Genomic DNA, 57,671 nt, shown 5'->3' on the forward strand with positions numbered 1-57,671 from the left:
TTGAGGTTACAGGTGTTGGTGTTACGGGTGTTGGATCTGTTGGAGTTACAGGTGTTGGATCTGTTGAGGTTACAGGTGTTGGTGTTACGGGTGTTACGGGTGTTGGATCTGTTGGGCTAATTGGTAATTTATCTGTTGGGCTGATTGTGATTGGTAATGTGTTATTTTGCGAATTTTTATTTGTCGGGTTTTCTTGACTAGAATTAGCACCAACGTTACTATCTTCAGTGTTTACCTTGCTGTTGTTACTACTTGGTACACTCTGCTGGTTAGTATTTGTTGAGGCTTGTCCTGTGTTCTCTGAAGAGTTTGCTGAGGAATTGTCTTTAATAACATCATTACTACTAGGCGGATTTGAAGGACTAGGAGTTAGCTGCACAAAAGAGGGGTTTTCAATTACTCCCTCGCCTTTTATAGGTGACTGTGCTTCCAAAGCCGCAGCTGTTTCGGCTTGAACACTGGTGATTGCAGGATCGGGTGTAGGCACAGGACTCTGCCTGTTCAAATCAAGTTCCCGAACCATCTGGCTCGTTTCATAAAAATTTCTGAGATCAAAATCATATAACCTCTGAAATTCGCCTTTAACTATAATCACCATTTGCCCTGCTTCCAACACCTGAGTTTCAGAAGCTTTCTTGTTAGAAACTTCAATGCCGCTATTTGTCAGCGCACCCACAATCGTGGTGTCTGTTTGTTGGTCGTAGCGTACAAATAATGCTGAACCACGAATTGCTGCTGCTGCATTTGGTGTTTGTATACGTGTTTGTCCCTTTCCTGGTGGGATGAGCAACAACACAGTCCCATTTGTCAGTTTAAAGTCACGAGTCTTCGGCAAAAATTGAAATAACGCCTGTTCTCCAACTCGTGCCAAAGAGCCATCATTAAAACGCAAATCTGCTAGAGAAGATCGACCAGTTGACAAACCGTCCCCAGGAGTCATTGCATCTAATTTGCGTGCAGGACGTTTCTTCAATTTATCTTTGGGTATCAGTTGTACGATGTTGCGGAGGTTCTGAATCTCTGCTCGCGTTAGAGGAGTTATAGCACTTACCCGATTTGGCAAAGGCAGTACTAAAAGTCCCCATAAACCAATCACCAATAATGGAAACGATTTATAAAACATAGTTTGAGAAATTTCGACCTTCAACTAATATCATAAAAATTAAATTTTAAGCTAGTGTTAATTGTTGTAGGAGCTTTTTTAGGTAAATTAGTTTAAATTTTAATTTAGATTTAATGCATAAAATGATAGTAAATAAAATAAATGGCTCATATTTGATTTTAAAAAAACTCAGCATACATCTATTACTTTGTTTCGTGTCCACATGTTCCTTATCTATGCAAGCAAGTTCATGAATAAAATTGGATTGCTATATCTATTTAGTTGATTTAGGTTTTCCTTCTGACACTGAAATTCTATGCAATAAAGTCTGTGGAAGGTTTAAAAGCTAACATTTGATATAAACAATTAAACGAGAGGTACATTATATATAATCCTTTATAATCATTTCAGGCAGAAGGTCATTAATTATAGGGGACAATAACTTGCTAAGATTTGTTGTGAAATTATCCACTGGCTGTATTTCACTAAAATTCAAACAGGAATTTTATCGGAGCATCTCAGTTTTACACAAAAATATGGGAAAAATCCGAAAAACAGCAATTTTAGTTTGTAGTTTAAGTATATACCTACAAAGCTAAAATAGATGCAATCAACTGTATCTTTGTAATCGGAACTTCCGATACAGCTTGTGGGTCTACATTTGCCAAACGCAATCAACGCGATCTAACCAGATGCGACTCAAGAACTGGAAAAATTTGTTTTTTTGTATTTTGTTAACGTCCAGTGGTGGAAGCTGGTGTTGCATTAGAGTAGATGCGGCAGAATCTGCAATTACAGATGTTTTGCATCCTAATCATTTAGCAACTATACAGGTAACTCATGAGCAGTTATGTCATAAGTTGGAGCAAAAGGCAATTAACTCTTTGTGCAAGCTGTCGAGTGAGTCACATACTTTAGACTCTGGGATGCCGTTAAATCTGGCACAAAAAACACCAGAAACGACTCAAATCCCAGATCAAACCGAAGAACCTATAGATACTCAAAAGCAAAATGAACCGCCACAGCTAGAATCTCCGCCAAATAATTTGCCCATATCTCCTTCAGACTCAAAGGAGCAACTATTAAATTTACCTGAGAGAGAGTATTCTCAAAGGCGAGAGAGGTTGATAGAACTACTACGATCGCCAAAACAACCGTTCGAATCTAATAGCGATCGCGAATTGGGGTTACGGGTGCGGTTACGACCTCTAGAACAACAGCTACCACCACCGACAGAACAACCTGTACCTCCGTTTAAACCTATCGGCTATCTACAAGGACGTGTCGGCTACTTCCAAACGAGTAACATTTTTTCCTCAAATGATATTCCCATAGAAGATGGTTTAATTATTTCTGGACTGACACTAGCCTCTACATATTTTCCTTTGGGATCTAAGACTTTTGTAAATGGTTCAATTGATGGCAATCTGATTCGTTATATAAATCAGTCACAATATCATTACAATCAGGTGAGATTTAATCTCAGTATTTACCAGCAGCTATCCCAACGAATGTTTGGAGAAATCAGTTGGAGCAATCAACAGTTATTTTATGCCAGCAGCAGCGATCGCCCCGATAGCTTCAAAGCAGGCGATCGCTTTTTAAATGAAAATTCCCTACAACTGTCTTTGGGACGGCGAGATCCCTTAACTTCAAGATTAACCCTAGATAGCTTCTACGAATTGAGTGTAGATTTTGCCGATCCTCAAAGTCGTAATCGGATAATCAATTCTTTTTGGGTGTCTCTGAACTACTACTTGCAAAAGCCTCTCCAGGTTGGTATTGACTACCAAATGAGTTTATCAGACTTTACACAGCGCGATCGAGAAGACGAATTTTATCGGCTATTCGGACACTTAAATTACCAAATATCCGATACCATTTATATGAATGTCCAGGCTGGAGTAAGTTTAGGTAGTTCAACCGCCGAAAATATTGATTTTGATGGTTGGTTCTTCAGTATTAATTATGGTTTGCAATTAGGTCAGTTTTGAAATTTGTCCTTTGTCATTAGTCATTTGTCCTTTGTGATTTATCCTTTATTAAAAACTAATGACCAATGACCAATGACCAATGACTATAAATAGGAAATCCAATCACTCCAGCTACCAGCATAAAGTTTACCCTTGCTAATACCGGCTAATTCTAAAGAAAGTAAATTTACACAAGCAGTAACACCAGAACCGCAATATACAAATATTTCTGCGGCTGTTTCTAGCTTTTCCCACCGACGGCGTTGTTCTTCTTGAGGGAGTAGGTAGCCAGAAGAGTCTGTAACTTTTTGCCAGGGATAGTTGACTGCACCGGGAATATGTCCAGCAATTCGATCGATTGGTTCTCGTTCGCCTCGGTAGCGATCGCTCTCTCTTGAATCTACCAATACTACCTCGTGGCTGTCTTTCCGGCTTTTCACCCCTGTAATATCTACTACCTTTTCTGTTTGTACTTGAGGGACAAACATACCCATTTGGGGAGAAGGAATAACATCTGTAACAGAATACCCAGATTTTTGCCATCCAGCCAAGCCGCCATCCAATACTGCTACTTTCTCATGTCCTAGATAGCGCAACAGCCACCATAAACGAGCTGCAAAGGCAAAGCGCGAATCATCATAAGCTATAACTAAACTTTTTTGATAATTTATCCCAATCGCTGCCAATTTGTTAGCTATATCATTAGGGTTAGGTAAAGGATGTCTCCCACCATGCTTATCCACTGGACTGGAAAGATCCTGATTCAAATCTAAGTAATATGACCCCTCTATATGACTTGTTTGATACTGTTGTTGTCCTAGTTGTGGATTGGCTAAAGAAAAGCGACAATCCACAATAATGACTTGCGGATCTTCTAGATGTTCAAACAGCCAAGCTGGCGAAACAACAAATTGGGGATTAGGCATTAGTCATTATTTAGTTTTTTTTTGTAAGATGTCAGACTTAGAGAATTTTACACCTAAGTTAACAGCAGATGGTTCTTTCACCTTTGTCTCTCAAGAGTTTGGTGAATCTTTTCACAGCCATTATGGAGCTACGCAAGAAAGTTTTTGCAAGTTTGTGGAACCTACTCAACTGGCTATAGCAGCGCGAAAACCGGTCTTGCGACTATTAGATGTTTGTTATGGTCTAGGATATAACACAGCTGCTGCTTTGCAAACAATTTGGGCAGTGAATCCTAGTTGTTGTGTTGAAGTAATCGGTTTAGAACTGAATCCAGCAGTTCCACAAGCGGCGATCGCTCATCATTTGTTCGACAATTGGAGCTGTAACTATATTGAAATTTTGAAACAGCTAGCTTTTGAGCATCAAGTGCAAACACCTTGCTTGAAAGCGAAGTTACTAATTGGCGATGCTAGAACTACGATCGCGCTAGTACGTCAGTCGGGTTTCTGGGCAGATGCAATTTTCCTCGATCCCTTTTCACCACCACAGTGTCCTCAATTATGGACTGTTGAATTTATTAAACAGTTGTCATTGTGTTTACACCCAGATGGTTTATTAGCCACTTATTCTTGTGCTGCTACTGTACGTACAGCACTTTTGGCTGCTGGCTTAGTGATATCTTCTACCCCACCCGTAGGAAGGCGATCGCCCGGTACCGTGGCAAAACATTCTAAAAATGCTGAGTCTAAAGACCACTCTCCACTCACTACCCTCTCAGAAGTTGAAAAAGAACACTTACTAACTCGTGCTGCTATTCCCTATCGCGATCCTCAATTGAGCGATCCAACCGAAGTCATAGTCAGGCGGCGACAACAAGAGCAACAAACCTCTTGCCTTGAACCTGCCTCTCATTGGCGAAAAAGGTGGTTATTGGGAACACAAGGTAGGGATTGTATGGGAACTAGTTTGTAGTTTGATTGCAATATAATACAATATGCTACGTCTATGAACTGTAAGCCTAATTCAACGAGTTTTTACGAGTCAAATAGTTTATCAATATGTTAGTATTCAATATCACATAGTCTATAATAGTATTTAGGTATTGCTATAACTGAGTAAGTAAAAACGTATATCTAATGATTACAATGATTACTATAAAGACTTGAAAGTCAAAATCCGATATTTCGATATAAAAAAGCCAATTATAACGCTTTCTGACGCCAAAAGGCGAAAAAATCTCCGTAAAAAACCTGATTTAAGATTTGTGATAATTTATCATACTGGAATTAGAAGCAAAAAATTTGACAACAAGATACACCTTGTTCGTAACATAAAAGATACATGCTGCGAAAAATCCAGATCGGCAGCCTGACATCATGCATAATCCATATCGAAACTCTGACTCAGATACAGTCGAATCTTAATTTTTTTTTTAATCTGACACTGTTAACTAACTTGTGCAAAAACTCGGAGTGCCTTTGTGATTCAATGGAAATCCAACCATACAGGCTTTACAGAAAAAATTGTTAATGGGTCAAACCTCATTAGCACAGTGAAGAGTATCGGTTCAAATCATGCCGTGGAATCGCAAAATGCTGAGGGTTATTCTTTAGGCTTATCTCAAGGAGACCTTATGCTTGAAGATAGGCAAGCAATGTCTTCTTGGATAAAATCTGATGTTAATTGTGATGATGATTCATTGGTCTCTAGAACACTACAAGCCAAAGGTTCTAAAGTGAATGGGTTTGATTTAGATCCGCCGAAGGTTTTAGTAGTTGACGATCATGCCGCCAGCCGGATGACTGCTGTTGCCCTCTTGGGGATGGAAGGATACGAAGTGATTGAGGCGGACAGTGGTTCTATTGTTGTGGGATTGGTAACTCAAAAACAACCAGATTTGATTTTGCTGGATGTAATGATGCCAGGAATGGATGGATTTGAAGTGTGCCAATTGCTTAAACAGGATGAGCAGACTAGGTTAATCCCAGTAATTTTTATTACAGCGTTAAATGACAGGCGATCGCGCATTCGGGGAATTGAAGTTGGGGCAGATGATTTTCTCACCAAACCCTTTGATCGGGTGGAACTAGCGGCGCGTGTAAAGTCCTTGGTGCGGCAGAAGCGTCTGAACGAAGATTTAGACCATGCCGAACAAGTACTGTTTTCCATTGCCATGTCCATTGAAAGCCGCGATCCCAATACAGGCAACCATTGCGAACGTCTAGTAAAACTGGGACAAGTTTTTGGTGAATACCTCAACCTCTCACGCTATCAAATTCGAGATTTGATGTGGGGTGGTTATCTCCACGATATCGGAAAGGTAGGTATTCCCGATGCTGTGCTGCTAAAAAAAGGCAAACTTACCCCCGAAGATTGGCAAATTATGCAGCAGCACGTTTTGATTGGAGAAAAAATCTGCCAACCACTACGGAGTATGCGGGGTGTAATTCCGATTATTCGTCATCACCACGAACGCTGGAATGGCTCAGGCTACCCCGATCGACTCAAGGGGGATGATATTCCTTACCTAGCGCAAGTATTTCAGTTAATTGATATTTACGATGCCCTAACCAGCGAACGACCTTACAAAAGAGCTTTTACTTCAGCAGAAGCACTTTTAGTAATGCAAGAAGAAACTGATTCCGGTTGGCGTAACCCCAAACTAATGCGGCAATTTGCAGAGTTTATTTGCTCTTGTCAGAAAAAAGGGAAGAGTGGGGAATAGGGAGTAATGATTTGTAGCTGCTGTCAAGAACGCTAATTGGTATGATGATAATCTCTGCTTTTGAGGAGTAAAGTTATACCGACTCCTGAATTCCGACTCCTTTAATATTTTCAGTCTTCTATAATTAGCTGGTATGATTTGAGCCGAGATTTTAAAGTACTAACAGCATTAATCACAATTTCACTGATAGCTGATAGCTAATTATGGTAGTTGTAGCAATTCTAGCGGCGGGACGCGGCACACGGATGAAATCACGCTTACCCAAGGTTTTACATTCTTTGGGTGGGCGATCGCTAGTAGAGAGAGTTCTCGAAAGTGTAGAACCACTTTCGCCCTCACGGCGAATCGTGATTGTGGGATATCAATCCGAGGAAGTGCAAGCCGCCATGCATTCAATTCCCAGTTTGGAGTTTGTCGAACAGACTGTGCAATTGGGGACAGGTCATGCTATCCAGCAATTACTTCCTCACTTGGAAAATTACACTGGAGATTTGCTGGTACTTAACGGCGATTTACCGTTAATACGCAGCGAAACTCTTAAGCAGATGTTACAAACTCACGTCCGAAATCAAAACTCTGCCACTATTCTCACCTCGTACCTACCCGACCCCACAGGCTACGGGCGCGTTTTTTGTAACGATGAAAATATTGTGCAGCAAATGGTCGAACACAAGGATTGTACGGCTGCTCAACGAGAAAATCAGCGGATTAACGCTGGAGTTTACTGCTTTCGCTGGCCAGATTTGGCAAAGGTGCTTCCCCACCTCCAGGCAAACAATGCTCAAAAAGAATACTATCTTACCGATGCCGTGACTCAGGTGGGACAAGTAATGGCAGTGGATGTGGAAGATTACCAAGAAATTCTCGGCATCAACGATCGCTTGCAACTGGCAACAGCATCCGAAATTTTGCAAAAACGAGTCAAAGAAAAATGGATGCTAGCGGGTGTCACCCTCATCGACCCCACAAGCATCACCATTGATGAAACAGTGGAATTGCAGCCAGATGTAATTATTGAACCCCAAACTCACCTGCGGGGAAATACGGTAATCCAAGCAGGAAGTCACATTGGGCCGGGGAGTTTAATTGAAAATAGTCAGTTAAGTGAAAATGTCACAGTGCAATATTCAGTAGTCATAAATAGCACCGTGCAGACCGGAAGCCGAATTGGCCCTTATACTCATTTGCGCGGTCAGGTACAGGTGGGTGCTGGTTGCCGTGTGGGGAATTTTGTGGAATTGAAAAATACGCAATTAGGCGATCGCACCAATGCAGCACATTTGTCATATATAGGCGATACAGTTGTCGGCAATCAGGTGAATATTGGTGCTGGTACAATTACTGCTAACTATGACGGCGTGAAGAAACATCGCACCAAAATAGGCGATCGCACAAAAACTGGAGCCAATAGCGTTTTAGTAGCTCCACTTACCTTGGGAGATGATGTCTATATCGCAGCTGGTTCTACTGTCACAGAAGATGTGCCTGATGATTCTTTGGTAATTGCCCGTAGTCGTCAGGTGGTAAAACCAGCTTGGCGAAGGAAAAATGTTGAAAATAAAACCACAGATCAGCATAAATAATTCATCGGTGTTAATCGCGCTCGATCTGTGGTTTTAGACTATAAACCACGATTTTTGCCAGATGTCTAATCTAGCTAGATTAGTAGTATAGCCAAAATCTCAACACATAACATGCATGGAAGAACTGCTAGAACTTAGGCAATTTCTAGAACAAGGCAAAATCCATGAGGCGCTATTGTTGGTGGATGAGTTAGAAGAAATCAGCCTCAGTGACAAAATCAATAAAATTGATAGTTATGGTGTGATTCTGCTCATCCATTTAATTAAACAAAAGGCTGAAAAACGTTCTACTCGCTCTTGGGATGTTTCGATAGAAAATACAGTGCGGGAAATCAACAAAATAAACAAGCGCCGCAAATCTGGTGGTTTTTACTTGAATCAGGCAGAATTAATCGATATTCTGCAACAAGGATATCAAGTGGCACTAAAAAGAGCGGCGCTAGAAGCTTTTGAGGGGCGTTATGAAGCCCAAGAATTGGCCACAATGGTTAACCAGCAAGAAACTTTAGCCGAAGCCCTGAAACTGATTCAACAATAGCCGATCAGTTCGTTGCCAGTCCATTCCAAAGTATCACCAATTTTTTCGCCGTCATGGTAGGCAGCGAGTAAGATTTCGCTAGTTTTTCCCCAAGCGATCGCTCCACTAGCATCTAAGGCGATCGCTCCCAAATCGCGTTTGTTCTCGTGGGCTTCCCCAAAGGATCGCTGCATGGCTTCCTTCAGTGACATCCCATCTGTGACACGCACTACAATCCGTGCGGCTAAACACTCATCGATGATATCTTCGCCAATGCCAGTACAGCTAACACCAGCATTACTAGTGGCATAATTACCTGCTGGCATCGCCGAATCACTTACCCTGCCAATCCGCTCAAAGCCCTTCCCACCAGTAGAAGTGCCAGCAGCTAACTTACCAGATACATCTAAAGCTACTACACCGATAGTTCCGCGTCCGGCATTGCTGGTTTCTAGCAGTTCAGGTTCTGCTACCACGCCAGCCATTGTGCTTTTAAAATTATCTTGGCGCTCTTGTATCCACTCTTGTAACCGCAAATCAGTTAAAGCGTTGTAGCTGGGAATTTGCATTTCCCGCGCCAACTCAGCCGAACCGAAATCTGATAGCACTCGGTCTGGCGAGCTTTGTAAAAATTGCGCTAAATCAATCGGATTTTTCACCCGCGAGATATTAATCACACCACTAAACCGCCCTGATGCACCATCCATCAGGGAAGCACTCATACGGATTTGTCCATCAGATTGCAATACCGAACCAGTACCAGCATTAAAACGGGGGTTGTCTTCGAGCATTAGGCAACCCTGTACCACTGCCTCAGAGGCAGTTGCTCCTGACAATAGCAGAGAATAAACTTCTTCTATTACTGTATGGAGCGATCGGCGCACCGCCTCTAATCCGCCTTTACCGTGGAGAGAACTACCAGCCCCTCCATGAATAATTAATTTAGGTTGCACCTGTAACTCCATTAATCTCTTGCGCTATTTGCGTCTGTATCGCGGTTGGTTTCATTTTGAGCTTCAGAACGGCGACGACGACAACGTTCTGAGCAATATTTCACATCGTCCCAACAATCTTGCCACTTTTTACGCCATGTGAAAGGACGTTGACATACCGGACAGATTTTTGTGGGTAGGTCAGATTTAGAACGAACACGTCCCATATAAATACTGTGTATATGAGAATTTGATTTCTGAGAGAGATGGAAGATAATTATAACCAGTTTGCTAAGAAGACAGGATAAATTCGACGAACAAATATATTGTCAATCTATCCTTAGACTTACTTGCAATATTTGTTCTAAAAAGAGAGAGGCTTTGAATCTTACTATCCTTCTCTTTTAAGGACTTGCAAAAAATAAATTATCTCAAATTATTTCTAGATTTGTAGGGGCACAAAGACTTGCATTGGCGTCAACTTAAGGTTAAAGCCAGTCTAGAAAAAGCTTTTAGGAGATTATCTCGCTCTCTGTCGGAGGCTGGGAATGCCTAATGGGAGGCAGTATTTCCAGCCATAGGCTGGAAACGAGATTTTAAAGGAGTTTTAGCTTAGGTTGACTGATACCAATGAAAACCATGAAACATCCCTAACCCATTAGGGGTGTTTCATTTCCTAAAAGGTGCTGATTTACAAGCGTTTCAAACCAAAAAATCAGGTGAATAAAAAATATGATTGCACAAGAAAATGGTGATGCTTCCGGCAAGGCTTTGCCAACGCACTGAAATTGACTCTTTAAGATAGTAATTTTTCGATTACTAACTTCACCAAATTGATTGTCTATGCTGTTGTCAATATTCCTAATAGATCGAATTAAATAGCCCTGGAAGTTAGGGAATGTAAAAGTGCCTAAAGCCATAGTGAAAAACTTTTCAAACAATATCTAAATGCTAGAAGTGTCAGTAACTTGATAATACACAGCACGACACTTTTCAAACAATATCTAAATACTAGAAAGTGTCAGTAACTTGATAATACACAGCACGACACTTTTCAAACAATATCTAAATACTAGAAGTGTCAGTAACCTGATAGTAGAATGTTTTTTACTTGTTGAAAGAAAATTTACGTAAAACTACTATTCATCGAATTCTAATAGTGCTATTCTTTGTATGCTGCTAAAAAACAAGTTGTAGTGGCACGACAACAAACAAGTTTACCTTACTAACTCTTAGGAAAGAAAATCATGATTATCAACGATCTTTCTCATGTAGAAACCGTTCTTGAAACCGAAAATGTTCAAGGTGGAACAGCTTTTGCAGATGCTGAAGCAATTGCAAAATCTCGTGGTAAAAACATCGCTATCACCAGCATTGTTACTAAGACCGTTGCTGTCTCCGGCAAATACAGCTTCTCTCTGAGTGCCGGTGCGTCTAGTTCTACTGCCGCCTAAATATGCCTTAGTCCTACAGTGGACTACAGTGCATTTTAGATAGAAAAATTGCTGAAAGTTCTCAAAAACTTTCAGCAATACATTCGTTTTTCAAAGAGAGCTTTTTTATGGAACGATTAAGAATTTCCGATCTCAGTTTTTGTGAAGATGAAGTTTCCGATCTTAGTCAAGTACAAGGGGGAGTTGCATCTGCTTACGCACGTGGTTATACTATTGCTAAAAGTAGCAGTTATAAAGTAGACAAAGACAAGGGCACTATTACAGCTAATTTTGATGCTGCTATTGCTGTCGCTGTTGCTGCCGCTATTACTGATGGTGATAAGGTTATTGCATCTGTCAATACATCGGCAACAGTTTCATAAAGCTGGCATAACCAAATTGTAGGAAGCTTTTATGGACATAGCTCATAAAAGTTTGTTAGGAATATTTCTATACCTCTATCTTGTACCACATATAGTAGTATAAGACAGTAGGTAAAAGTGACACTTCGGCGTTGCTGAATGACTATGCTTGTTTTTGAGTTCAAAGCTTATGAAAAGTCAGCCCAGATAACAGCAGTAGATAATGCAATTCTGACTGTAAAGTTCATTCAAAATAGCTGTATTTGGCTATGGATGAATATTAAAAATACAGCTAAAAAGGATTTGCATAAATTATGGAATTGATTGTGCTGTATTTGCTGCTAACTTTTCTTTTGCTAATGAACTTAACTCAATGGCAAGACTTACCAGTGGAGAACAAGCATAGTCTTCTATCTCTTGGTTTTATGACAAATGTAAAAGGGATACTCCGGGTTTAAAACGATATCCACAGTTCCAAAAATATTTTCGCCCTGTTGATTACAAGAAATTAGGGCAGAAATTTGTGGACGATCGAAAATCTATAACTTTTAACAACAAAAAAGCATTGGGCGATTAAATTAAGAAAGCGTTAATGACCTACACTATCCACTAGAACACACGTTTGTAAGTGTTGCCGTAAATGGGTAGGGACGAAAACCCAGCAATAAAGTAAAGTGCGATTCATTCAGTCGAAACCAAATAATCGGGGGATTACTGGACTCTACAGGGTAATCCATGAGGATTGAGTTCGCAGTTTCATCCCTTCTAGATGACAACTTCATTTTTATCGCTATTCATTTGCATTTCTTTAATGCTTGTCTGTCAGGGTGCAAAATCACAAAATTATCTACATACCTAATGACTTGGGGTTTCCATAAATGCCATTTCCCAGACCTGAACTTTTCTTAGTGCAAACATACTAAACAGACCTTAAATCTTTATTAACCAACAACGCAGCCGAAGAAGCTCTTTTTCGCTTGCGTATTGAGACAGCACCAAACATAGTGCAACTAAACAGCGAACCTAGAATTGTTGAGGGTTCTGGGATAGTATAGACGCTCACCTGATTACTTTTAGATTCTATTAAAGTTAAACGAGTTGACTTATCGAAAGTACGGGAATATTTACCCTTAAAGCTAGTCAAAGCATATTCCTGTGTTCCGCCAAAAGATTTATCAATAGAAGTCTGACTTGAATCAAGAGTTATGTTACTACTCGGTTCAAATACAAAAGCATCATTGTTACCTATAGTTGATAGATTTCCAGAAATCTTGAAAGAGTCTAAAAGATTACCAGTATCGCTGTCGTATAACTGATATAAGAACTCTCCACGAGCATTTGCACGTTCAGTCACTGCATCATCAATGGATGTTTTAAGGTTAAATAAGCCACTGAAATCAAAAGAAAACTCTTTGTCTACTATAAAATCGTAACCGATAATCGCAGCAAAGCTTTCCGCCGACCCTGTATAGCCATCACCCTGACCTTGAGCTTGGCTGAAGGACAAATTAGAGGCAGAGTTGTTTGCATCGATATTAAACTTAGCCTCAGCGTTAGCATCAGCAGTTACTTGACCACCTGTGCTAATTGCTGTGGTTACATTATCAGTCAAAGTCCTAACATCTAAAGGGCTGCTACTAAAGTTGTTGATGTTGAATTTTGACTCAGAATATGCAAGGGTAGCAGCTTGGCTCGGTAAGGTTGCCAATATCGAAGTAGCGATCGCTGGAGTAGCCAATGCCAAAAAACGTTTTACAACTTTGGTGTATTTTTTCATACAATTATTTGTTTTTCTTTTACGATGTTAAGATTGCAAATTTGTCATGCTTGTCTACTGCCTTACTGATGAGTAAGAACAAATTATAGGCAAGCAGGATGTTCAGCTTGGGAACTTTTCAAGCCATGTTTGTCTTATGTAGAAGAAATCTTCTATTTAAGGACGAATTTTTATTTACCAGTTTTACACCTTTGCATAAGTAATAACCGTATAAGCAATTTAGTTATTAAATCTGGGGTGCAGTCAATCGGTTACATATTCATACTAGTCGTACATCCACTAGTTTCTTGTAAAGCTAGAGTAAAAAAGAGCGTTTTTCAATTGGAATTTACGTAAGGATTCCGTAGGGAGAAGTTCACAAATTCAGTAGGGAGGAGTTCACATAAGTGATGTTGAGGCATCCCCAAAAGTGTTCGATTTTCTTGAGAGTGCCATAGGTATTAGACTGCACCAAGCGAGTTATAGCAGTTCCCGTACAAGTTAGGTAATTAATTACTATACATCTGTATAACCTTCACTGTGGAAAAATGAAGCTCATCTGCGTTTAAATTTCAACCCTTAATTCGCCGCGATTTTACGCAAAGCTGCACTAAGAATCATGAACAGCTAACGGCAGCAACAAACGACTGACTACCCGATTATCTGGTAACTGATAGAAATTCAACTCTCCTCCTAGTTCTTGCATGAGGTTTTGACAGATCGCCAGATGTAAAGCTGGTGGTTGGTCGAGCTTAGAAGGAGCAAGCACATCTTTAGGTGTATTATCATGTAGTTCCGTGAGTAGCTGTGGTTCGATCGCACCGTTATACGTTATCGATAATTCTAGGGATGTCTGATGTTCAGCCGTTCCAGTTGTAGAAGAAGAATATTTTATATCTGAGGGTCTTGACGCATCTAAACGGCGACACCAAATATCAATTCTGCTACCAGATTGAGAACGGTTACAGGCAGTAACCAATAATTCATGGATAACTAATTCAATTTTGACAATATCACCAGCGATCGCCATTGCAGATTGAGCGCTGGAGGGAGGAACGCCTCTAACTAATGAAGAATTCTTGGGCGCTTCTTGCTCGTCGATTGGTTGTCCCAATCCATGTACTCCAATCCACAGCTTTTGTTGTTTAAGTAAATTGTCGATCCGTTCGAGCGATCGCTTCAATAAACTGGCTATGGGCATAGTTTCCCAACTAATATGTAGCTGCCAGTGTTCGAGTTTTAGCATTCCACTCATGGAGGTAGCTGTATGATCTAACTGCCGCAGCAATAGCTGGTAGCGCATCTGAGTCAGTTCATTTGCAGGAATGCCCAAATCGTGTATTTGTTTCAGGGAGTGCGCCGTTATTCTTTGAATTTCCTCTAGACGACGATGTTTGTACCAGTTGAGTTGTCGTAATTCTTCGGTTGTGGATTCTAAAAGTCGGGTAATTTGCTTTTCACGACGCCACCAGGCTAATTGAGAAATCAGAGTTGCTGTTGCATTGAGGTTTTGTTCTGACCAACGACGCTCTTGATAGTCTACAAGCAACACGACACCAGTGGTTTCATAATCAGCAGTTGTACGTAATGCCATTACCAAAATTTGACTTTTGTCTGGAACATTCAACCATTTCCTGGTTTCTGGAGGTAAATTATCCACCTTCAAAGTCAGATAATTCTCCGTAACAAGTGCCCACTGAATTAAGGCTTCAGCCTGGATATAAATAGATGCATCAGAAAAAATCCCAAATTGGCTATTGTCAATCACTCCAGGAATAATTTCTGCCCGACTTTCACCAGGTGCCCAGGATAGCATTAGCGCTAGGGGACAACCCAAAATTGAGGCTATTTGTTCGAGGGCTGTACGTTCTAAATGCTTTTTTTCGACCTCAACGCTGTTTTGGGATTGTGTCAGGATGCGTAAGCATTGTTCAAATGCCTGGGAAGTTTTTTGCTGCTGGGTAGTGCGGTTATGTAATTGCCACTGACGAACAATTACACCAATCTGTTGACTAACGGCCCACAGCAATTCTTTTTCTATAGTTGTCCAAGAACGATGGGTGTCATGAGTAATCACCAAAAGTGCTGTTGGGATATGCTCATGAGTACATTTACAAACAAGTAGCGATCGCACATTATTCTCTAACAACAAGGGTCGCCAGTTAAAAAAGCGTAAATCTTCATCTAAGTTTTCAATTTCCACCGCTTGAGTTGAACCTTGCAAAAGCTGCCCATCTAATTCTTTGAGGGTCTGAAGGGTAAATGTCAACGGACGACGATTTTGGGGCTGACTTTGGTAAATAAATTGATAATTCTTCTGTTCGGGGTCATACTGCAACAGCAAAAAGCGGGTAGCACCTAATCGAGCTAAAACTCTTTTAGCACAACTATGTAAAGTTGTCTGAAGGTCATGTTCGCTATAGATACCTTGAGCAACTTGGCTAGTCAGTTGAGCATCCTCTTGAATCTGTTTGATCGTACTTTCCATGCTTTCGGTAGGTGTAACTAGGGAGATTAAACCAGCAACACCCTGAACGAAATTTTTATCTGTGTCTGTCCAGATGCGAGGTTCATTGCTTTCCACCGCCAGAAAACCGACTAAGTTCTTTTGCCAGATAATCGGAGCTGCTAGGAGCGATCGCACGTTCAAACGTTGCAGCAATTTAGCTGTAAAATGGCTTTTTAAAGAACTGCGGGCATCACCAATGGAGACAATTTGGTTAACAGCCAAAGCATAATAAAAATCGCTCAAGTCTTGTACAGTCATTCCCGCTGCTTGCTGACTGCTAGAATTGCGATCCATTTTTACCAGCTGATTGCTCATTCGACACCAAAAGTAGCGTCCTTCGCGCTCAAACCAGTAAACATTTGTTCGGCTGGGGGAGACAAATTTATGAGTTGCTTGCACCGCTGCTTCAAGTCTTTGATTCAGATTGCTGAGGGTGCGTAAATTTTCTAGCAATTCTAATAATGGCTCGTCAGTTCGCCTGGTTTGCTTTTGGTGCTTATGCATTTCATTTTGATAAAGCACTGCCCCCAGTTCACCTAAAACCATCATCAAACGTGCTTTTGTTTCTCCTGTCAGTAGGTAGCCCCAGCGTTCTGAACCCAGTAATACCAAGCCCAAGCAACGGTCTTTGTAGCGAATCGGTAAAATAATCGTTCCTTGGATGTGGAATTTTTCGGCAACTTTTCGCCATTCGGCGGCACGGATTTCAGTTTGCAAATCAGCTACGCCTAAAGGATGCTGTTCAATTACTACTTGCTCTAATAAATCCCCAGGACTGAGAACAACTCTTTGGCGTAAAAAGCTCATGTCGCGATCGGGTGTGATGCCCCCTTTTCCAAATAATATGTGATTCAGGCGATCGTAAAGAGCAATCCAAATCAGTTTATAGTCAAACTCTTCCTTGAGATAAGAAATAGTAGTTTCAATCAGAACGTCAACATCATCTTCTTCTCTAAGGCTCTGGAGGACGCGCCCCAAAGAGAGGATCTGCTGTTCGGCGGCTATAGGTTTTTGTGGCTGCCCCATCTGATTTATTGGTTAACATAACTTGTAATATATAAGATGCCCAGAAAAGCACCCTGAGTAATATTGCCACAAGTGTTTAATGTTGAACCTGGACAGGTTAATAGGACGTTAAGCTAATCGTCATTCAAATTGCATTCCGCATCTTTGCGTCTTTCTAGCGATTTGAACTATACAACTTAAAATCGCTACTTCCTGAATGTTTAACTCAGATTAAACAACTTTTGCATGAAGTATCTTTTATGGCCCAGTGGGTAATTTTCTTGAAAAGCAAATACAGTGTAGCCTTGAGATTCATAAAATTCCTTAGCTTGAAAGTCTAATGTCTCAAGATGAACCCCTACACAGTTTTGCTTTTGACCTTCTTTTTCAGCAATTTTCAGGATGTTGCTTCCAATTCCTTTGCCGCGTAAGTCTTCTTGAACAACTAGAACTCTGATATAAAGCCAATCACAACCGATTTCACCCAGAATTCCACCAACAATTAAGCCTGATTCATCTCGTGCAAAAACTGCTATAGGTTGCCACTGCGACAACGCAAAAAAATGTTGATTGAACTCGCGAATCATTTGGATGACAGTCATCCGATCCTGCTGAGTTACTTCCTGTTCTACTTGAACTGTAATCATCCTGATTTTGCTTCTGGGTAAGGTTTTGAGCCTACTCGTACATAATTTCAGAGTGAATTCTGACTTCTGATTTCTGAGTTATTCTTTATAAAAGCTAATGGATATTTATAAATTTGCAATTAGTCCGCTTTTGTTCAATGTGGTAAAAACAGACCCGGAGTGGTTACATCAGCAGACGATTCGCAGTTTTAATTGGCTATCCCAAACCCCTGCTAGTTGGATAAACCAACGCTTAAAGCAGTCTTTATGCCTGTACGATTCACGTTTAGAACAAAATTTGTTTGGGCTAAACTTTCCAAATCCGGTAGGGTTAGCGGCTGGCTTCGACAAGGATGGAGTCGCTGCGGGCATTTGGTCTAACCTGGGTTTTGGCTTTGCAGAACTAGGAACTGTAACTTTTCACGCACAGCCCGGAAATCCGCGTCCTCGTTTGTTTCGTCTCCCGTCGGATAAAGCTGCTCTCAATCGGATGGGCTTTAATAACAGTGGTGCAGCAGTAATGGCAGCACGTTTGGAACAAGAAAAGCATGAGTTAACCCGATCGATACCCATAGGGATAAATTTGGGTAAATCTAAGATAACTCCCCTAGAAGCAGCCGCACAGGATTATCTCGATAGTTTTCGTTTACTCAAGGATTTGGGAGACTATTTTGTTGTTAATGTCTCTTCTCCCAATACACCAGGGTTACGATCGCTCCAAGATGCTTCTATGCTCAGTGCCATCTTGAATTTATTACAAGACGAAAATACTACACATAAACCAATTTTTGTCAAGATAGCGCCAGATTTAGAATGGGAAGCGATCGCTGACATTATTTCTTTAGCTAAAACCTACCAACTCGCAGGAATTATCGCCACTAACACTACCATCAGCCGTGATGGACTGAAAACCCAGGTGATTGACCAAACTGGCAAATCACCCCAGGAAGAAGCTGGTGGAATTAGTGGTAAACCATTGCGCGATCGCTCCACTGAGGTAATTCGTTTTATTTGGCAGCAAACTCAAGGAGAAATGCCAATTATTGGGGTTGGTGGTATTTTTTCCCCAGAAGATGCTTGGGAAAAAATTACTGCTGGTGCAAGCTTGATTCAGGTTTATACAGGCTGGATTTACGAAGGGCCAATGATGGTACGCCGAATTCTAGCTGGTTTACTTTCCAAGCTAGAACAAAGCGGATTAAATTCCATCAACGAAGCTGTGGGTTTACAAGTAAAAAGTAAAAAGTAAAGCTTTAAAGTTCTTTCTTTTTCCTTTTACCTTTTAACTTTTGCCTTGTTCTTCTTCCTCCACTGGGAAAAACTCCTTAGTTTTTTCCGAGTATGACCAGGCAATATTATCAGGGTCTTTGCTGCGACTCCACTCAGGAAACTCTGGATCGTTTCGCCGTTTATAAACTGTGCTGGAATAGACATTAAGCCGTTTCGCAAGTTCAGATTGAATCAGAGAGCCAAAAATTAACTGTTTTTCCAGCGATAATTTCGCTTCCTCATGTGTTTGCTGTGGCAGTGATTCGGTTTCTAGTTCTTCCTCCTGTGGGGTTGGCGGTGGTGCTAATAGCGATCGCGCTGTTTTAGTAACTGGTTGAGCCGGAAGTTCTTTAACAGGCTCACTACTGTCAAGAATATTGCCGAGAATGCTGGCAGTTATAAAGTAATAAGATTGCCCTGCATCTTCAGAGTTGACTATACTAGCGCCAAATTCCGAGGCTTTACCGTCCAAGTAGCGTTTTGCCGTTGTTCCAGGAAAATTGCCCCTGATTGCCAAGTCCATTGGCGTAAGTCTGCCCTGATTTTCACGAACCAATTGATGAAAAATTGGGTTAACTCGCACAGTCCACTGTTGCCATTGATATTCCTGCCAAAGCTTGAAGGCAATTACCAGCACAATTACCGCCAGTAAAATTCTCCAAGTGGCAACTAGGAAAATAATCAAAAACGAGATGGGCAAAAGTAGAACGAGAAAAGCCTTACCGTTACCTTCTATGGGTTTCTCACTCATGCCGATTTTTGCCAAGTGAATTTTAGTAAATAATATTATCTATCTTGGCAAAAATTGTGTCACTTTTTTGTATCTTTTGGCAAAGTCGCGGCAAATTTGTCGGCAAAATCTTTACTCAGTAAGTGTTATAGGTTTATCATCCTTCGGTTCGCATAAGATTTGGTCTGCGATGCCTACGGCGGTAAACTACGCGCAAAAGTTGTTACCAGAAAAAATAAGAGGGTTTTGATGTATGGCGATCGTAATACATCTCAGATAATATCCCTCGAAATTCTAAGCGACGGTCTACTTGTACGCCTCAGACTTTTCTTTCCAAAGCAATAATTCTAAATTTGCTTGCCAGACCCTTGACAATATATAATACATATACTACATTAATAATACAAGTCAACTTTCATGAGAGAGTTTGCTTTCACCAGTAGCGAATGGCTCAAATGGCAGAGCGCCCACCTTGCCCGAAAGGGCCGACGTATCGAGGGTTATCGCATATAACAAAAACACCCTCGATCAAACTTCTGGAGGTGTAGGTAAAAATCCTACTTCGCTACAGCAAATTTAATGCTTTGAATTTATATGTGGTGGGTAGCTCAGTGGATAGAGCGCCTAAATATCCTTATTCACACCTTGCCTGAAAAGGCCGACGAATTGAGGGTTATCGCCTGCCAAGCGGGAGGTCGCGGGTACCCTACGGGAAGCAAGCTACAATTCCCGCTCCACTACACCAAATCTAGTCCTGAATTTTTAGTTTTTAATTTTTAATTTTTAATTTTCATGTGGCGGATAGCTCAGTTTGGTAGAGTGCTAAACATCCTTGTTCACCCCTTGCCTGCAAAGGCCGACGAATTAGGGTTATCGATTAGGGTTCGAGAGGTCGCGGGTTCAAATCCCGCTCCGCTACACCAAATAATTTTGGATTAAATTTAGAATCCAAAATCGTTCGATTGAGCGACTTGCCTTGAGCGTTCGCGTAGCGTCTCGTAGAGAAGTCGAAAGGAGCCGAAGTCCAAAATCCAAAATTTTTATGTGGCAGATAGCTCAGTTGGTAGAGTGCCGAAAAACATCCTTATTCACACCTTGCCTGAGAAGGCCGACGAATTAGGGTTATCGCCTCTTAAGCCGGATGTCGCGGGTTCGATTCCCGCTCTGCCATCTTTCATTTTTGCCTGCAAGGGCCGGGAGATGAAGCGATGAATTACAATTTTTTCACTAAAAAGAAGACAACTACACCCCAAAATCAACCTATCCCCGGACGAGAAGCAGAAATGGTTCAGGGACGTTCCGGTGGTTGGATGTTTGATGCTGGTATCTGGAAAATGCTGCGCCGCTGTCTTTTAGTTGGCACAGTAAAAAGCACTTACTACGCTGGTAAACAGGAATTAACTGAGGATTTTGTGACAGTTGTCAAACAAGCTGTTGCTGAAAATCCCGGTCGTGTAGCGGAAGAAATTTTGTATGCTAGCGATGGACGCGCCATCAATAACAGTGCGCCTATCTTGGCTTTAGTGCTGCTATCGATGGGTGAAGCACCGGAAGCAAAACAGGCGTTTGGTGAAATATTCCCGCAAGTTGTCCGCACTGGCAGCCACTTCTACGAATGGTTGAACTACACCAAATCTCTGCGGGGATTTGGCAAAGTAGTGCGGGAAGCTGGTAAAACTTGGCTCTCAAGGGAAGATGTCAAGGGTTTAGCTTATCAACTGTTGAAATATCAACAGCGTCAAGGCTTCTCCCACCGAGATGCGTTGCGACTGTTTCATGTCAAACCGCCTACTGAAAATCACCGTCAACTATTTGAGTGGGTAGTTAGAGGCTGGGAAGAATTGCCAGCAGATATCCCCTCAGAAGCGTTGGCGCAGATTTGGTGGTATGAGTGGCTGAAGCGGAATCCAACTCAAACCCATGAAGCTATTTCTCAAGGACGCTTAACCCACGAAATGGCTTCACCTGTGGGCAAAATGGACAAGCTTGCTTGGCAGCTGCTATTTCAGGAAATGCCAATAGGTGCAATGTTGCGTAACTTGGGTTCTTTAACTGAACTGGGTGTGTTGAGAACCGATGAAAGTGCCAACTTGCTGCGAGTGGAAGCAGTTCTCAACAACAAGGAACATCTGCGTAAAGGTCGCATCCATCCAATTGATGTTTTGAAAGCACTCAAAACATATCAATCTGGTGGGACATTAGGACGCAGTAAGAAAACTTGGAACCCAGTTCCTCGGATTGTAGACATATTAGAAAAGGCGGTTGAACTGTCTTTTGATGTTGTGCAGCCCACAGGTAAAGTGTTCATGCACGCCGTAGACGTTTCTGGTTCTATGGGTAGCATAGTTGCAGATATGGGACTGACTTGCTGTGAAATTGCCACCACAATGGCACTGGTGACAGCAAAAGCAGAGAAAAACTACATGATTCGTGGTTTTGCTACCGAATTCCGGGAATTAAGTATCACTGCCAAAGATAGTTTTAGTTCTGCGGTTCGCAAAGCTAGCAATCAAAACTTCGGTGGAACAGATGCGTCTGTAGCTTATGACTGGATGATTAAGAATAAGTTTAAAGCAGATGTAGTCTGCTTTTGGACTGACTCGGAAAGCTGGGCGGGGTATAAGCATCCAAGTCAAGCGCTGAAGGAGTACCGCAAAAAGGTAAATCCTAACGTCAAGGCGGTGTATGTCACCTTGACACCTTACCAAATTACTTTGGTAGATCCTGAAGATTCGCTGTCTTGGGATTTGGCAGGGTTCGACCCAGGTACACCTCGAATCATCCAGATGCTAGCTACTGGTGAATTGTAGATATTGCTGAAGGGTAAAGGATGAAACACTTTATCCTTCATGCTTCATGGCGGGTTATCCTTGTTCGCAACTTGCCTTTCGGGGACGGAGAATTGAGGATTATCGGTTACGTCTCCACCATTGTGGGGATTAGCGGGTTCAATCCCCGCACCCGCCTTTGTTTGATTCAGGATTTACGATGGGTAAGAGTAGGGTGTCTTCGATGTGCGATCGCATTTCTCAAACTTGTCAGTTAAAATTCTGCTAATTAAGTCAAAAATGTTGCCATGAATTTACTGTAATATTGTTCATTTATTCTTAGACTATGAATTGCTTATTTTACTTCCTCAATTTTTCCAAAATTGCATCTCACACACTAAGTTTGTTTCTTCGCCGACATACTTTGCATTAATGTTCTCACTTTCCAGTATCAACCTGTCTAATTCACATTAAGCGAATTACTTGTTTAAAGTTATTATTGGTTAGCCGTAAGCCACTGCGATACCTAGTATTTTCAGTATCGCAGCGGATAGTTCATGTTTCCCCGCCAACCACTACATCTCGAATTCGGAGGCTAGGACCACCACAACCCACTGATAAGCCATTTTGCCCTCCCTTACCACAACCGCCAGATTCATCCCAGTAAAAATCATCACCAAGTGCCTCAATATCCGCTAAAGTTTGGAATACATTTCCCGAAAGCGTCACATCCCGGACAGGTTCAGCAATTTTGCCGTTCCTAATCATCCACGCTTCCCCAGCACTAAAGGTGAACATTTCCCCATTCGTCATCCCACCCAACCAATTACGGGCATAAACTCCTTCTTTGATATCGGTGAATAAGTCTGCAACTGGTGTTTTACCCCGTTCAATCCAGGTATTTGTCATCCGCACAATGGGAGTAAAGTGATAGTTGAGACAACGGGCGTTACCCGTAGGCGCTTCCTCCAATTTGCCAGCAGTTTCACGAGAATGTAAACGTCCCACTAAAACTCCATCTTTAATTAGCTGAGTAGTAGTGGCAGGTGTGCCTTCATCGTCGTAAAAATAGCTACCGCGATGTCCTTCTGGAGCCGCACCATCAAAAATTTGCAGTTCTTCTGGGCCAAACCGCCGTCCGATGGTCATAACTTCCAGCAGATCGGGGTTTTCGTAAGCCATATCAGCCTCAGAAAGATGTCCAAAGGCTTCATGGACGAATAAACCCGTGAGAATTGGGTCAATTACTACAGTGTAAGTATTGCCTTTGACTGGTGGTAGAGATAAAGCGGCGATCGCTCTTTGAGCAGCACCTTGTACCTGTTCATCCAAACTAGTTAAATCTTCGTAAGCTTTGCGAGAGCCAGTTGTTTCCCGTCCAGTTTGTACGGTTTCGCCATTTCTGGCGGTGGCGGCAAAGCGCATTTCCATATCCACCCAAGATTGCTCGATCGAAGTACCTTCGGAAGTAGCAATGATTACTTTTTGGGCGCTGTCACCGTAACGCACCGAGGTAGTGGTAATTCGGCGATCGACGCTTTTAAGCAATTGAGCATAGCGATCGCACAATTGTTTTTTCTGCGAGAGTGGGATGTTTCGGGGGTCAGTACCTTTTAGGGGTAAAATGCATACTGCTTGCACCGGGTCAATGGGTGCAAGTAAAGTTTCTTCATCACCAACCATCCGCGCAGCCGCGATCGCTTCTTCTATGCGATCCTCGATTGTTGCCAGCTGATTAAAGCAGCTCAACCCCCATCCGCCTTTATAACAAGCGCGAATATGCCCACCAATGGAGATGCCTTCACTGAGGGTTTCTACCTTGTCGCCACGCAACAAGATATCAGTCCCTTCTGCTTCTTCAAGGCGAATCATCAGATAATCTACACGCCCTGAGTAGCGAGCGATCAGATCAGAAAGTAAATTTTGTGTGTCAGCAAGTGTAGTCGGCATTTCCAATTAGTAACAATGACGAACTGCATTTATTTTGCAATTATTTGGGGAATTTCTGCTAATCAATATTATGAGGAGACTGGGTACTGGGGAATGATGATACCATTTTAGATTTTAGACTTCGGCTACGCTCAGTCGAACGATTTTAGATTTTGGATTGGGAATTGCCTTGCTGCGTCTGGCTTGGTGTGAATCCATCTGTCGCAATCATTTTTCAAATAGGTATGAGTGAGTGAAAAAACAGGAGAGAAATTGCAGTAAGTTTTTCCTCTGTGCCCCTTTACAATTCTGCCTCTTGTGCCCAATCTCCAACCCCCAATCTTGAGTTACAGTGGGTAAGAACTCAATGATGTGCTAAGATAATCAAGTGAGAATAAAATTCGGTTACATTCTTTGTTTTTAGTATTGACAGGCTTTTCCCTTTTGGTCTTAACAAGCTTGCCTCCGAAATCTAAATCTCTACACACCTATGATTTTGGAGATAATGCATGTCAATTTATGTAGGTAATCTATCCTACGAGGTCACACAAGATGACCTCAATTCTGTGTTTGCCGAACACGGTACTGTAAAGCGGGTTCAGTTACCTACTGACCGTGAAACAGGTCGTCCACGCGGCTTTGCCTTTGTAGAGATGGGCACAGAAGCTGAAGAAACAGCTGCCATTGATGCTCTTGATGGAGCTGAATGGATGGGACGCGACCTGAAAGTGAATAAGGCTAAACCAAAGGAAGATAGAGGTGGTTCTTTTGGTGGTGGTGGCGATCGCCGCGGCAGTGGTGGTGGTGGTGGATACAATAGATCCCGCTACTAAGCTTTAAGATCAAAAATTAAGTTTTAACGTCTAAAGGGCAGAATCATTATCTGCCCTTTTTGCGCTCCGGTCTACTGGATGGCTTAATTGCCCAGTACCAATTAAGTAGGAGATGATAGATGACCCAAGTATTTGTGGGCGAAAATGAAGGAATTGAGTCAGCCTTACGTCGATTTAAGAGGGAAGTTTCCAAAGCAGGTATTTTTCCAGACATGAGAAAGAATCGCCACTTTGAAACGCCTTTGGAAAAACACAAGCGCAAAGAAGTCGCTCGACACAAACAACGCAAGAGAAATTTCCGTCGTAATTAACAATTAGCAATACCTTCGGTTAGTTATGCTAACACACTCTCATTAGATTCTTAGCTATCGAAAAGGCGATCGCTGTACTCCAAAGAAGAATCTAATGAGTAAGTTTTGAACATCGGCAACCTTTCCTGATATAAGCTATCTCTCAAAATTCTTATAAATTTGTTTGAGTTACTGCTGTTCTGTATTAATCAGAATTTTCAGGGGTAACTAATTAGAAAATAAGTCAAAAATATTCTTAATAATAGGCTGTACCCAATACTGCTCGGTTAAGGGGAAAAAGAGTAGAAGGCTCGATATATAAGGTTTTTCTTTCCCCTTTCCCCCAAAACCAGACATCAATTCCTTCTAAGCACGAGTACGCGTAATCTGAGCAGTATCAAAGTCTTGTAGCCGAGTCATATTTCCACTGTTCTTATCAACAATAAACACAGCATTAGGTGTCTCATATCTCATCGCTCCAAAGGCGAGGAGTTGACCTGTTGTAGAGCAAACTAAGCTTTGTAAGCCATTATTCCATGCTTGACCATTAACTTTCAATTGTCCTAGTCTGATGGGCTTTTTTTGATTTGGATCTATCTGCACCAGAGTTGTATCACCATACGCACCAACTAGAGAGGTATAAAGTATTCCATCTGGGCACTCAGCTAGATTGCTGACCCGCTCATCATCCAGGAATTTAATCTTACTAATAAAGCTTATCTCTCCTGTTTGAAGGTTAATATCTACCAACCTGATCGGTGGTGTACCATTCTTCTTTCCTACTAGACCAATGAGTCGCCCATCATTAGTACCTAGCAAACTCCCAAGCTGTTGATTTGGTTTAAGTCCTGATACTATCAAAGTTTTTACAGGCGTACCCAAAAATGTAATGCGAGTAGGTGTCGGCTGTCTCCGACTAATCGCAACAGGAGTAATGGCTACAACAAGGGTGCCATCGCTTAAAGAGGTAAAACCACTCAATATCTCATTAGGCTCTAATAGAGGTGTACTTTTATCCGTAAGTATCTGAGCCTTTCCTGTCATTAAGGATTGCAAAACTAGTCCTACAGGCTTAATATCTGTGCTTACACTGTTTAGGGCAGTGTTCTCTACTAATTCAGTGGTGTTTACCTCTGTAATAACCGTTTGGTCAGTAGTAATGAGCGGGCTAGAACCTATACCTACAATATTTAAACTTGGTGTTTCTGCCAAGGCTTTCTTGGTTAGATAACCAAGTCCAGATACTACAGTTCCAGCAAGTGCCAACTGTCCAAACCGTCGACGTGATACCTTGTAATTCATATCTTCCTTCCTAGAATTGATGACTTTTATTAGGCAGCAGTGTGAACATAAACAGATAAGGCTAAGAGGTTGTTTGAAAAGTCTTCAAGCGTGTGTTTCACTACCCTGGCTATCAAGAAACTGCTACGAGAGAATCGGAGTTTTGGAATTTAATATCGCGCTCCTGAGTAGATTTGAGGCTCAAGCAAACGCTTTTCAAACATCCTCTAATATATTTGCGTCCAGGTTGCTACTGAGGGTGTTCCATTGTTGTCACTAATAAAAAGCATGTACCAGCCTGGGGGTGCGATGTTTCGATTGTTTATGACCCTGACCTTAAGAGAAGTAGCGTTTCTAGAAATAATGGGTGCATCCACTAACCTTTGTTCTGTATCGCAGGAATGGGTAGTTGCCATTGGTCTAATAAAACTAACCCACTTAATTTTCGCAGCTTGGGGTGTCTGAATCGTAAATTGCTGCCCGTAGGTAACAGTTTGAGGAGCGCTCTGAATAACTGGACGCGATCGCGACATATACGCAGGACTGTAGATTTCTAATCGCAGTTCATTGACCCTCCGTTGAGGGTTCCCCCCAGCTGCGACGACCCTACCATCTGGTAGCAGCAAGGCCACCGAGTGATATACGCGGGGGACAGTTTGTTTAGCTACTACTGTCCAGGTATTGGTAGCTGGATTGTAGATTTCTGCTGGCAGCATTGATTGCGTTGTATCTTCATTCATTTTGCTACCATTGCAAACAAACACTGTGCGATCGGGCAATATAACTGCGCTGTGATGCATCCGAGCATAGTTTAAAGGCTTTGCTGCTACATAAGTTGGATTACTAGCTTTTAAATCGACAATATTTACCCTCTTTGTTGCGGTCTTACCACTACCCCCACCGAGAATCATCACCTTTTGATCTTGTGCAGGTGGTAAAAGGAGACTGGCAGCTTGATCGCCAAAAGCTATGTCTTGCAGCCCTGTCACCACTGTTTCTGTAATGGATTGTGTAAATGTTTGTGGCAGGGTTAATATCCTTGGTGTCACTCCAGTGCCACCCATCTGCGCACCTGAATAAAAAATTTTCCCACTACTTAGTAGAAACAAATGCGCGTATGCCGGTAAAGCACTAGTTGTTGGAAAAGCTTTCCAACCATTTGGAAAGAAAGCAGAATAAATTTCTGGTTGTCTATTGAGCTTGCCATCTTTATCCGGCCCAGACACTGCTAAGACTCGACCGCTGCCTAGCGTTAACACAGTAGGATACCAGCGACCATTATTCATTGATAGTATCTTGACCCATTTCTCAGCAATGGGATCGAACATTAGAGCATAGGGTGAACCATAAAATGGGTCATAGCGCAAAGTTCCACCTGCAACCAGTAACAGACCATCAGGGCGGAAAGAGTGACCAGCGCAAAAAAGATCCATAGGTTGATTGTTACTATCCAATGGAGGCGCTTGCCGGGAAAAGGTTCCCTTGTTGACATCCCAGACCACACTGTCATAGGGAGTATTTAACCGATTGGGATCGTTACCTGAGCCACAGAAAAAGAATATCTTACCAGTACGAAGTAGAGCGGCATGTATAGGTAGGATTGGAGCACTGTACGACAATACTTGCCATCTATCTGTAGTAGTAGCCAGAGCAATGGAAGTCCCTAAATCTGTTTCCTCTTGAAGGTTAGTCTTGTTATTAGGTTGAGTCACTTTATTTACAATTCTTTCTAGGTGAACTTTATTTTTTGTACTTTATTTTATTAATTGATTTCTCAATTTATATCTATACTTCTTTAGGCTTATTTAGGATTAAGATATGATGTGTTTTATCATCAGCAAATGCAAAATCCGCTGTTATCAATAGTAATTGTGCTATCAATCATACATCCTATAGAGTATCTAGTTTAAGCCTTAACTACATTGCTACTATCAATAATACTACATCTCATTCACGAAGTTTTCTTATAGGATATCTTCTCACAGGAGAAAATAAATATCTTTGGTTTTGCGGCCTCAATTGATGAAATCATCGAAAATGTTTAGTAACTTTTGGATAATCAGATAAATTAATAAAAAGCTTGTATAGCAATGGTTTTGTAGGTTCAAACTAGCAACATTAATTTGTGAATGTATATTAATCAAGAATAATTATTCAAGACCATCTCTATCCCTACAACTATTTAATGTAGCGGATTACTTCGGCAACTGACCAAGCTTGAGCGATCGCTCCTCTAGGTGTGTGAGGTGAATCGCCATCAAAAATCTCAGAAATAGAACCAAGACAAGCATCAAAGAAAAAGTGATCTAGCAAGGGTTTCCAATCAAAAGGCAGTGATTGTTGTGGATAAAAACGTTGCCAAGCCCGAATATACGGCCCAATTAGCCAAGTCCAAACAGTGCCTTGATGATAAGCGCGATCGCGTTGCTGTTGATTGCCCTCATATTTCCCTTTGTATTCTGGATCTCCTGGATCGAGACTGCGAAGACCATAAGGTGTGAGCAAGCTGGTAGTTGCCAAATCTAATATCTGACACCCTTGTTGTTCGGAAAACCCACAATGGTGTAGCGACAGCGCCAAAACGGCATTCGGACGAATTTGAAAATTCCGGCGATCGTCCGGCTCAATAGTATCGTATAGATAACCTAGCTGAGGATTCCAGAATTTTTGCAGTGAGGTTTTCACGTGTTGTGCTTGGTTAGCATAACGCTGTGCTTGCTTATTGAGACGCACTGGTGAGCCATACTCCATTTGGCTTAAGCGCTCTGCCCACTGACTCAGCCAACATAAAGCAGAATACCACAGTGCATTGATTTCCACCGGCTTGCCGTAACGGGGTGTGACGGGGTATGCCCCAATTACCACATCCATCCAGGTGAGAGCTACACCACGAGCATCCCAACTAACTAGCCCATCGGTAGCATCAACCTGGATATTGAAATGTGTACCACCGACAAATGCTTTATAGATTTGCTGTACTACAGGGAATTGCTCTGCCAAAAAATCCCAGTCTTGGGTAGCTTCTAAATAAAGTCCTAAAGTTTCAATCCACCACAATGCCGCATCAATGCTGTTATAAATTGGTTCGCCATTGAGATCGGGAAATGCATTCGCAATTAAACCGTGGCGACAATAATGCCCAAAAGTTCGCAATACTCCTTTTGCTAGGTCAAAGCGCTGTGGAACTAGTGCCAACCCCGGTAAAGCGATTAATGTATCGCGTCCCCAATCATTAAACCAGTGATAACCAGCAATGACCGTAGGGCCTGCAATTGAGGCTCGATAGACAATAAACCGATCGCTTGCTTTGAGTAGTTGTTGCCAAATTGGGAATTGGGCATAAGAGGCAGAGGTGCCAAGGGAAAGAGGGGCAGAGGGGAAAAACTTACTGCAACTTCTCCCCTGCCCCTCTGCTCCCCTGCCCCCCTGCTCCTCTGCCCCTCTACCTCCCTCTCTCCATCCAAAAATCTGTGAGAGCCTTTCTTGCTCTGCCTCCACAGCTTCTGCGAAGGTTTTGATGGTGAGAACACCTGGCACTGAGTCAGGAAAACCGACTCGTGCTTCTAAAGTCACCGTATCTCCTGGTTGAAGTGTGACTATCAAGTAACCAGGACTGTGGAGGTCTTCCTTGTCACCTAATCCCCGTTTTGTCTCCTCAGACAATCTATAATCCCAATACCAAACTGCATCTGGTTGATAATTTCCTTGTGTCCAGCGCAAGTGCCAAGGTATTCCAAAGCGCCCAGATTTGATTGCTTGTAAACAGACTTGCTGTTCCCCTAGCAATTGTGAAAACTGTAATTCTTGACTAGCAGTCTGCTGGTGATGAAAGTCACGTTCTGCTATCAACAGTCGTAACCGTAAAATCGCTGTTTCAGTTCCCTCATAGCGATACTGGATTAAAATTCGATGGCAAAATTGGGCATTGGGTATAAGAGGCAGAGGGACGGAGGGGCAGAGGGGCAGAGGGGAAAAACTTTCTGCAACTTCTCCCCTGCTCCCCTGCTCCCACGCTCCTCTGCTCTCCCGCCCTTCGTCCCCAATCCCCACCAAACCATAGGGCATCACCAATTGTCTGGTTAATTGCCAGTTCGCTTGACCCCAAGTCCATTTAGGAACTGGGTTAATATCAAAACGGCGTAGCTGTTCGTAGCCAGTTCGCTCAATCTGACCGTTACCCCAAACATTTGTCCCCAGTGCCACAACGCTCCCTAATATTTCTAAGCTAGCTTCTAGGTGCGAAAACAGCAAAGTCCTTCCAGAAGGTGGGTTTGTCGCGGCAAACAGCCAACCATGATAAGTGCGTGTACGGACATCAGAAACTGTACCACTGGCAAAACTTCCTAAGCCATTGGTAAGCAACCATTCTCTTGTATCTAAATCAGGCATTTGCTACTCAAAATCGTTATGAGTATGATATATTCGTAACAGATCGTAATTAAACTGTGAGAGCGTGGATGGGTGAATTTTACTTGACCCAAATTCCAACGCTACTAAACCGATAAAGGAGAATTAGGTTAATGTCCCTTACTTACGGAACCGAAGGAAGCCTCCGCGTTGGTCAACAAGCTCCCGATTTCACAGCAACGGCTGTGGTAGATCAGGAATTTAAGACAATCAAACTTTCCGATTATCGCGGTAAGTATGTCATCCTGTTTTTCTACCCACTAGACTTTACCTTTGTTTGTCCTACTGAAATTACAGCATTTAGCGATCGCTACGAAGAATTCAAGAAAATCAATACTGAAGTCCTTGGGGCTTCCGTTGACAGTGAGTTCTCTCACCTCGCTTGGATTCAAACAGATCGTAAGTCTGGTGGCGTCGGCGACCTGAATTATCCTCTAGTCTCCGACATTAAGAAAGAGATTAGCGCCGCTTACAACGTTCTTGACCCAGCAGCAGGCATTGCCTTGCGTGGTCTGTTCATCATCGATAAAGATGGTATCATACAGCACGCCACCATTAACAATCTAGCTTTTGGTCGTAGCGTTGATGAAACCCTGCGGACATTACAAGCAATTCAGTATGTTCAGTCTCACCCTGACGAAGTTTGCCCAGCTGGTTGGCAACCTGGTGACAAGACCATGAATCCTGATCCAGTGAAGTCTAAAGTCTACTTCTCTGCTGTCTAAATTTCGCTAGCTAAAAAACTCTAATCCAGCCTTTTGGAGTTGAAAGCAAAATCAATGAGAACCACAGATAAACAGAGATACACATTAAACAATGTCAACCTCCGTAAATATCTGTGGTTTTTTATAAAATAGTATTTAAATAACCAAGGTTAAAAATATGTTGACTTCAACTGACTTTAGTGGCTTATTAAATGAGCGATTCTTCCGCAATTTTTTACCAGTTCCAGCTAGCAATCAACTCAGATTGGGAGTGGGAACACCTGATTTTCAACTGCCAGATATTACCAACGGAACTTTAGTAAAATTGTCTGATTATAAAGGCAAACAACCAGTGTTACTTGCCTTTACTCGCATTTTTACCGAAAAGCAATATTGCCCTTTTTGTTTTCCTCACATCAAAACTTTGAATGAAAATTACGAACAATTTAAAAATCGCGGTATAGAAGTTTTAATGATTACTAGTACCGATGAAAGGCAGAGTCAAATAGTTGTTAAAGATTTAGGCTTAAAAATGCCACTATTGAGCGATCCTAGTTGTCGAGTATTTCGTACATATCAAGCAGGACAAGCACTAGGAGCGCCTTTACCAGCACAGTTTGTATTAGACAAAGAAGGAAAACTGCGCTACTGGCATTTATTTTCTTTTTTGGATCGCAATGCTAGTGTTGAGACATTGTTAGAACAATTCAATTGACTATAAATATTAAAAATAAATTGCATTTGGTGTTGAAAACTAGGGATTAAGAATTGGAACTCTTAAGATTTGAATGGTAATTCAAACCCTAATCAGATCATCAAATCTTAATAGTTTCACTTGTTTAAAAAGTATTATGAATTAAAAATTATCTTTGAGGATAATACTGAGGATTCGCAACCGGGGGCTGATAACCGTTTGTGGGTACTGTACTTCCGATGCCGTTAGGTACAGGAGTAACAACAGGAGGCTGATAAATGCTCATGGGCGCAGTGCCTGTTGTACCGTTAGGTAAAGCAGGATTCGCAACCTGGGGCTGATAACCATTTGCGGGTAGAGTGTTTGTAGTGGTGTTGGGTGTGACAGGATTTTGGCTAAACTCTTGGTAGGCAGCACGAGAAATTGAGCTAATCAATTTTTCGGCGCGGGGATCGTTTGCTGGACGTTGTACCATTACAGAGGCTATGTAGCGCTTGCCAGTTGGAACAACAATTAAACCTGTATCTGCCAACATTGTGCCGATATCACCCGTTTTGTGGTACGCTCTTGCACCTGTCCCCAAACCTGATGGCAGCAGAGTGTCTTTTTGGGTGCGACGCAAGATATCAAGCATGAGATCGCGTGATGGCATACTGACTAAATTTCCTTGACTTACAATTGCCATCAAATTCCCTAGTTCTTTGGGGCTAGTAGTGTTTGTCCCTTGCAAATCTGGGAGTTGATTACGAATTGTTGTGGTTGTCAATCCCCAACTACGGAAACGCTGGTTTAAAGCGTCCATTCCTCCCAGTCGGGCAATCAGCATATTTGTCGCCGTGTTATCGCTGATTGTAATCATTTTAGTGACTACTTCCAAAGCGGCGTACTGAGTTCCTGGTGGTTTGTATTGCAACTCTCCCGAACCGCCGGCTACCATATCCTGTTGCATGGTCAGCATATCATCTAGGCGAATCTTCCCCGCATCTACATCCTGAAAAAAGGCAATCAAAATCGGCACTTTAATCGTGCTAGCCGCCGGAAAACTGGTAGAGGCATTGATATCTACATAATTACCAGTATCCAAATCTACTAAGAAAATTCCCGGTGTGAGATTTGGATTGGTAGCCGCCAAATTTTGCACGGCATTTTTCAACGAGGTAATTTCTTGAGATAGGTATAGACTCGAAGCTGCGGCTGGGGGAGTTTGGGTAGGTTGTGGCTGCGATCGCGCCACATTACTAACATTATTATTAGATTGCGACGCCGAGTTCGTGCTGATACGATTGGCTGGGTCTAATACTGACAATACAGTGCCCACAATTGCACCCATCCCAATACCCACAATCAATAACCGCAAAACATACAATACGGTTTTGGCCATTGGCTTTAACTGGGTTTTTCGCGATGAGCGTCTGCCTGTTTTTGGCTTTTCCATCCGCACTGTTTTAACCATCACAGCACCCGGTCGGAAGGGAGGAATTTTTCCTTTTACACTAGGTATTGGTTTTACTGCCGTTGGCATAACTAACCCCGATTTTACCCTACGTGTAGCGCCAGAGATCGGGGGAGGACTAATTTGATTTTTTGGGCGTGTTAGTACCCCTTCTTGCCCATTTTTAGTTTGCTGCTGATTGTTAGCTTTAACTCTCTTCTTTACCACTTTTTGAACTTTTTGTGGCTGCTGGCGGCGATTTAAGGGTTGACGCCGCGAGAAAGCTGTTAGTTCGCCACTTGATTCTGACACCGTTACTCCTTGTGACCCACTTGACTGTTTTCTTGCCGACTCTTGACCCCAAACTTAATCTTTAAGCAATATTAATACTCAAATTCCACTTTGCCACTAAGTAGCATTTTTGTGTTTAGTTTAAGCCATATTAATTATTTTGGGGGGATGATTGCGTATATATTAAACGAATAATTACAAGTTTTCACTATCCCTCTGGTTTTTCAGGGCCCATTCTACCTGCTGCAAAATTCCTCGCAGCATGGCCACCTCCCCAGTTTTCAAGTGAGCGCGATTATACAATTGGCGAAATTTTCCCATACGACTAGCTGCCGTATGAGGATATACATAACCAATTTTCAGTAATAGTGATTCTAATTGCTGGTAGTATCCTTCCACAACATCTAAGGGTGCGAGTTCAGTTTGAGGTAAGGTTTGAATGTCAAGTTTTTGGGCAGATTGTGACAATTCATAACAACAAATTGCTACAGCAGTAGCTAAATTGAGGGCGACATAATCTTGACTTGTGGGAATGCCAACAAACCGCTGTGCATAATTTAATTCCTCATTGCTTAATCCCCGGTCTTCTCTGCCAAAAATCAGTGCTGTGGGTTTTTCTGGTTCCTCCAGTAACCAGGGTAGTGCAGTGCGGGGATTTTCTAAGGGTGTTTCTAAACTACGAACGCGACCAGTAGTAGCGATCGCCCGTACACATCCATGCAATGCTTCTGGTAAGGTTGCCACTATTTCCGCAGATTCTATAATTTCCTGAGCGTGAACAGCCATCATCAAAGCTTCCGTCGATAGCGGATCGCATTGGGGGTTTACTAATACTAAATTATATAGACCGAAATTTTTCATTACCCTGGCGATCGCGCCGATATTGATCGGCCCAGCTGGTTCTACCAACACAATTCTTAATCCAGCCAAGCCCATTTTTTGCCTCCTGCGATCGCACCAGTACTTACAGACTAATTTTCAGCATCGTGGTTCTGCTGAAGAGTTTCCTTGAAATCATTTTAGCTGTGTAAGTGAATGCCTGCGTCAGGTCTGAAGAGTTCAGCGCAATCTTTGCCGTTCAGCTAGTCGTTCGTCACTATTTATTTGTAGCAATCTAATCGTTGTACGTCCCATAGGCGTTAATCCCACTAGATTCAGTTCTGAAAAGATTCAGTTCTGAAAAGGTGAAGTGTTTAGCCCATTTCTGGGTGCGTGGGTTAAAGAGAAAACTAAAAGCCCCTGTTTCTGGATCGAAAGATCCTAAGTCAGTGCCTTTATGACGATTACATCGCCAGCAGGTGAGGGCTAAATTATCAGCATTTGTTGCGCCACCGTGCTTTTGAGCAATAACACGATCAATCTCATGGGCAAAAAAAGCAACTCCTGCGGGTAATTGGCAATATTCACATCTGTAGTTTGCGCGTTCTTCTACCAGTCGGCGAAGAACAATCGGAATATAGGTTGCACCCACGGTCAGCTGGTCAAATAAGATAAGTTACCTGCTTTAATCATCACAACTAAGTGTTCAATACGTTCATATTCATCTAGTTCTTTCAACTCCGTGGGTGTGAGTTTACCTGCGTTACTGCGTGTTAGCAAGGTACGCAATCTTTCTTGCATTTCGGGAGTAGGTTTAAATTCAGCAATTTGTTCGGGAGTGGGGTTGCTAGCCAAAAAATCTAAGATATATCGGTAAACTTGTGCTGGTACAGCTGGTTGTTGGAGGCTCAATGCAAGTAGTTCAGGTAAGCGATCGCCTACTTGTGCTAATTGTTGAGATAATTCCTCTGATACTTCTAGAATGATTCTTGGCATGGGGATTGCATTGGCAATTTACTATTATTAAATGATATATCCGAGATATATCATTACTCTGGCGATCGCTCCGACATTACTCACTCCAGCTACCTTTACCAAGACAATTCTTAATCCAGCCAAGCTCATTTCATTTTTTACCTCCTGCCCCCTGCCTTTCTTCGCAATATACAGACTAATAAAATATGTCTCACATTCTTGTCGAAAATCTCAGGAAGACTTTCTTTGTGTCTGAACGTTCCTCTGGGCTTTTCGGTTCAATACGAGGACTTGTGCAGCGAAAAACTAAAGAAGTTTATGCCCTCAAAGGAGTTTCGTTTTCCCTGGAACGGGGAGAACTTGTAGGATACATTGGTCCAAATGGAGCCGGTAAATCGACCACGATTAAAATTTTAAGCGGTATTCTCGTACCTTCCAGTGGAAAATGCCTAATTGGCGGACGAACTCCTTGGAAAGATCGAATCAAGCACGTTAATCGTATCGGCGTAGTATTTGGTCAAAGAACACAACTCTGGTGGGATTTGCCAGTGATTGAATCTTTCGATTTGCTGCGGGATATTTATCGCGTTCCCCAATCAGAGTATCGCCAGACACGCGAAGAAATGATTGATTTGCTTGGTCTTGGAAGCTTACTCTCGACTCCGGTGAGGCAGTTAAGCCTTGGTCAAAGGATGCGATGTGACTTTGCAGCCGCCATGCTTCACAGACCGGAAATTCTTTTTCTTGATGAACCCACTATTGGGCTTGATGCAGTTTCCAAGCTTGCAGTCAGAAAATTTATCAAAGCGCTGAATAAAACTCATCACGTAACCACGATCCTGACCACCCATGATATGGATGATATCGAGGCATTGTGCGATCGCATAATTATTATTGGTGGAGGTGAAATCCTTTGTGATGGAACTTTAGCAGCACTGCGTTCTCAAGTTTCCTCGCGTCGGTACTTAAGAATCGACCTAGCAAACGATGATTTCTTCTTTGAAGAAGAAGGAGTCAGTATTATCTCTAAAGAGGGTCGCACCGTAACTCTCGCCTTCGATCCCACAAAGCTTTCTGCTGCCTCTTTGATTAGCCAAGTTACCTCACAACATGAAGTAGAGGATCTTTTTGTAGAAAATCCACCTATTGAAGAGATAATTGCCGAACTTTATGCAATTTCAGCAGGTATTGTCCCATGAAAGCATATTGGTCACTGTTTGTTGCTAGATTTACACTGCTATTGCAATACCGTGCTGCTGCTTTGGCTGGTGTTGGAACTCAGCTTTTCTGGGGGTTAGTGAAAATAATGGTTTTACAGGCATTCTTTACTCATACAACCTCTGCTCAACCTATCACTTTTCAACAAGCTGTAGGATATGTCTGGCTGGGACAGGCGTTTCTGATGGCGATTGTCCCTTGGGGAGGTGATAGAGATATTCAAGAACTCATCCGAACTGGTGCTGTCGGATACGATCTTCTTCGACCCACAGACCTTTATAATTTTTGGTTTACTCGCGCATTGGCACTTCGTACAACGCCCCTGATACTTCGTAGCATTCCGCTTCTTGGTGTCACAATTTTCCTTTTTCGCATTTTTGGGCTTGATGAATGGTCGCTTTCTTTTCCACCCTCCTTTGCTTCTTTTGTTGCCTTTTTTATCTCTTTTATTGGCGCAATTTTACTTTCGTCCGCATTAACTATGCTTCTGACTGTATCAATGATGTGGACAATTTCGGGCGAGGGAATTAATAGTATTCTACCTACTCTTGTTAGTATTTTCTCTGGCATGATTGTTCCGTTGCCACTTTTTCCAGAGTGGAGCAAGCCTTTTGTGAATGCACTTCCTTTTTCAGGATTAATCGACAAACCTTTTCGTCTTTTTACTGGAAATCTTCAACCAAATGCCCTGTTTAATATATTGCTGCATCAAGCTTTTTGGATAGTTGTCATTATTATCCTTGGGCGTGTTCTTGTGAGATATGGCATCAAAAAGCTTGTAATTCAAGGAGGATAAGTAAATAATTCGTAATACTTCGGCTACGCTCAGTACAAGTTCGTAATTCGTAATTCGTAATTCGTAATTTTTTAAAAAGTAAGATAGTTTAAGTAATTTATTTTATATAAAAATGACAAAGCGACTATGAATGATTTTTTACTTTACTTTCGATATATTTCTGTATCTTTCAAGTCGCAAATGCAGTACAAAGTTTCTTTCTGGCTGCAAGTCATAGGGCAGTTTTTAGTAACTGCTGTTGAATTTTTTGGAGTCTGGGCACTTTTTAGTCGTTTTAATAGTATTGGTACATGGACTTTAAATGAAGTTGCTTTATTTTATGGAATAATTAATATTTCTTTTGCTTGTGCTGATGCCCTTGGAAAAGGGTTTGACTCATTTACAACAATAATTAAAAGTGGAGACTTCGACCGTTTACTTGTTCGTCCACGCACCACAGCACTTCAGCTTTTAGGTAAAGAGTTTACTTTGAAACGAATCGGAAGATTATTTCAAGGAATTGTTGTTATGTGTTGGTCACTTTCATCTCTCCACATACCTTTAACTTTTAAAACTTTATGGCTTTTAGGCACTTCCCTTTTTGGTGGAGTTGCGCTCTTTGTTGGCATTGTCATTATGCAAGCAACCATCACCTTCTGGACTATTGAATCTCTCGAAATTATGAATATCCTCACTTATGGAGGAGTGGAAACGGCTCAGTACCCTCTTGCAATTTATAGCAAGTGGTTTCAGCGATTCTTTACTTTCTTGATACCGCTTGCTTGCGTCAGTTATTTTCCTTTGCTTGCAGTACTTGAAAAAGAAGATGCTTTTTTAGTGCCTTTGTGGTTTTGTTATGTCTCGCCAATCGCAGGCATTATCTTTCTAATAGTTGCACTTAAGCTTTGGAAAATAGGAGAGCGATACTATTGTTCTACTGGCAGCTAGTAAGCTATTGCGCTTTTAATTTGCACTAATATTTTTCCAATATGATTGTGGGGTGGGCATCTTGCCCGCCCTGATAATGCAAGTTCTATACGTAACAGCTTACCCTGAATTTTAGCTGTGTACTCAGGTGTATTTTAAATGGACAGATCGCACTTTTCTAAAGATTCTGATTTAATACCTTGTAGGATTGCCTAATTTCACTAAACAATGCCACGAGAAGCTCTGATGAAAAACTCCAGGAAAGGTTGGTTACGTAAAAGACTCAAAATTACTCTGATTTTCCTGTTAGTGCTAGGGCTATTGTTAGTGGGATTTTCTACCTACACTGTGCGTCAATCCTTTGCTCAAGAAAGTGGCACAATTCAATTACCTGAACTGAAAGCCGAAGTAAGCGTCCAGCGCGATAAATGGGGAATTCCCCATATTTATGCTGCCAACTCCCACGATTTATTTATGGCACAAGGCTATATCCACGCCCAAGACCGCTTTTGGCAAATGGACTTTTGGCGACACATTGGTTCTGGACGACTCTCAGAAATGTTTGGTTCTTCTCAGGTTGATACTGATAAATATCTGCGGACAATGGGTTGGGCAAGGATGGCGCAGCAAGAAATTCAGGAAATTAATGCAGAGATGAAGGCATACCTGCAAGCTTATGCCGATGGAGAGTGCAGAATGTCCATACAACGTTTCTGGCTTTTCCTTTGCGGGAATGATTGGGATAATTATTGGTCATAGCGATCGCATTGCCTGGGGTGTTACCAATGTACAATCTGATGTGATGGATTTATACATCGAGAAAATCAACCCAAATAACCCCAATCAGTATGAGGTCAATGGCAAGTGGGTTGATATGCAACTCGTGCAAGAGACGATTCAAGTTGCCGAAAGTCAGCCGATTGTCCAAACGGTACGCTATACCCGACATGGACCGATTCTCTCTGATGTTTCGCCAAATCTAAAGCGATTCAAGTCAAATCAGCCGTTAGAATTACCGCAAAATTACGCCGTAGTCCTGCGCTGGACAGCCCTAGAACCTTCCAAACTAGCGTATACTGTTCCCCAAATCAATCGCGCCCAAAATTGGCAAGAATTCCGCACTGCTGCCAGCAATTATGATGTCCCGGCTCAAAACTTGGTCTACGCTGACATTGATGGCAATATTGGCTACCAAATGCCTGGTAAATTCCCTATCCGCGCTCAGGGAAATGGGCGTTATCCCGTTCCTGGTTGGACGGATGAATATGAATGGCAAGGCTATATTGACTTTGAGAAATTGCCCAAAAGTTTTAATCCACCTCAAGGTTATATTGCTACTGCCAATAATTTAGTTATGCGTGAATATCCTTACCTGATTACCGCAGACTGGGTTTATGGCTACCGAGCCAAGCGGATTGTTGAAATGATTTCACAACAAACGCAACCAATTTCTCTAAAGGATGTGCAGCAAATACAGGGTGATAATAGCAATTTAAATGCACAGACATTAGTGCCACTAATAAAATCGATCGCTGTTAATACTCCCCGTTTACAAGCAGCCCAAAAACTGCTGCAAGGTTGGAATTTGCAGTTAGCAATGACATCGCCTGCCGCTGCTCTGTTTGAAGTATTCTGGAAGCACTTGCTAGCAGATACATTTCACGATCAGTTGCCTGAAAAGTACTTTCCTGATGGAGGCGATCGCTGGTATGCTGTGGTAGCAAATCTGGTCAAACAGCCCAACAGTTCTTGGTGGGACAACCGCAACACCCCAAAAGTTGAGAACCGCGACCAAATCCTCCGGCAGTCCTTTATAGAAGCCGTGGATGAACTAGAACGAATTCAAAGCCAAGACCCGAAAAACTGGAATTGGGGGAAGCTGCATACCATTACTTTTCGGAATGCCACCTTGGGGAAATCTGGGGTTGCGCCAATTGAAGCTTTATTTAATCGTGGTGCATTTGCTACATCTGGCAACGGCGAAACAGTGAATGCTAACCGCTGGAGAGCAAATAAATCCTTTGAAGTGACTGATATTCCTTCAGTGCGGATGATTGTAGATTTAGGAAATTTGGATAACTCAGTAGCAATTCACACCCCTGGACAATCAGGACATGCTTTCCATAGCCATTACAACGATATGGTTGAACCTTGGCGCAACATTGAATACCACCAGATGTTATGGGAATCAAAGAATGTTACAGAAAAGACGACTTCAACACTGAGATTAATTCCAAAATTGGTAGAGTAAAGGACGACACCACTATCTAATTTAAAATTGCCTTATTTGCGTGTAATTACATACACGTTATCGAAAAAATGAAGTATAAAGTAACAGGGCAGAAAGAAAAAATCAAGTTTAGAAAAAGTATTTTCTCTAACCATCCATTCCTACTGTCCAACTTTCACGAAACATAGTTGGAGATCATAGAATCTATGCAACGCGTATTTAAGCAAAGTTTTATACTTTCAGTCACTACTGCGATCGCTTTATTATTTGCAGGTTGTGGCGAAAGTAAAGTTGCTCAATGTAACAAAGTTATAAAGGTTGCCAATCAGGCATCTACTCTAGGTCAGGAATTCGCTAAAAATCCCAATCCCGCAAAAGGTTCCAAAGCTTTAACTGAACTTTCTGCTAAGATAGACCCACTTGCTAAAGAGATGAAAGCACTGGAAATTAAAGATGAAAAATTGCAAGGTTTCCAAGGACGCTTTCTCACACTCTATCAGAACATCAGCAAGGAATTGAATAATGCAGCAACAGCCATAGATAAAAAGAATCTACCAGCAGCAAAGGGCTTTTTAGTATCTCTGCAAAAGAGTAGTAGCGAAGAAAGTTCAATAGTCAACGAAATTAATAGCTACTGTTCTGGCAAATAATCCATTTTCCTCTGCCTGGAATCTCGATCGCAAAAATAGCGGTTAAATACTTGGTCGATAACCACCAAAAACAGCAAAGCTAAAATTTTTGTACCAGCAATCCACATTTTGGAACCCAGCCGCTTCTAACCAGCTAAGTTGAATATCCAGGGTTGCCATGCGATCGTATTCCATGCGTTTTTGTGCAGCCTTGAGATCCTGTTCTGAGATATTCTTCGCGCGGACAGAATCTAACCAGTGTTGACGGTAAAGTTTTTCTAAATCAGGCGTTTTACCGAGAACTTGATCGGCGTTGACAAATATCCCTCCAGGATTGAGGACATCATAAATCCGTTGATAAAGAAGTTCTTTGTCAACATCTGACAGATGATGAATCGATAAGGCAGAGATTATCAGATTATATGAATCACCTAAATCAGTTTCAATATAATCACCAATTAAGATTTTGGGAGATTTACCCATCTTGCTAAATCTCAATTTAGCTTTTTCTAACATCTCAGGGGCTAAGTCTAGCAAAGTGAACTCTGCATTCGGGAATATGAACTGAACCATACCTGAGTAAAGTCCAGTACCAGCACCCAAATCTAGAACTTTCAGTGGTGCAGTGCGATCGCCTGGGATGATTTCAACGGCTGTTTTGTAAAAGTCATCAAAACAGGGAATTAAAACACGACGTAGATTATCATAATCTCCTGCGGCAGAATTAAAAGCTTCTTGAATATTCATTTTTTTATTTTTAATAGAGGTAAAACTTTCTGTTTTTAAATCTAGACCTTATTCTGATAGTTCTAAAATTTCACCATTTTCAGAGAGTTCATAACCATCTTTATAGTCGCAAATAATATCATTTATTTTATCCCTAAATTTTTTCTGGCCACCTTTGTTGTCAAATGTATGATAATGCCAACCACAATTAGCATAAGTATGATGGAAACCATCAATAGGCTTAGATATCCAATCATGTAATAATTCGATCGCATCGAAGAAATCGTCTTCACTATAATTTACGCACTTGTCTTGGATCTGCCATAAGTTAGGCTTTCGCAAAGTTCTAAACATTTGAGCTTCAATATCACCTCCTAACTTACCTGCTACTCCTCCCTCGTCTACGCATTCATAACCGAAAGCCTCTTGAAAACAATCGTTTGATTTAAACTCCAAATAGATATCTCGAAATAAGCGACAAAGCATGGGCAAATCGAAGCGAACCGCGTCTGAATTTTTGCCTGTACGTGTAGAATAGTATCGTCGATTAACCATAACTATTTTTTAGATAAATACGTCTAGTACTGATTAAGAAATTAATTATTTGGCAGGGAGCAAATAATGCCTCATATCATAGCTAATAGTTAAAGCTATCGTCTAGTGAAGTGAGCAGTTAAACTGTTTAGTCTACCTCTTATCAGATGAAATAAAGATACTACTCAACTAATTCTCCTGTCTGCTGTAAGACTTGTTTATAGAGTGTAGCATTGACCCAATATTGGGCAATATCAATCATGGCATCAAGTAGTGATTGTACTTGAGGAATAATTTTTCTATTTTTTGCTAACGAGAGAATACCAAGAGTCCCAATTACCTGTAATCCTAAATTTTTAGCTACTTGGCGAGCCTCCCGTTCATCTAACAAAATGTTTAGCTCACCAGTTTCGAGAGCTAAGGAAATGGCTTCTTGCTCCCCATCATCTAGCTCTGGGGGGATGCTGAGTGCTATGTTTGAAACAGGACGAACTTGTAGCCATCCAGAAGCAATTGCTTGCAATATAAATTGTGAACTTAGGAAGCCTGAACCTGTAGTTTCATTGTAGACAGCTTGGGGTATAACAATTGTCCCAAATACTCTCTGTAAAATATCAAGACGATAGATAGCAGCGAAGTTAATCAAAGGCGTAGCGTTGCAAATAACTGTCACAACTACCAAGAACCTGTTTTAATTGACTCAATATCATCTGCTAAATCCATTTCAGTATAATGGCGTGAAATTTTTTGTTGCCCTAAAAGTTGCTGAAATTCCCATACAGATAGATTAGCCAAGCGGCGTGCTTGACCAAAAGTAAAAATATTTTGGTCGTATAACTGCAAGGCAATTTCTTGACGAATAGCCTGCTCACCTTGACTTATGGAATCTGGAGATAATTGCAGGTTAATTGAACTCACAAATTGACTCATATCCAAAAACAGCGTTTTACTTATAGCTTACTCTGCGATCGCTTCACTTAAATCATGAATTCTTTCTGCATTTTCTGAAGCTTTTCTAAAGCTACTTGATGAATATTATGTTGTCGATCGGTTAGCTAGGTATAAAAATTTTGGATCAAAGCAAAATACTTCTGAAAACAAAATATTTTTGAGAGATGCCTTAAAACACAAAGACGCAAAAGCACTCTCTGCACCTCTGCGTCTCTGCGTGATATATTCCCTACTACACCATCTCAGACGAAGCCTGTGCCATCTGCTGCGGCTGCGGCTGGAACATGAACAACGAGTAAACCACATCTCGGCGAATGTTAACCATCATATCCAAGAAGAGTTCGTAACCCTCGCTCTTGTATTCAATCAGCGGGTCTTTTTGCCCATAACCACGTAATCCCACTGATTCGCGCAAGGCATCCATTTGTTGCAGGTGTTCCCGCCACAATGTATCAATGCGTTGCAAGATAAAGAAGCGTTCAGCTTGGCGCATCAGTCCGGGTTGAACTTGGTCAATTTGCGCTTCTTTGAGGTCGTAAGCAATTCGTACCTGTTCGTGGAGGAAGGCTTTAATCTCACTGACTGTGATATCTTCTAGTTGACTCGCTTGTAAATCCGCTAGCAAATAGACAAATTCTTTGACTTTCTCAACCAACTTTTCTAACTCCCACTCTTCCGAGGGCAAGTCTACGTTGATGTAGTAGTCAACGATGTCATCCATCGTTTTTTCAGCGTATTTAATCACCTGTTCTTTCAAATCTTGCCCTTCTAGGACTCGTCTGCGTTCGGCGTAAATAGCACGACGTTGATTATTCATCACCTCGTCATACTCAAACACCTGCTTCCGAATGTCGTAGTAGTAAGTTTCAACTTTTTTCTGTGCGCCTTCCAAACTGCGGGTAAGCATCCCAGATTCGATGGGCATATCTTCTTCCACTTGGAAGGCATTCATTAACCCAGCAACGCGATCGCCACCAAAAATCCGTAGTAGGTTATCCTCTAAACTGAGGAAGAATCTTGTGGTTCCAGGGTCGCCTTGTCTTCCTGCACGTCCGCGTAACTGGTTATCAATCCGCCGTGATTCGTGGCGTTCTGTACCAATTACGTGCAAACCACCAATTCCCACTACTTCATCATGTTCGCGGGTAGTAAATTGTTCGTATTCCTGCTTGACGCAGTTGTATGCTTCCCGCAATTTCTGAATTACAGGGTCATCAATGGGAGCTTTTTCTGCCGCCACAGCTACCTTGTCTTCTGCTTCCAATTCCGGTAAACTGCGATCGCCATACTCACGCACTGCAATTTCTACTGCATCTTTGAGTAGTTTCTCGGTTTCTTTTGTTAACTGAGTCGGGAAAATTTCTGGTGAAGCTCGCCAAGTTTTGACTTTCTTACCAGGGACAAAGCCTTGACCACCACCATGTCCTGTAGGCAATCCGGCTGCTCTTTGCACGCCAAAGGCATCTTCATCTTCTGGCATGACGATCCGGGGCATAAAGTATTCCCGCAGCTTTAGACGCGCCATATATTCGGAGTTACCACCCAGAATGATGTCTGTACCTCTACCAGCCATATTAGTAGCAATAGTAACAGCACCTTTGCGTCCAGCTTGGGCGACAATTTCCGCCTCACGTTCGACGTTTTCAGGACGGGCGTTAAGTAATTCGTGAGGAATTGTCAATTCCTTCAGCAGCCTACTCAGAAGTTCAGATTTTTCTACACTAGTGGTTCCTACTAATACAGGTCTACCGAGTTCGTGCATTTCGGCACATTCTCTAGCGATCGCTCCCCACTTACCTGCTTCTGTCTTAAAGACCATATCAGACAAATCTTCACGTCTGCGATCGCGGTTGGTGGGAATTACCGCAACTTCGAGTTTGTAAATTTTTTCAAATTCTGGTTCTTCGGTTTTTGCTGTTCCAGTCATTCCACCGAGTTTTGGATACAGCAAGAACATATTTTGGTAAGTAATTGTCGCGAGAGTTTGAGTTTCTGGCTGAATCTCTACGTGTTCTTTCGCTTCAATTGCCTGGTGTAATCCATCACTCCAACGCCGTCCGGCTAGCACCCGACCAGTAAATTCATCCACAATTACTACTTCACCATTGCGGACGATGTAATTTACATCCTTGAGGAAAAGTTCCTTGGCTTTAATAGCATTGAAAATGAAGTGTGCCCAAGGATCTTCTGGGTCAAATAAATCTGTGACTCCTAAAAGATTTTCCGATTCCGCAAACCCTTCATCTGTCAATAGAACGTTGCGAGCTTTTTCATCTACATCGTAATGCTCGTCTTTTTTGAGTGTGAATGCTATTTCAGCGGCTTGCAGATATTTTTCTGTAGGTCTTTCCACCTGCCCAGAAATAATCAGTGGTGTCCGCGCCTCATCAACTAAAATCGAGTCCACCTCGTCAATTACGCAATAATTAAATGGGCGTTGTACCACATCTGCCATTGATGTCGCCATGTTATCCCGCAGATAGTCGAAGCCGACCTCACTGTTGGTAACATAAGTGATATCGCAGTCGTAGTTTTTCTGGCGTTCACTAGGAGTCATGCTTGACTGAATTAGCCCCACACTCAGCCCCAAGAAGCGATGCACCTGTCCCATCCATTCAGCGTCCCGACGAGCTAGGTAATCGTTTACGGTAATGACGTGTACACCTTTACCAGTAAGGGCATTTAAGTAACTTGGCAAGGTAGCGACTAGTGTTTTACCTTCACCAGTTTTCATCTCGGCAATTTGCCCCACGTGCAAAATGATACCGCCAAGGAGTTGGACATCAAAATGCCGCAAGCCTAATACTCGCCGTGCTGCTTCCCGGACAACCGCGTAAGCTTCTGGCAATATGTCATCTAGGGTTTCGCCTTTAGCGAGCCGTTGTTTAAATTCGACGGTTTTACCTTTTAACTCATCATCGGAAAGAACCTTAATTTCTTCCTCTAAAAGGTTAATTTCAGTAACAGAAGGTTGGTATTTTTTAAGCTTACGAGCGTTGGGGTCGCCCAACAAAAGTTTTAGCATGGCAGGTTATAGAACTGAATCAAAGGGGATGGGAATTAAAGGGTTGGCATTGATTATAAACATTTAACCCAGCCCAAACGTCTTGGTCGTGGATGGGTGTGAAATGAGAATTACCTCAAAAACAGGATAAAAACTAGCCAATCATTTAATAAACTGATTGGTTTGAACTCTTATCTTATATTTACTCTTTCTTCATAGTATCATTTTGCCCCCAGATGAGAGAGCAGGGGGGTAGCACTTCGGCTCATTTCGGCTACGCTCAATGACCAACGCTCAGTTACCGAGGAGCAGGGGGGAACTTTCTCAGGATCTTTCCCCTCTGCCCCCTATCTCCTCTGCCCCTCTGCCTCTTGTGATGTCAGGCGGCGGAAATTGTAATCATTAGCACTAGGATGACAGCTGACACAGCTGCCAACCTGGACGGGACGTGGTAACTCAACTCCTGGATGCAAAGCTTTGAAATAACGCGAGTTGTTGACGCGATATGGTGTTTCTTCATCGTCTAGCTGCACGCGGGAGAAAGTCGAAAGATATTTCCACACCAAGATGCGTTGCGGATCGACTAAAGGCTGGAGTTGTGCGCCGTAGTGCTGCGAGTCTTGCAGAATATTTTTCCAAGTTTGGGTAGGTAAAACTGCTGGTGGTATGGCAATGTGACATCTAGAACAGCTTTCTAAATACAGTTCTTGCCCCAGTTGGTATTGTGCAGGTACTACATCAACAGTGCCAATTTCAGCGGGAGGAGTCGCACTTTGGGCGTTAGTTGCCAAGGCTAGAAGCCAGCCCATAGCTAAACTCCACGTTACAATTACCAGAAGTAAACCGAAAAATTGGCGTTTAAATTCACGTTCGGCGCTTGGCTGTAGTGGTTGGCGTTGGCGTAGCCCGCCGTAGGCATCGCGGATTTTGCGCTTAACAAAAATTGACATTCCTCACATTCCCAAATATTTAAAAGTGGCGCTTGTGCTAATCATAAGACTTACGCAGTATTGGCAGTGTTTCAAATTTTGTGTAAGTAGTTTTGTCAAGCAACACATTTTTCATATCGACAACAGTAATATAAATATTTATTCAGCGCACTACTGACTATGCAAGGAAAAATGTTCTAGTAGTTTTAACCTGACTCACTAGAAAAATCAGCCACAACATCTCGGATTTCATTTGCAGCAATATCTTCTCGGTCAGATTTGAAATAAATAGTTAGTAGCAAAATATTTGTAGGTGACTCAACTTGATAAATTAATCGGTATCCAGCACTCTTACCTTTTTGGATACTACTGTTACGGATTCTCACCTTATAAACAATATATTGCTTTACCAATGTCCGCGAGCGATCGCCGACAAAACTCCCTTGTTGTAATTGCTCAATAATCGGTTGAACATCAGAGCGAATATTGCGAAATCTTTTTGATAGTCTGTAAAGTTATTGCTCAAACTCATCGGAAAATCGAATTAAAATTGCATTATCACTCTGCATCAATCCTGTCCCACAGCTCGCTAATTGATCTAGTTTGACCAGCTTTTGCTTGCTGTAAGGCTCTCCTCAAACTAGCTTTAATCTCCTCAACGGGTGTATCATCAGGGTCAACCTCTTCTGCTTCTGCTTGTTCTGGAACTAACACAATCACCCGAACCTGATGAGGATAAGTGTTTCCCTGAATCGGCTCATCTAGAACTAGATTCCCTTGAGAATCAATCCTGCCGGTAACTTCGATCGCTTTCATTTATTGTCTACCTGATTTTGTAGGAGATCCTAACACGCCCAAATTCCGGCAGGTTCAGGAAACTTAAGTTCAGTCAAGTCTGAATATTATGAGGTATTTACTAAAATGGTGATGAGAGGAAATTTACTTGATAGTTTGGATGAATTGATACGCAATGTGCAAACTGACGCAGAAGGAACCGGAGTAAAAGCGTAAAAAAATATTTTCCCCAGCAAGAAATAGAGTTATCGCCACCTCGGATAGCTGTTTTTTAGCTTGTCGAAGTCACGTTACCTTAAGGAATAGAAACCGATCGCAATAATCGCTCAACAACAGTTCTTGAATTGCGTCCTCCTCTAGGAATAAGGCGATGGCACAGAACATAAGGGACAAGAAATTTCACATCATCGGGAATGGCATAATCACGCCCTAATAGAAAAGCTAAAGCTTGGGCAGCCCGTTGTAATGCTAATGTACCACGTGGACTTACACCAAGGGCGATTTCCTCATCTTGACGTGTTGCCCGCACTAATTCGAGAATGTATTGTTGCAAGGAAGTTGCTACTTTTACTTGAGAGCAGAGGTAACGCAATTTCTGTACTTCTTCCAAGGTAATACAAGGCTGTAAATCAGCAACTTTGATACCATTTTGAAGATTTTGCAGCATCAGGAGTTCTTCTGCCTCAGAAGGATAGCCCAAACTCAGCGACAACATAAACCGATCCATTTGCGCTTCTGGCAGGGGAAAAGTACCTTGATACTCAATAGGGTTTTGAGTGGCAATGACAAAAAAGGGCTGGGGAACTGCACGAGAGACACCATCAACTGTTACCTGATGTTCCTCCATAACTTCCAGTAAAGCTGACTGAGTGCGGGGTGTGGCGCGGTTAATTTCGTCAGCTAATAGCACATTGGTAAAGACTGGCCCAGGTAGAAAAGTAAATTCGCCGCTTTTTGGGTTCCAGATGTTGGTGCCAGTAATATCAGTTGGCAGTAAATCGGGAGTGCATTGTAACCGTTGAAACTTGCCATCCAGCGAACGAGCTAAGGATTTAGCAAGCAAGGTTTTACCAACACCAGGGACATCTTCTAGGAGAGCATGACCACCACCTAGCAATGCTACTAGCACTAAACGTATTGCCTCAGCTTTGCCAACGATGGTAAGAGCTAGATTTTGTGTTAAAGCGTCGATTTTTTCTCTCATGCGTTGTAGGGAATGGGGAATAGGGAGTGGGGAGCGAGGAATGGGGCGAATGAGGGAAGAGTTCTCACAATGCCCTATGCCCAATTTCCCTAAATACATTGTTCCCACTCACAACTCCTAACTCCTAACTCCTAACTTTTAACTTTGCACTCCAGCACTCAAAACTTCTCTAGCAATAACGCAGTCAAGTTGAATTTGTGTTTTCAGGGCTTCGAGAGAAGGAAATTTTTGTTCGGGGCGCAAAAATTTAACTAGCTGCACGACCAGTTTTTTGCCATACAAATCACCTGACCAATCGAATAAATGTACTTCCGCAGATGAATAAGTACCGTTTACAGTTGGACGATTACCGATATTCATGACACCCAGGTTCTCACTAGGAGCGGTATCTGTTGTTTCATCGAGAGTGAAAACACGGACAGCGTAGACTCCTTGGCAAGGCAAAAACTTTTCTTTTGGTAATTGGAGGTTGGCGGTGGGAAAGCCAATTGTTCTGCCCAATTGTTGACCTTGAACGACATCACCAAGGAGGGTGTAAGGGCGTCCTAGTAATAGATTTGCGTTTTCGATATCTCCCTGCTCAAGGGTTTGGCGGATCAATGAAGTGCTAATGCGGGCATCCTGAGTTGGAGTAGTACTGGCGCAACTACTTTGGGTGAGCGAATCACCTGTATAAGTTTGTAAGGGAACGATAGTAACGGGAATATTGTGCTTGGCGGCGAGTAATTGCAAATCTTGAGCAGTACCACTGCGCTTTTCGCCAAAACAAAAATCCTGCCCGATGCTAATTCGTTGGCATCGCAGTTGTTGCACGAGAATTTTTTCGACAAATTCTTCGGGGGTCAACGCAGACAATTCTTTGTCAAAGGGTAGTAGTACTAATTGTTCTACCCCAAGCGATCGCAATTGTTGGACTTTTTCATCCAGTGGCGTTAACAAAGTCCGGGGTTGCCCTGTAAAGAACTCTTGTGGATGGGGGTCAAAGGTGACAACTGTTGAATAGGTATATTCTTGATTTGTCAGTTGATTTCTCTTTGAGTGCGGACTACTAGTTCCTGACAAGTGACCACCAGTGTGCAAGACTGGTTGAATTACCCTTTGATGACCAAGATGAACGCCATCAAACTTGCCAAGGGCAACAGCAGTCGGCGTTAGTAGCCCTTTGCTCGAAAAAGCAACCCGCACAGAACACCCATTTTTAGACAAATTTAGCACGTGGATTCTGAGATTTTAGGTTTATTTTAGCTCTCAGCAGGAAGCTACCCTATGGTAAACCGCCTTCAGGAGCGCTGAAAGCCTCCGATCACCAATCTAATCTAAAATCTCCAATTCCTCCGATCGCAATATTTAAGTAGAAAACTTGCTAACAGGAAAAGATTCTGATAAGACAACTGAGGTCGGAACCTGAAGTACCAATCCTTCCCGTGCCATAATAGCCCCAGGAAATTTTTCAGCGGCTTCTTTGCCGACACGATCCAAAAAGTCGTCGTCGTGCGCTGGATCGTGGTGGTAAATCACCAGAGTTTTGACGTTAGCAGCTTGTGCCACTTTTACCGCTTCTTGCCAAGTAGAATGTCCCCAGCCAATTTTCGGGGATTTTGGCGAGTGGTATTCTTCGTCTGTGTAGGTAGAATCGTAAACCAGAATGTCAGCATTACGAGCTAGCCACAACACATTGTCATCGAGTCGATCGGGAAAATGTTCGGTATCAGTGATGTAAGTAGCTGCACCACCACGCCAGTTAACGCGGTATCCGACAGCTTCACCTGGATGGTTTAAAGGTGCTGTTTCTACGATTAGGTCATCGATATGGATTGGTTGCCCCGGTCGAACATCGTAGAAATTTAAATTGGCTTGCATAATTTGCAAGGGTACGGGGAAGTTCGGGTGCAACATTTGATCGTTGAGGCGCTGTTCTATGGTAGAACCATCAGGTGCGATCGCGCCGTAAATATGAAAGTCATTCCCCTTCACAAACCCTGGCGTAAAGAAGGGAAAACCTTGCATGTGATCCCAATGAGAGTGGGTAAAAAATATGTGAGCTTCTAACGGCATTTGGCGCAACAGAGATTGCCCCAAAACATGTAGTCCCGTGCCAGCATCGAAAACTAAGCGTTTATCGCCCGCTTGCATTGATATGCAAGGGGTATTACCGCCGTAACGAACAGTGTTTGGCCCTGGGCTGGGGATGCTGCCGCGAACGCCCCAAAATTGTACGGTAAATTGATTCTCTATCCTAGACATGGGTGTTGCTTGCTGGACTGAGCGGGCGATAAATGAAAGAATTGTTACTTATTTTGTCTAAGTTTATGCTGTCCCTCCGATTTTGCTAAAGGGAGGATTTCTTGGTAAAACAGCATATCCTGTTTCTGGCTGATTGTGTAAATGTGAATGAAATACGTCAGTGAGAATTTCCCAGGTTTTGGGGTGAATGTGTATCGGTTATTTCAAGAGTGCCCCTACGTTATAGCCTACATTTTTCCGTGATGCATTTGAATAACCACATTTTTGTCCTGATAAATCAAATGATTCCAGGAAAATTGAATTCCCACTCCGATAATTTCTCTAATCCAGTTGCGTAGGTAAGATTGTATTGTAACGGAGTAATACTGATGTAGTTTTTACGTACAATTTCCACATCTGTAGGTACATTTTGAGGCAGATTTAATCCGCTTGGGGGTTCCATATCCTCAATTACCTCTCCGGTTAACCAGTAGTACGTTTTTCCACGAGGATCGACTCGTTTATTAAACACATCAGTGTAATGCCGTAGGCCTTGACGAGTGAGAGCAACTCCGGCAATTTCTTCCCATTTGACCGCAGGAATATTGACGTTGAGCAACATTAAATCTGGCAGCGGTTTTTGGGCTAACTGGTCTACAAGAACTGTGGCAAACTTAGCAGCAGCTTGAAAGTCTTTAGATGTGTGACTCATCAGACTCAGCGCTACACTGGGAATCCCTTCTATTAAACCTTCCATTGCCGCAGAAACAGTGCCAGAATAGAGAATTTCAGTTCCCAAATTCGCACCTTGATTAATACCAGAGAGAACTAAATCTGGGGGAGTTTCCAGCAAAGCCCATAGCGCCAATTTGACGCAATCTGAAGGCGTACCATCGCAAGCCCAAGCTTTGACAGCAGGATGAAAAATCCCTTCAACAATTTCGGCGCGAATCGGTTGGTGTAAAGTTAACCCATGTCCAGTTGCCGATCGCTCTCGATCTGGGCAAACTACACTCACATCATGACCAGCCTCTGCCAAGTAGTTGGCTAGGGTACGAATCCCCAAGGCAGAAATGCCATCATCGTTGCTAATTAGTAATTTCATGGTCATTAGTCATTGGTCATTAGTCATTGGTCATTTAGTTATTAGTTATTTGTTATTAGCCATTTGTCAATGTCTGAGGTCACAAGCAGCAAAAAAATATTTATACTCACTAGACAGTGTGGCGAAATTTTGCCTACCTTTAAGACAAGTTGCTCATTGTTAAGTGAGATGTTAACTGGATTTACCCGCCCGCTGTACTAGCCCAATCATCTCTAACTGATAAACAGAGGTTTGGTTTCAACCCTCACCTTTAGCTGATGTTAATGGTATGGCTGTAAGTTTATTTATCGACCGCTTCATAGCTTTTGAATATAGACTAATGACTAATGACCAATGACTAATAACTAATGACTAGCAATTTAGAAGCTCAACTTTTAGCACTGCGGCAAGAAGGAGAAAAAGCGATCGCAGCCGCTGACACCTTAGAACGTCTGGAGGAACTCAGAGTTAACTATCTGGGTAAGAAAGGGGAACTGGGGGCGCTGTTGCGAAGTATGGGGCAGATGAGCGCAGAGGAGCGACCAAAAATTGGAGCGATCGCCAATACAGTCAAAGAATCCCTGCAAACTAGTCTAGACCAGCAACGCGTCGCCCTGGAAGCTGCACAAATTCAGGTACAGCTAGAGGCGGAAACTCTGGATGTAACTATGCCGGGAATTTATAGCCCCCAAGGTCGCATTCATCCCCTCAATGGAATTATTGACCGGGCACTAGATATCTTTGTTGGTATGGGCTACACCGTAGCTCAAGGACCAGAGATGGAAACAGATTACTATAATTTCGAGGCTCTCAACACCCCGCCAGATCACCCCGCCCGTGATATGCAGGATACCTTCTATCTGCCAGATGGGAATCTTTTACGTACTCATACCTCGTCAGTGCAAATTCGTTACATGGAAAGAGAAGAACCACCCATTCGGGTTGTGGCTCCAGGGCGAGTTTATCGGCGAGATAACGTAGACGCGACTCACTCAGCAGTTTTCCATCAAATAGAACTTTTAGCCATTGATGAGGGACTAACTTTTACAGACCTCAAGGGCACAATTAAAGTATTTTTACAAGCAATATTTGGCGATTTACCTATTCGCTTCCGCGCCAGTTATTTCCCGTTTACTGAACCTTCTGCTGAAGTGGATTTGCAGTGGAATGGGCGCTGGCTGGAGGTGATGGGCTGCGGGATGGTCGATCCAAATGTACTTAAGTCTGTGGGTTACGATCCAGAAGTTTATACTGGGTTTGCTGCCGGTTTTGGTGTAGAACGTTTTGCAATGGTGTTACACCAAATCGATGATATTCGTCGATTGTATGCTAGTGATTTGAGATTTTTGCAACAATTTTAGGACTTATGTAATGGTTATGTACTGCAAGCAAGGTAACAATAAACAATGACCTCAGTTTCCAGGTTAGATCAAGTTCTAGAAAACATCGAAAACTTATCAGTAGATGAACAAGAAACATTAATTGATCTGATAAGTCATAGGTTGGCAGAACGGCGGCGTTCTGAAATTGCTGCTAATATCGCTCAAGCACAAGTAGACTACCAGACGGGTAAAGTGTTCCGTGGTACAGTTACTCAAATAATGGATGAGTTACGCAAGTGATAACTGTAGTTCTGGCATCATCGTTTAAACGAGCATTTAAGCGATTGGTACGACGACAGCCAGAATTACAAGAGCGGATTGGAGAGCGGTTAGCACTACTAACCGCCGATCCATTTGATCCATTGTTGCAGACTCATAAACTTAAAGGCAAACTGTCTGGAGCTTGGGCGTGTTCAGTGGACTATGATTGTCGCATTGTCTTTAACTTCGTGCGTGCAAAATATAGAATCTGGGGAAGAGGAAATTTTGCTAATTGATATCGGCACTCATGACGAAGTGTACTGAGTTTTAAATGCTGTTCTAGTATTTTCCTACTGACAAATTTTGGATTTAGGATTGAATAATTCAATGACTGCGATCGCTTCTACTATTTTCCCAGAATTACAGCTAACCGCAGAGCAAGTACTCAACGCTGGAGAAAGCAATACTTAAGCTTTGTGAAATCAAATAATTATGAGGACTAACTTCACATTTACTTTTGCTAAAATCCCATTGAATTTGATGCTTTGTTTTTAGGTGCTGTATGGTAACTTACACCGTTGATGAAATCCTAAAGTGTTTAGATAAAGCTCATGGAAATCTTGATTTTCCAGGTTTCAATAAAATCAACATTCACATGGTATCTGCTCGACTGACAGGCTTTTGCAGTGATACTCACTGGGTTATTGTATTCGAGCAACTCGAAAATTGGTATGGTCTTGCTGGCATCCAACCTGTATTAGCAATCTCTGCTTTCAGTAACCGTTCAGAATTAAAAAATGGACTGGTTGAGACTTTATTCCCAGTAGCAATTGAGAACGAAAACGACTGGGAGCATACAAATACTTTACATTTGATAATTCGTGGCGAAGCTTTGATCTTAAATACCCAATTAATTGAACGACATCATCGCTGGAATTTTGGTTTCGATCTTCTGGTTCACCTACTACCTGAGTACCGTAGTAAAATGTTAGCTACTGAAAATGAGCTACAGTTAATTGCATCAAATGATTTATTACAAGTCATTCAACTAGATAATTGGCATCATCCAGATGTTTTTGGATGGAATTATCAAGCGGATAGGCATTTTCAACCGAGCGATGCTAAGTCAATGCAAATGATTGCTAATGTTCTTGTTACGGGCGATCAAAACCTTTACAAGCCGTGTGAAGATCCAAATGTTGATTGGCGAAAATGGATGAAATCTTAACAAACAGCTACATGGGTTACATATTCCAACATCTTTTAGCTTTAGTGTTTACTGGATTAAAAAATGAAGGTGGTCGGTGAATTACACTAACCATCCTTTTGAGACTTTATTTAACTATTCCTGAATGACCTTAAATATCTCCCAAAGGTTCAAATCTACCACCTAAGTATTTGGCGAGAAACTCTTCTGCGATCGCGCTTCTACTATTTTCCCAGTTGGGCTGGTTATAAGACAATACAGTTCAGTTAAGACTAAAACTCTTTGTCAAAGTCAATTTTTTTAACGTAGACGCATTCACGTAGCGTCTGTCTGCGACACGCTGCGCGAACGTAGAGAAGCGGCTTGCCGCAGGCTACCACAGAGGCGCAGAGAAGCCAGTGCGCCCTTGCGGTTCCCCTTGGGAGAAGCAACTGGCGCGGCACTAAGAGAAGAAAGAAATGCTTAACTCAACTATGTTGGGTTATAAGAGGAGGTTTTAAAAGTCAGAGTGAGCTAAAAATTATGCAAGCTGTCGAACCATGATTCGTATCATGGTTGCTGTTTCCACGAATTGGCTATCAATATATAAAACTCATATTTGATTTCTGAAAAAACTCAGTACACCTTAGAAACCCTTCTTTCCTGTTCCCTGTTCCCTGACTACGTAGATCGTTTAAAAGATCAAACCGGATTCCTATAGGAATCAAAATGTTAACTTTTTATAGTTAAGAGTTATTAAATTAATTTGACGAACAAAACAAAAAATAGTTTGATAAGTTAATAAGAGTTTCTCTTGCTAGGCTTAAGATGATGTTCGTCCATAAGTAGCAATGGAACAGAAAATCACACTAAGCCCAATATTGTCTAAAATAAAAGTAAGTTATTGTCTTATAAACGAACTACAGAACTAGAGCAAACGTATCTTATTAATAAAGGTCATTGCATTATATTTAGCGATAAATTTATCAATAGCTGACCTTTATTGATAATTCAGATATTGATATATAGCATAGCGTGAAGCCGAAAATACTATTGATATTTTCTGGCTAATTATAGATATATTTACGCTGGCTATAACCTGGATTTTTGCGTTTATTAGTGCTTTAACTTTCCTTAGCCATTTTTCATCAAAACATCTTAGGAATCAAGAAAAATTACACCTCTCACGAATAGTTTAGTGAGGATAAAAGCATGAAAACTAACTTTACAAAAGTAAGTTCGCTGAACTTCAGTCGTATCGCTACACTCCTAGCAGTTGGAATAGCAGTTTCTATAGGAGTACCTGCATTAGCTGCTGTTTCAAGGACTACGGTGAAACCCAATACTACTTCTAGTAGTTATATTAGAGGTGGCACTGAGGATAATGGTAGAAACATATTGTATGTTTGCTCTGCCATTGTTGATGGGGAGTATACGCCTGGAAAATACTATCCACCGAATGGAAGATGCTACGTTTCGTGGGGAGGTAAAGAATATTATCCCTCCTCTAGAATTTACCTATACAAAGCAAATAGCTGGACATGGGGAAATTTTCCAGGGTACACTGTTGGCAATAATCCGGTAGGCGGCACTGAAAATAATGGTAAGAATAAATTATATTTTTGCCGAGCCAAGGTTGATGGAGAGTATACACCTGGAAAATATTATCCACCAAATAAAACCTGCTACATTCCCTGGGGTGGACGAGAATACCAATTTAAGAACTTCCAGATTCTCTTTGCAAACTAAACTGGTTATTGGCAACTTTTGGTAAAGATGGAGAGAAAGAATTTTTCTCACCGACTTAACTTATTGGCGGTGG

Annotated in this window: 54 protein-coding genes, 3 tRNA genes and 1 pseudogene; 28 read left to right on the forward strand and 30 right to left on the reverse strand. The window is 42.0% G+C overall.

Going from position 1 to position 57,671, the window contains the following annotated elements:
• A partial coding sequence (locus tag V7K53_RS21995) for a FecR family protein (protein WP_335199664.1) occupies positions 1-1,123 on the reverse strand: 1,123 nt, incomplete at its 3' end.
• A 671-nt stretch (positions 1,124-1,794) separates the two neighbouring features.
• Here V7K53_RS21995 and V7K53_RS22000 point away from each other — a divergent pair.
• Positions 1,795-3,096 (forward strand): hypothetical protein, encoded by a 1,302-nt coding sequence (locus tag V7K53_RS22000; RefSeq protein ID WP_335199665.1) that lies wholly within the window; start codon positions 1,795-1,797, stop codon positions 3,094-3,096.
• Between the two features lie 83 nt (positions 3,097-3,179).
• On the opposite strand, the gene V7K53_RS22005 is transcribed toward V7K53_RS22000, so the two are convergent.
• Complete coding sequence (locus V7K53_RS22005; RefSeq protein ID WP_335199666.1) at positions 3,180-4,001, reverse strand: sulfurtransferase; 822 nt, start codon at positions 3,999-4,001, stop codon at positions 3,180-3,182.
• Between the two features lie 28 nt (positions 4,002-4,029).
• On the opposite strand from V7K53_RS22005, the gene V7K53_RS22010 reads away from it, so the two are divergent.
• The 4 genes from V7K53_RS22010 (at position 4,030) to V7K53_RS22025 (ending at position 8,827) form a co-directional block, all read left to right on the forward strand.
• Positions 4,030-4,953: a tRNA (5-methylaminomethyl-2-thiouridine)(34)-methyltransferase MnmD gene (locus V7K53_RS22010; RefSeq protein ID WP_335199667.1), complete on the forward strand. Its 924-nt coding sequence runs from the start codon at positions 4,030-4,032 to the stop codon at positions 4,951-4,953.
• A 508-nt stretch (positions 4,954-5,461) separates the two neighbouring features.
• Complete coding sequence (locus V7K53_RS22015; RefSeq protein WP_335199668.1) at positions 5,462-6,706, forward strand: response regulator; 1,245 nt, start codon at positions 5,462-5,464, stop codon at positions 6,704-6,706.
• 203 nt (positions 6,707-6,909) lie between these two features.
• Positions 6,910-8,289 (forward strand): bifunctional UDP-N-acetylglucosamine diphosphorylase/glucosamine-1-phosphate N-acetyltransferase GlmU, encoded by a 1,380-nt coding sequence (glmU, locus tag V7K53_RS22020; RefSeq protein ID WP_335199669.1) that lies wholly within the window; start codon positions 6,910-6,912, stop codon positions 8,287-8,289.
• Positions 8,290-8,404: 115 nt separating this feature from the next.
• Positions 8,405-8,827 carry a DUF29 family protein gene (locus tag V7K53_RS22025; protein ID WP_335199670.1) on the forward strand — a complete coding sequence of 141 codons (423 nt, stop codon included), beginning with the start codon at positions 8,405-8,407 and terminating at the stop codon, positions 8,825-8,827.
• Here V7K53_RS22025 and V7K53_RS22030 read toward each other — a convergent pair.
• The 3 genes from V7K53_RS22030 to V7K53_RS22040 form a co-directional block, all read right to left on the reverse strand.
• Positions 8,818-9,771, reverse strand: a complete 954-nt coding sequence (locus V7K53_RS22030; protein WP_334718779.1) for an isoaspartyl peptidase/L-asparaginase — start codon at positions 9,769-9,771, stop codon at positions 8,818-8,820. The genes V7K53_RS22025 and V7K53_RS22030 overlap by 10 nt on opposite strands.
• Entirely contained in the window at positions 9,771-9,965 is a 195-nt protein-coding gene (locus tag V7K53_RS22035; protein WP_289799005.1) for a DUF2256 domain-containing protein, read from the reverse strand. The genes V7K53_RS22030 and V7K53_RS22035 overlap by 1 nt, the downstream gene beginning before the upstream one ends.
• 423 nt (positions 9,966-10,388) lie before the next feature.
• The gene (locus V7K53_RS22040; protein ID WP_335199672.1) at positions 10,389-10,658 is read right to left on the reverse strand and encodes a hypothetical protein; all 270 of its coding nucleotides are present in this window, start codon (positions 10,656-10,658) and stop codon (positions 10,389-10,391) included.
• A 327-nt stretch (positions 10,659-10,985) separates the two neighbouring features.
• Between V7K53_RS22040 and V7K53_RS22045 the strand changes: the two genes are divergently transcribed.
• The 3 genes from V7K53_RS22045 to V7K53_RS22055 all read left to right on the forward strand — a co-directional run bounded on the left by V7K53_RS22045 (position 10,986) and on the right by V7K53_RS22055 (position 11,857).
• On the forward strand, positions 10,986-11,192 hold the full coding sequence (locus V7K53_RS22045) for a hypothetical protein (protein WP_335199673.1): 207 nt from the start codon (positions 10,986-10,988) through the stop codon (positions 11,190-11,192).
• 107 nt (positions 11,193-11,299) lie between these two features.
• Positions 11,300-11,554, forward strand: a complete 255-nt coding sequence (locus V7K53_RS22050; protein ID WP_094350214.1) for a hypothetical protein — start codon at positions 11,300-11,302, stop codon at positions 11,552-11,554.
• A gap of 138 nt (positions 11,555-11,692) precedes the next feature.
• Positions 11,693-11,857 carry a hypothetical protein gene (locus V7K53_RS22055; RefSeq protein WP_335199675.1) on the forward strand — a complete coding sequence of 55 codons (165 nt, stop codon included), beginning with the start codon at positions 11,693-11,695 and terminating at the stop codon, positions 11,855-11,857.
• Between the two features lie 595 nt (positions 11,858-12,452).
• Here V7K53_RS22055 and V7K53_RS22060 read toward each other — a convergent pair.
• From V7K53_RS22060 to V7K53_RS22070, 3 genes are all read right to left on the reverse strand, one after another.
• Complete coding sequence (locus tag V7K53_RS22060) at positions 12,453-13,310, reverse strand: PEP-CTERM sorting domain-containing protein (RefSeq protein WP_335199677.1); 858 nt, start codon at positions 13,308-13,310, stop codon at positions 12,453-12,455.
• A gap of 589 nt (positions 13,311-13,899) precedes the next feature.
• A complete protein-coding gene (locus tag V7K53_RS22065; RefSeq protein ID WP_335199678.1) occupies positions 13,900-16,824 on the reverse strand; it encodes a GAF domain-containing protein in 2,925 nt (974 codons plus the stop codon).
• Between the two features lie 200 nt (positions 16,825-17,024).
• Positions 17,025-17,450 (reverse strand): GNAT family N-acetyltransferase, encoded by a 426-nt coding sequence (locus V7K53_RS22070; protein ID WP_335199680.1) that lies wholly within the window; start codon positions 17,448-17,450, stop codon positions 17,025-17,027.
• Between the two features lie 97 nt (positions 17,451-17,547).
• Between V7K53_RS22070 and V7K53_RS22075 the strand changes: the two genes are divergently transcribed.
• Positions 17,548-18,678: a quinone-dependent dihydroorotate dehydrogenase gene (locus V7K53_RS22075; RefSeq protein ID WP_335199681.1), complete on the forward strand. Its 1,131-nt coding sequence runs from the start codon at positions 17,548-17,550 to the stop codon at positions 18,676-18,678.
• Between the two features lie 33 nt (positions 18,679-18,711).
• On the opposite strand, the gene V7K53_RS22080 is transcribed toward V7K53_RS22075, so the two are convergent.
• Positions 18,712-19,449, reverse strand: coding sequence for a hypothetical protein (locus V7K53_RS22080; RefSeq protein WP_335199682.1), 738 nt, complete (start codon positions 19,447-19,449; stop codon positions 18,712-18,714).
• 575 nt (positions 19,450-20,024) lie between these two features.
• On the opposite strand from V7K53_RS22080, the gene V7K53_RS22085 reads away from it, so the two are divergent.
• From V7K53_RS22085 to V7K53_RS22105, 5 genes are all read left to right on the forward strand, one after another.
• Positions 20,025-20,173 (forward strand) — tRNA-OTHER (locus tag V7K53_RS22085).
• Between the two features lie 49 nt (positions 20,174-20,222).
• Positions 20,223-20,351, forward strand: a tRNA-OTHER gene (locus V7K53_RS22090).
• A 122-nt stretch (positions 20,352-20,473) separates the two neighbouring features.
• Positions 20,474-20,599 (forward strand) — tRNA-OTHER (locus tag V7K53_RS22095).
• 37 nt (positions 20,600-20,636) lie between these two features.
• Positions 20,637-22,238, forward strand: a complete 1,602-nt coding sequence (locus tag V7K53_RS22100; protein ID WP_335199684.1) for a TROVE domain-containing protein — start codon at positions 20,637-20,639, stop codon at positions 22,236-22,238.
• 20 nt (positions 22,239-22,258) lie between these two features.
• Entirely contained in the window at positions 22,259-22,474 is a 216-nt protein-coding gene (locus V7K53_RS22105) for a hypothetical protein (RefSeq protein ID WP_335199685.1), read from the forward strand.
• Between the two features lie 277 nt (positions 22,475-22,751).
• Here the strand turns inward: V7K53_RS22105 and V7K53_RS22110 are convergent, their stop codons facing one another.
• Positions 22,752-24,146: a TldD/PmbA family protein gene (locus tag V7K53_RS22110; RefSeq protein WP_335199687.1), complete on the reverse strand. Its 1,395-nt coding sequence runs from the start codon at positions 24,144-24,146 to the stop codon at positions 22,752-22,754.
• Positions 24,147-24,634: 488 nt separating this feature from the next.
• On the opposite strand from V7K53_RS22110, the gene V7K53_RS22115 reads away from it, so the two are divergent.
• Positions 24,635-24,958, forward strand: a complete 324-nt coding sequence (locus tag V7K53_RS22115) for an RNA recognition motif domain-containing protein (RefSeq protein ID WP_335199689.1) — start codon at positions 24,635-24,637, stop codon at positions 24,956-24,958.
• A 119-nt stretch (positions 24,959-25,077) separates the two neighbouring features.
• A complete protein-coding gene (gene rpsU, locus V7K53_RS22120) occupies positions 25,078-25,269 on the forward strand; it encodes a 30S ribosomal protein S21 (RefSeq protein ID WP_069073774.1) in 192 nt (63 codons plus the stop codon).
• A 345-nt stretch (positions 25,270-25,614) separates the two neighbouring features.
• Here the strand turns inward: rpsU and V7K53_RS22125 are convergent, their stop codons facing one another.
• The 3 genes from V7K53_RS22125 to V7K53_RS22135 form a co-directional block, all read right to left on the reverse strand.
• On the reverse strand, positions 25,615-26,550 hold the full coding sequence (locus V7K53_RS22125) for a hypothetical protein (RefSeq protein ID WP_335199691.1): 936 nt from the start codon (positions 26,548-26,550) through the stop codon (positions 25,615-25,617).
• Between the two features lie 206 nt (positions 26,551-26,756).
• Positions 26,757-28,241 carry a galactose oxidase-like domain-containing protein gene (locus V7K53_RS22130; protein ID WP_335199693.1) on the reverse strand — a complete coding sequence of 495 codons (1,485 nt, stop codon included), beginning with the start codon at positions 28,239-28,241 and terminating at the stop codon, positions 26,757-26,759.
• A 466-nt stretch (positions 28,242-28,707) separates the two neighbouring features.
• Positions 28,708-30,918 carry an amylo-alpha-1,6-glucosidase gene (locus tag V7K53_RS22135; RefSeq protein ID WP_335199695.1) on the reverse strand — a complete coding sequence of 737 codons (2,211 nt, stop codon included), beginning with the start codon at positions 30,916-30,918 and terminating at the stop codon, positions 28,708-28,710.
• Positions 30,919-31,049: 131 nt separating this feature from the next.
• Here V7K53_RS22135 and V7K53_RS22140 point away from each other — a divergent pair, with 131 nt between their 5' ends.
• Both V7K53_RS22140 and V7K53_RS22145 read left to right on the forward strand, forming a co-directional pair.
• Positions 31,050-31,661 carry a peroxiredoxin gene (locus V7K53_RS22140; RefSeq protein WP_322651784.1) on the forward strand — a complete coding sequence of 204 codons (612 nt, stop codon included), beginning with the start codon at positions 31,050-31,052 and terminating at the stop codon, positions 31,659-31,661.
• Positions 31,662-31,818: 157 nt separating this feature from the next.
• A complete protein-coding gene (locus tag V7K53_RS22145) occupies positions 31,819-32,355 on the forward strand; it encodes a peroxiredoxin family protein (RefSeq protein WP_335199697.1) in 537 nt (178 codons plus the stop codon).
• A 148-nt stretch (positions 32,356-32,503) separates the two neighbouring features.
• Here V7K53_RS22145 and V7K53_RS22150 read toward each other — a convergent pair whose 3' ends face one another.
• The 4 genes from V7K53_RS22150 to V7K53_RS22165 all read right to left on the reverse strand — a co-directional run bounded on the left by V7K53_RS22150 (position 32,504) and on the right by V7K53_RS22165 (position 35,872).
• Positions 32,504-34,078 (reverse strand): serine hydrolase, encoded by a 1,575-nt coding sequence (locus V7K53_RS22150; protein WP_335199699.1) that lies wholly within the window; start codon positions 34,076-34,078, stop codon positions 32,504-32,506.
• Between the two features lie 174 nt (positions 34,079-34,252).
• A complete protein-coding gene (locus V7K53_RS22155) occupies positions 34,253-34,993 on the reverse strand; it encodes an RNA methyltransferase (protein ID WP_335199701.1) in 741 nt (246 codons plus the stop codon).
• 178 nt (positions 34,994-35,171) lie between these two features.
• The gene (locus V7K53_RS22160; protein ID WP_335199703.1) at positions 35,172-35,528 is read right to left on the reverse strand and encodes an HNH endonuclease; all 357 of its coding nucleotides are present in this window, start codon (positions 35,526-35,528) and stop codon (positions 35,172-35,174) included.
• A 2-nt stretch (positions 35,529-35,530) separates the two neighbouring features.
• Positions 35,531-35,872, reverse strand: a complete 342-nt coding sequence (locus V7K53_RS22165; protein ID WP_335199705.1) for a hypothetical protein — start codon at positions 35,870-35,872, stop codon at positions 35,531-35,533.
• 185 nt (positions 35,873-36,057) lie between these two features.
• On the opposite strand from V7K53_RS22165, the gene V7K53_RS22170 reads away from it, so the two are divergent.
• From V7K53_RS22170 to V7K53_RS22190, 5 genes and pseudogenes are all read left to right on the forward strand, one after another.
• On the forward strand, positions 36,058-37,050 hold the full coding sequence (locus V7K53_RS22170) for an ABC transporter ATP-binding protein (RefSeq protein WP_335199707.1): 993 nt from the start codon (positions 36,058-36,060) through the stop codon (positions 37,048-37,050).
• Positions 37,047-37,865 (forward strand): ABC transporter permease, encoded by an 819-nt coding sequence (locus V7K53_RS22175; RefSeq protein WP_335199709.1) that lies wholly within the window; start codon positions 37,047-37,049, stop codon positions 37,863-37,865. The genes V7K53_RS22170 and V7K53_RS22175 overlap by 4 nt, the downstream gene beginning before the upstream one ends.
• Positions 37,866-37,991: 126 nt before the next feature.
• Positions 37,992-38,792 carry an ABC transporter permease gene (locus V7K53_RS22180; RefSeq protein WP_335199710.1) on the forward strand — a complete coding sequence of 267 codons (801 nt, stop codon included), beginning with the start codon at positions 37,992-37,994 and terminating at the stop codon, positions 38,790-38,792.
• Between the two features lie 225 nt (positions 38,793-39,017).
• Positions 39,018-41,022: pseudogene (locus V7K53_RS22185) on the forward strand (penicillin acylase family protein).
• Positions 41,023-41,207: 185 nt separating this feature from the next.
• Positions 41,208-41,651, forward strand: coding sequence for a hypothetical protein (locus tag V7K53_RS22190; RefSeq protein ID WP_335199711.1), 444 nt, complete (start codon positions 41,208-41,210; stop codon positions 41,649-41,651).
• 42 nt (positions 41,652-41,693) lie between these two features.
• Here V7K53_RS22190 and V7K53_RS22195 read toward each other — a convergent pair whose 3' ends face one another.
• The 13 genes from V7K53_RS22195 to surE all read right to left on the reverse strand — a co-directional run bounded on the left by V7K53_RS22195 (position 41,694) and on the right by surE (position 53,101).
• Complete coding sequence (locus tag V7K53_RS22195; protein WP_335199713.1) at positions 41,694-42,377, reverse strand: class I SAM-dependent methyltransferase; 684 nt, start codon at positions 42,375-42,377, stop codon at positions 41,694-41,696.
• Positions 42,378-42,425: 48 nt separating this feature from the next.
• Positions 42,426-42,911 (reverse strand): hypothetical protein, encoded by a 486-nt coding sequence (locus V7K53_RS22200; protein WP_335199714.1) that lies wholly within the window; start codon positions 42,909-42,911, stop codon positions 42,426-42,428.
• A gap of 160 nt (positions 42,912-43,071) precedes the next feature.
• On the reverse strand, positions 43,072-43,563 hold the full coding sequence (locus tag V7K53_RS22205) for a DUF3368 domain-containing protein (protein WP_335199715.1): 492 nt from the start codon (positions 43,561-43,563) through the stop codon (positions 43,072-43,074).
• 2 nt (positions 43,564-43,565) lie between these two features.
• Complete coding sequence (locus tag V7K53_RS22210) at positions 43,566-43,820, reverse strand: UPF0175 family protein (RefSeq protein ID WP_335199717.1); 255 nt, start codon at positions 43,818-43,820, stop codon at positions 43,566-43,568.
• A 253-nt stretch (positions 43,821-44,073) separates the two neighbouring features.
• Positions 44,074-46,866 carry a preprotein translocase subunit SecA gene (gene secA / locus V7K53_RS22215; protein WP_335199719.1) on the reverse strand — a complete coding sequence of 931 codons (2,793 nt, stop codon included), beginning with the start codon at positions 46,864-46,866 and terminating at the stop codon, positions 44,074-44,076.
• Between the two features lie 326 nt (positions 46,867-47,192).
• On the reverse strand, positions 47,193-47,795 hold the full coding sequence (locus tag V7K53_RS22220) for a cytochrome C (RefSeq protein ID WP_335199721.1): 603 nt from the start codon (positions 47,793-47,795) through the stop codon (positions 47,193-47,195).
• Positions 47,796-47,980: 185 nt separating this feature from the next.
• Positions 47,981-48,160 carry a hypothetical protein gene (locus tag V7K53_RS22225; protein ID WP_335188080.1) on the reverse strand — a complete coding sequence of 60 codons (180 nt, stop codon included), beginning with the start codon at positions 48,158-48,160 and terminating at the stop codon, positions 47,981-47,983.
• Between the two features lie 20 nt (positions 48,161-48,180).
• On the reverse strand, positions 48,181-48,306 hold the full coding sequence (locus V7K53_RS22230; protein ID WP_335199722.1) for a hypothetical protein: 126 nt from the start codon (positions 48,304-48,306) through the stop codon (positions 48,181-48,183).
• Between the two features lie 26 nt (positions 48,307-48,332).
• Positions 48,333-48,590, reverse strand: a complete 258-nt coding sequence (locus V7K53_RS22235) for a type II toxin-antitoxin system RelN family antitoxin (RefSeq protein WP_335188082.1) — start codon at positions 48,588-48,590, stop codon at positions 48,333-48,335.
• A 274-nt stretch (positions 48,591-48,864) separates the two neighbouring features.
• Positions 48,865-49,773, reverse strand: a complete 909-nt coding sequence (locus tag V7K53_RS22240) for an AAA family ATPase (RefSeq protein ID WP_335188084.1) — start codon at positions 49,771-49,773, stop codon at positions 48,865-48,867.
• Between the two features lie 138 nt (positions 49,774-49,911).
• On the reverse strand, positions 49,912-50,988 hold the full coding sequence (locus tag V7K53_RS22245) for a bifunctional riboflavin kinase/FAD synthetase (protein ID WP_335199723.1): 1,077 nt from the start codon (positions 50,986-50,988) through the stop codon (positions 49,912-49,914).
• Positions 50,989-51,120: 132 nt separating this feature from the next.
• Complete coding sequence (locus V7K53_RS22250) at positions 51,121-52,017, reverse strand: MBL fold metallo-hydrolase (protein ID WP_335199724.1); 897 nt, start codon at positions 52,015-52,017, stop codon at positions 51,121-51,123.
• 277 nt (positions 52,018-52,294) lie between these two features.
• A complete protein-coding gene (gene surE / locus V7K53_RS22255) occupies positions 52,295-53,101 on the reverse strand; it encodes a 5'/3'-nucleotidase SurE (RefSeq protein ID WP_335199820.1) in 807 nt (268 codons plus the stop codon).
• A gap of 347 nt (positions 53,102-53,448) precedes the next feature.
• Here surE and pheS point away from each other — a divergent pair, with 347 nt between their 5' ends.
• The 5 genes from pheS to V7K53_RS22280 all read left to right on the forward strand — a co-directional run bounded on the left by pheS (position 53,449) and on the right by V7K53_RS22280 (position 57,598).
• Positions 53,449-54,441, forward strand: coding sequence for a phenylalanine--tRNA ligase subunit alpha (pheS, locus tag V7K53_RS22260; protein WP_012407694.1), 993 nt, complete (start codon positions 53,449-53,451; stop codon positions 54,439-54,441).
• A gap of 45 nt (positions 54,442-54,486) precedes the next feature.
• The gene (locus tag V7K53_RS22265; RefSeq protein ID WP_335199725.1) at positions 54,487-54,702 is read left to right on the forward strand and encodes a hypothetical protein; all 216 of its coding nucleotides are present in this window, start codon (positions 54,487-54,489) and stop codon (positions 54,700-54,702) included.
• Complete coding sequence (locus V7K53_RS22270; RefSeq protein ID WP_335199726.1) at positions 54,699-54,959, forward strand: type II toxin-antitoxin system RelE/ParE family toxin; 261 nt, start codon at positions 54,699-54,701, stop codon at positions 54,957-54,959. Before V7K53_RS22265 ends, V7K53_RS22270 begins: the two co-directional genes overlap by 4 nt.
• A 266-nt stretch (positions 54,960-55,225) precedes the next feature.
• A complete protein-coding gene (locus tag V7K53_RS22275) occupies positions 55,226-55,891 on the forward strand; it encodes a DUF7003 family protein (RefSeq protein WP_335199727.1) in 666 nt (221 codons plus the stop codon).
• Between the two features lie 1,170 nt (positions 55,892-57,061).
• A complete protein-coding gene (locus tag V7K53_RS22280; RefSeq protein WP_335199728.1) occupies positions 57,062-57,598 on the forward strand; it encodes a DM9 repeat-containing protein in 537 nt (178 codons plus the stop codon).
• Positions 57,599-57,671: the final 73 nt, after the last annotated feature.

The organism is Nostoc sp., assembly GCF_036917355.1.
Classification (GTDB): Bacteria; Cyanobacteriota; Cyanobacteriia; order Cyanobacteriales; family Nostocaceae; genus Nostoc.

Bases quoted from the DNA above. Each gene is read 5' to 3' on its own strand.
- V7K53_RS22000 (WP_335199665.1), top strand. From the start codon at position 1,795: ATGCGACTCAAGAACTGGAAAAATTTGTTTTTTTGTATTTTGTTAACG.
- V7K53_RS22005 (WP_335199666.1), bottom strand. From the start codon at position 4,001: ATGCCTAATCCCCAATTTGTTGTTTCGCCAGCTTGGCTGTTTGAACAT.
- V7K53_RS22010 (WP_335199667.1), top strand. From the start codon at position 4,030: ATGTCAGACTTAGAGAATTTTACACCTAAGTTAACAGCAGATGGTTCT.
- glmU (WP_335199669.1), top strand. From the start codon at position 6,910: ATGGTAGTTGTAGCAATTCTAGCGGCGGGACGCGGCACACGGATGAAA.
- V7K53_RS22025 (WP_335199670.1), top strand. From the start codon at position 8,405: ATGGAAGAACTGCTAGAACTTAGGCAATTTCTAGAACAAGGCAAAATC.
- V7K53_RS22030 (WP_334718779.1), bottom strand. From the start codon at position 9,771: ATGGAGTTACAGGTGCAACCTAAATTAATTATTCATGGAGGGGCTGGT.
- V7K53_RS22035 (WP_289799005.1), bottom strand. From the start codon at position 9,965: ATGGGACGTGTTCGTTCTAAATCTGACCTACCCACAAAAATCTGTCCG.
- V7K53_RS22040 (WP_335199672.1), bottom strand. From the start codon at position 10,658: ATGGCTTTAGGCACTTTTACATTCCCTAACTTCCAGGGCTATTTAATT.
- V7K53_RS22045 (WP_335199673.1), top strand. From the start codon at position 10,986: ATGATTATCAACGATCTTTCTCATGTAGAAACCGTTCTTGAAACCGAA.
- V7K53_RS22050 (WP_094350214.1), top strand. From the start codon at position 11,300: ATGGAACGATTAAGAATTTCCGATCTCAGTTTTTGTGAAGATGAAGTT.
- V7K53_RS22055 (WP_335199675.1), top strand. From the start codon at position 11,693: ATGACTATGCTTGTTTTTGAGTTCAAAGCTTATGAAAAGTCAGCCCAG.
- V7K53_RS22060 (WP_335199677.1), bottom strand. From the start codon at position 13,310: ATGAAAAAATACACCAAAGTTGTAAAACGTTTTTTGGCATTGGCTACT.
- V7K53_RS22065 (WP_335199678.1), bottom strand. From the start codon at position 16,824: ATGGGGCAGCCACAAAAACCTATAGCCGCCGAACAGCAGATCCTCTCT.
- V7K53_RS22070 (WP_335199680.1), bottom strand. From the start codon at position 17,450: ATGATTACAGTTCAAGTAGAACAGGAAGTAACTCAGCAGGATCGGATG.
- V7K53_RS22075 (WP_335199681.1), top strand. From the start codon at position 17,548: ATGGATATTTATAAATTTGCAATTAGTCCGCTTTTGTTCAATGTGGTA.
- V7K53_RS22080 (WP_335199682.1), bottom strand. From the start codon at position 19,449: ATGAGTGAGAAACCCATAGAAGGTAACGGTAAGGCTTTTCTCGTTCTA.
- V7K53_RS22100 (WP_335199684.1), top strand. From the start codon at position 20,637: ATGAATTACAATTTTTTCACTAAAAAGAAGACAACTACACCCCAAAAT.
- V7K53_RS22105 (WP_335199685.1), top strand. From the start codon at position 22,259: ATGAAACACTTTATCCTTCATGCTTCATGGCGGGTTATCCTTGTTCGC.
- V7K53_RS22110 (WP_335199687.1), bottom strand. From the start codon at position 24,146: ATGCCGACTACACTTGCTGACACACAAAATTTACTTTCTGATCTGATC.
- V7K53_RS22115 (WP_335199689.1), top strand. From the start codon at position 24,635: ATGTCAATTTATGTAGGTAATCTATCCTACGAGGTCACACAAGATGAC.
- rpsU (WP_069073774.1), top strand. From the start codon at position 25,078: ATGACCCAAGTATTTGTGGGCGAAAATGAAGGAATTGAGTCAGCCTTA.
- V7K53_RS22125 (WP_335199691.1), bottom strand. From the start codon at position 26,550: ATGAATTACAAGGTATCACGTCGACGGTTTGGACAGTTGGCACTTGCT.
- V7K53_RS22135 (WP_335199695.1), bottom strand. From the start codon at position 30,918: ATGCCTGATTTAGATACAAGAGAATGGTTGCTTACCAATGGCTTAGGA.
- V7K53_RS22140 (WP_322651784.1), top strand. From the start codon at position 31,050: ATGTCCCTTACTTACGGAACCGAAGGAAGCCTCCGCGTTGGTCAACAA.
- V7K53_RS22145 (WP_335199697.1), top strand. From the start codon at position 31,819: ATGTTGACTTCAACTGACTTTAGTGGCTTATTAAATGAGCGATTCTTC.
- V7K53_RS22155 (WP_335199701.1), bottom strand. From the start codon at position 34,993: ATGGGCTTGGCTGGATTAAGAATTGTGTTGGTAGAACCAGCTGGGCCG.
- V7K53_RS22165 (WP_335199705.1), bottom strand. From the start codon at position 35,872: ATGCCAAGAATCATTCTAGAAGTATCAGAGGAATTATCTCAACAATTA.
- V7K53_RS22170 (WP_335199707.1), top strand. From the start codon at position 36,058: ATGTCTCACATTCTTGTCGAAAATCTCAGGAAGACTTTCTTTGTGTCT.
- V7K53_RS22175 (WP_335199709.1), top strand. From the start codon at position 37,047: ATGAAAGCATATTGGTCACTGTTTGTTGCTAGATTTACACTGCTATTG.
- V7K53_RS22180 (WP_335199710.1), top strand. From the start codon at position 37,992: ATGAATGATTTTTTACTTTACTTTCGATATATTTCTGTATCTTTCAAG.
- V7K53_RS22190 (WP_335199711.1), top strand. From the start codon at position 41,208: ATGCAACGCGTATTTAAGCAAAGTTTTATACTTTCAGTCACTACTGCG.
- V7K53_RS22195 (WP_335199713.1), bottom strand. From the start codon at position 42,377: ATGAATATTCAAGAAGCTTTTAATTCTGCCGCAGGAGATTATGATAAT.
- V7K53_RS22200 (WP_335199714.1), bottom strand. From the start codon at position 42,911: ATGGTTAATCGACGATACTATTCTACACGTACAGGCAAAAATTCAGAC.
- V7K53_RS22210 (WP_335199717.1), bottom strand. From the start codon at position 43,820: ATGAGTCAATTTGTGAGTTCAATTAACCTGCAATTATCTCCAGATTCC.
- secA (WP_335199719.1), bottom strand. From the start codon at position 46,866: ATGCTAAAACTTTTGTTGGGCGACCCCAACGCTCGTAAGCTTAAAAAA.
- V7K53_RS22220 (WP_335199721.1), bottom strand. From the start codon at position 47,795: ATGTCAATTTTTGTTAAGCGCAAAATCCGCGATGCCTACGGCGGGCTA.
- V7K53_RS22230 (WP_335199722.1), bottom strand. From the start codon at position 48,306: ATGAGTTTGAGCAATAACTTTACAGACTATCAAAAAGATTTCGCAATA.
- V7K53_RS22235 (WP_335188082.1), bottom strand. From the start codon at position 48,590: ATGAAAGCGATCGAAGTTACCGGCAGGATTGATTCTCAAGGGAATCTA.
- V7K53_RS22240 (WP_335188084.1), bottom strand. From the start codon at position 49,773: ATGAGAGAAAAAATCGACGCTTTAACACAAAATCTAGCTCTTACCATC.
- V7K53_RS22250 (WP_335199724.1), bottom strand. From the start codon at position 52,017: ATGTCTAGGATAGAGAATCAATTTACCGTACAATTTTGGGGCGTTCGC.
- surE (WP_335199820.1), bottom strand. From the start codon at position 53,101: ATGAAATTACTAATTAGCAACGATGATGGCATTTCTGCCTTGGGGATT.
- pheS (WP_012407694.1), top strand. From the start codon at position 53,449: ATGACTAGCAATTTAGAAGCTCAACTTTTAGCACTGCGGCAAGAAGGA.
- V7K53_RS22265 (WP_335199725.1), top strand. From the start codon at position 54,487: ATGACCTCAGTTTCCAGGTTAGATCAAGTTCTAGAAAACATCGAAAAC.
- V7K53_RS22275 (WP_335199727.1), top strand. From the start codon at position 55,226: ATGGTAACTTACACCGTTGATGAAATCCTAAAGTGTTTAGATAAAGCT.
- V7K53_RS22280 (WP_335199728.1), top strand. From the start codon at position 57,062: ATGAAAACTAACTTTACAAAAGTAAGTTCGCTGAACTTCAGTCGTATC.